Raw genomic sequence first — 57,671 nt, forward strand, 5'->3', positions numbered from 1 at the left:
CAATATTCCCCACTGCTGCCTCCCGTAGGAGTCTGGGCCGTGTCTCAGTCCCAATGTGGCCGTTCACCCTCTCAGGCCGGCTATGGATCGTCGCCTTGGTAGGCCGTTACCCCACCAACCAGCTAATCCAACGCGGGTCCATCTTATACCACCGGAGTTTTTCACACTGGACCATGCGGTCCTGTGCGCTTATGCGGTATTAGCAGTCATTTCTGACTGTTATCCCCCTGTACAAGGCAGGTTACCCACGCGTTACTCACCCGTCCGCCACTAGAAACCAGCTAAATCTGCCGAAGCTTCTTTAAAAGGTTTCCCGTTCGACTTGCATGTGTTAAGCACGCCGCCAGCGTTCATCCTGAGCCAGGATCAAACTCTCTGATAAAATGTGTTAGCAATTCAGCGATGCTCGCATCAACTTAATTGCGACTCACACTGATTAAGCCAAAGGCTTAAGAAGTGTTTGATTCATTTACTCAAGACAACCGTTTGGCTATCTCTCGTTTTTACTGCTTTTGGTTTGTTAAAACCGTTCTTTAAAATGTAAAGAAATTTTCGAGAATCGTATGTGTTTCACTGTTTAGTTATCAAGGTTTGTTTTGTTCTTTCGAACAGCTTGTTTATTTTATCTCATTCAAAACCGTTTGTCAAGAACTTTTTTAATTTTTTTCGAAGTTTTTAACTTCTCAAAAAATCAAAGCGGAGAAGGAGGGATTTGAACCCTCGCGCCGCGTTAACGACCTACTCCCTTTCCAGGGGAGCCCCTTCGGCCAGCTTGGGTACTTCTCCAAATTGCCCTACTTACTAAGTAGTTCTGATATTTATCTCTATCGCTCTCAGCGACAGGTGATATTATATCTCGTATCTTTTATGTTGTCAAGTACTTTTTTCAACTTTTTTCAAAAGTTTTTATTCTGTATTTGACTAGCGGAGAGAGTGGGATTCGAACCCACGCGCCCTTGCGGACAAACGGTTTTCAAGACCGCCTCGTTATGACCACTTCGATATCTCTCCATATGTTGTTTTTCAACATTTTTTGTGCTGTTTTGTCAGCGCATGTTGTATTCTATCATCAAATATCTTACCTGTCAATAACAAATTTGATATTTTTTTCAAAAAATTGGACATATAGCTTCAATTTCCGCTATATGCCCATATTTACAGGGATTTTTCCTCTGTTCTATTCTCTGTTTTCTCTCAAAAATGCCTCTGCAATGACAAGATCTTCCGGTGTTGTGATCTTGATATTACGATAGGAACCTTCCGAAAAGCGGATTTTCACCCCGGTCTCATGTTCTGCTACCATGGCATCATCTGTAATCCCGGTCATTTCTTTCTTAAGGATGCTGGTATATGCGTCGTAGATCAGCGGATACCGAAAGATCTGTGGAGTCTGAACGATCCATACACTGCTGCGATCCGGAGTTTCACTGACATTTCCCTCCACATCTGCAATCTTAACCGTGTCTTTGGAGGGCATACCTACAACACTGGCACCTGTCTGTGCTGCTGCCATAAGTCCTCTTTCAATGATCTCATGATCAATAAACGGTCTGGCACCATCATGGATCAGTACGTATTCCGTGTCTTTGCACGCACGAAGTCCTTCATAAACGGAATCGTACCGCTCTTTTCCGCCGGATACTACGGCAGAAACTTTTGTAAAACCGTATTTTTCCACGATTTCTTCTTTGCACCAGGAAACATACTCCTCCCCTGTCACCAGAATGATATTCCGGATCAGCGGACTTTCCTGAAAACATTGCAGAGAATAACAGAGCACCGGCATTCCATTAAGCTCCATAAACTGCTTCTGTATTTTGCTGTGCATACGCTTTCCCTGACCTGCTGCCAGGACAATGGCTGTATTTCTGCACTCTTCCATAATCAATTACCCCGGATTCTTTTATCTTTCGCCAAGTTTCAGGTTCGGAACTGCATTCAGGTCCCAGCTATGGCGTGTTCCCTTGATATATTCATAATAGGCAGCCACTCCGATCATTGCCGCATTATCCGTACAGAAAATCGGTGACGGACGGTAAAATTTGTATCCACGGTCTGTGCATGCCTTTTCCATGGCAGTGCGGAGCGCTCCATTGGAGGCAACACCTCCTGCAATAGCAATTTTTTTCATGCCAAAATCAGCTGCTGCCTGCATGGTATGTTCTACCAGCACATCAACAACCGCTTTCTGGAAGGATGCCGCGATATCCGCACGGTTTACTTCCTCGCCTTTCATTTTTGCACCGTTTAAGTAATTGAGAACTGCGGACTTCACGCCACTGAAGCTGAAATCATACGGATTTTCACCAATTTTTGCACGTGGAAACTCAATAGCATCCGGATTTCCTTCTTTTGCAAGCTTGTCGATCTTTGGGCCTCCCGGATATCCAAGACCGATGGCACGGGCAACTTTGTCAAAAGCTTCCCCTGCTGCATCATCTCTGGTACGTCCCAGGATCTCAAACTGGCCATAGTCTTTCACAATGACAAGATGGGTGTGTCCACCGGATACAATGGCACAGAGAAATGGCGGTTCCAGATCCGGATGCTCAATATAATTGGCGGAAACATGTCCTTCTATATGATGCACGCCTACCAGGGGCAGATTTCTTGCATAGGCAATGGCCTTGGCTTCTGCCACGCCTACAAGAAGCGCACCCACAAGCCCTGGTCCGTAAGTTACACCGATAGCATCAATATCATCCAGGGTAACATTTGCCTCGTCCAGCGCTTCCTGGATGACCTGGTTGATTCTTTCTATATGATTTCTGGAGGCGATTTCCGGTACAACACCTCCATACAGTTTATGGATCTCGATCTGTGAGGAAATCACGTTTGATAAGACAGTCCTTCCGTTTTTTACAACGGAGGCTGCTGTTTCATCACAGGAGCTCTCAATACCAAGAATTAATGTATCTTTCATTTTTTTCAGTCCTCTTCAAAATTCAGTTCCACACTTTTACCGTCTTTTCCCGGCCATGCCTTCGGAAAGATCTCACGGACTGTATCCATGTAATCATCCGGGCGTACCAGAGACGGGCTGTAATGGGTCAGCCACATTTCCCCTACTCCCGCATCCCGGGCAAGGGTAGCCGCTTCACGAAACGTCATGTGTTTGTAGCCTTTTGCCTTTTCGATCTTGTCATCTTCGCCGTACATTCCCTCGCAGATAAAAAGATCGGAGTCTTTTGCATTGCGTAAAATGGACTCAGTTGGTCTGGTATCTGTGGTGTAGGTAAGCTTGATCCCTTTTCTCGGCGGGCCAAGTACCATATCCGGTGTGTAGACCCTTCCTTCATTCTCCACGGTCTGGCCCTTCTGCAGCGGATTCCAGAATTTCAGTGGAATCTCATGCTCTCTGGCGCTGTCCGGAGAAAATTTCCCCTGGCGAAGGATCTCAAGGGTATACCCGTAGCATGTAACATTATGGTTTACCCGGAATGCGGTGATCCGGTAACCATTCAGTTCCAGAACCTCCTCCGGTTTCATGATCTCGATAAATTTAATTTCAAAAGGCAGTTCCGGTGCGATCACACGCAGTGCATTTACCACACGTTCCAGTCCTCTTGGGCCCACCAGTGTCAGCGGTTCCGTACGATCCGCATTTCCCATGGTCAGAAGAAGTCCCGGAAGTCCGCTGATATGATCCCCGTGATAATGGGTAAAGCAGATCACATCAATGGGCTTGAAACTCCAGCCTTTTTCTTTAATGGCCACCTGGGTACCTTCCCCGCAGTCGATCATCAGGCTGCTGCCGTTGTAGCGGGTCATCAGCGCGGTAAGCCATCTGCGTGGCAGCGGCATCATTCCTCCGCAGCCAAGTAAACAAACATCTAACATATTTTTCCTCCTGTGCGTGTCATAAGAACAGCATCCTCTGTGGGATCTGTATAATACGCCTTACGCAGTCCGTCTCTCACAAACCCCTGCCGCTCATAAAGCCGGATCGCCGTCTCATTTCCCGCACGGACTTCCAGATGGATCATGGTGATCCCCCGTTCTTCGGCCAGACGGATCATGCTCTCCATAAGGAAATTTCCGATTCCCTCTCTCTGGCGGTCCCTGCGGACGGCAACATTGGTCACATCCCCCTCGTCCAGTACAGTAAGAAGACCGCAATACCCCAGAATCCGGCCTTTTTCTTCCACAACAAGAAACATTGCATTCTCTTTCATAAGAAATGTCAGAAATCCCTCTTTTGTCCATGGGACAGAAAAAAGTTCCTCTTCGATCTCCATAACCTGATCCAGGTCATCCACCAGCATTTCTCTTAAGATCATGCGTTTTCCCCTTCTGATTCTTTTTTCAGTTTTTGGACACGTTCCCGCTCTGCCTGTGATACACGAAGATAGTCCGGTTTGTGCTCAGCTGCTGTCTCTGTTCTGCCTTCTTTATAATAAAGGACACCAAGTGCGCCTACCGCTCCGGCTCTCTGTCTGGAAAGATGGGCCGGTGCAAAAGAAAACGGTACCTCAAGCTTATCTGCAACGATATCTTTAAATACCGGAACACCGTCTCCCAGAAATGTTACGGATTCTCCCATTTCATTGAGCATGGAAAGAAGCTCCTCGATTCCCACTGCCATCTGATCTTTTACAGTCACAAGTCTGTGGTCTTCATAACGGTAGATTCCTGTATAAACCTGTTTTCTTCTGGCGTCCATGATGGGGCAGATCAGCCCATTTACATCATAGAGATTGTATGCCAGTGCTTCCACAGTGGGAATCCCAACCAGTGGTTTGTCAAGGGCAAGTCCCAGTCCCTTGGCTGTGGCAGAGCCGATGCGGAGTCCGGTAAAAGATCCCGGTCCTTTGGCTACCGCAATGGCGTCAATGGTCTTAAGATCCAGTTCTGTCATCTTCACGATCTCATCCAACATGGGAAGAAGGGTCTGTGAATGTGTTTTTTTATAATTAACCGTATATTCCGCTACCAGTGTATCATCCTCCACAACAGCTACAGATGCCACGATCCCGGAACTGTCCAGTGCCAAAACTCTCATTCTACCTCTTCCCCTCTCTCCTCAATGGTGATCTTTCTGTACTCAAAGCCTTTCTCAAGGTCTTTCTCAATGGTAACTTCGATTCTTTTTTCCGGGAGGATCTCCTCAATGAGTTCTGCCCATTCGATGAGGCAGATTCCCTGTCCGAAAAAATAATCATCGTATCCGATCTCTTCCATTTCTTCCAGATCCCCGATACGATATACATCAAAATGATAAAACGGCAGACGCCCGTCTTCATATTCCTGGATAATGGTAAACGTAGGGCTGTTTACAGGTTCTGTAATCCCAAGGCCTGCTGCCACGCCCTGTGTAAACACGGTTTTTCCAACTCCCAGGTCGCCTGTCAGTGTGTAGATCTGTCCCGGTTTCGCATTCATTCCGATCTTTCTTCCGACCTCGAATGTCTCCTCCGGATCATGCGTTTCTATGATCATATTTTCCACCTTTTTCTTGCACAATTATTCTTTGCATATTATAATAGAGCGAACAGCGAAATACAATACTTTTTGAAAAGGAGTGCGAAAACTATGGCAAATCCTATCGTTACCATCACAATGGATAATGGCGATGTAATGAAAGCGGAATTATATCCGGAAGTTGCCCCGAACACAGTAAATAACTTCATCAGCCTTGTAAAAAAAGGCTTTTATGACGGCCTGATCTTCCACCGTGTTATCAACGGTTTCATGATTCAGGGCGGATGCCCTGATGGAACCGGTATGGGCGGCCCAGGATACAGCATCAAGGGCGAGTTCTCCCAGAACCGTTTCAAAAATGACCTGAAACATACACCAGGTGTTCTCTCCATGGCAAGAGCCATGCATCCGAACTCTGCCGGAAGCCAGTTCTTCATCATGCATAAAGCTGCTCCGCATCTTGACGGAAGCTACGCTGCATTCGGCCAGATCATTGAGGGCATGGATGTTGTAAATGCTATCGCAGAGACAGACACAGACTACAGTGACCGTCCTCTTGACGAGCAGAAGATCAAATCCATGACTGTTGAAACCTTTGGTGTGGATTATCCGGAACCGGAGAAATGCTGATAGGCAGAATTTTCTGAAATAGAGAAATTATTTAAAAAGACATGAAAATGCCCCGTGAAAGGCAGACTGTAAATCAGTTATCTGCCGTTTCCGGGGTGTTTTTTGTTCTATTTCTCGAAGGTTTTCACCTCTCCGTTTACTTTTGCAAAATACAGCTCTGCATCTTTCTCAAGTCCGGCTCTTCCGTTGGTTCCCTCTGTGATGGCTTTTTTGACCTCTTCGATCTGGTCATCCGGCACAAGAAGCTTCAGAACAACCTTGTCGGTATACTCGGAATCCAGGATTGGCAGGCTTCTTTCTCCCGCGATATACTGGATCTTACCGATCCCTGTATAATCCGTTGTCACCTGAAGAGAAATCCCGTGATGTTTCTCAATTACAGTGCTGGCCGCAAGTCCGGCCTGGACTGCCCCTGAATATGCCCGCACAAGTCCGCCGGTTCCAAGAAGGACGCCGCCGAAATATCTGGTCACCACGATGGCCGCATTATAGATCCCGGCTCCCAGAAGCACATCCAGCATGGGCCTTCCTGCAGTTCCGGATGGTTCTCCGTCATCACTGCAGCGGGTGGCTTCCCGATTCATTCCTACCGAATATACATAGCAGTTATGACGGGCATCCCAGTATTTCTTTTTCATTTCTTCGATAAAGGCAAGGGCCTCTTCTTCGGTTTCCACAGGACGGACCGTTGCGATAAAACGGGATTTTTTTTCCACAAGTTCGCCCTCGCCGCCTTCGTATATGGTTTTATAATGTTCCAGCATGGTTTACGCCTCCGTTATCTATAACTGAAATCTGCCACCGGCAGAGTTTTCTTTATTGTATAATAATTATCTGCTTTGCACAATGTATAAGATATCACGAATTGTGAAATTTTTTTTAAGGGTTTATTTGGCATTCTATATTTGATATAATAGAACGGATTATAAAGGAGGAATATTATGAACTACGGAAAAAGATCCACTTCCAAGAAGCGGAATGCTCTGATCTCCCGTACTTCCATGCTGGAAAAAAGAGCACATGTTTCGTTTATCCGGGTTTTATTTACAGCTCTGATCGCAGTCTGCGTCATGGTTGTCTGCCTTGGTATCGGCTCCTTCCGGGGCGTGATCGCCGGAGCACCTGATGTCAACAATGTGGATATTTCACCTCTCGGATATGCAACCTTCCTGTATGATGACCAGGGAACACAGATCCGACAGCTTTCAGCCCCTACATCCAACCGTCTTCCGGTCTCCCTGGACCAGATCCCGGTCAGTCTGCAGCATGCAGTGGTAGCCATTGAGGATGAACGTTTTTATGAACATAACGGTATTGATGTCCGCGGTATTGCGCGTGCCGGAATGAAGGCAATTACCACCGGTAATTTTTCCGAGGGTGCCAGTACCATCACACAGCAGCTTCTGAAGAACAACGTTTTCACAGACTGGACCAATGAGTCCACACAGCTGGAACGTTTCACCCGTAAGTTTCAGGAACAGTACCTGGCTGTACAGGTTGAAAAGAAATACGATAAATCTGTAATTCTTGAAAATTACCTGAACACCATCAACCTTGGAGCAGGTTCCTACGGCGTACAGGCAGCTTCCAAGAAATATTTCAATAAAGATGTATGGGATCTGAATCTTTCTGAATGTGCAACCCTTGCAGGTATCACTCAGAACCCAACCAAATTCAATCCGATCACCAACCCGAAAGCCAACGCCAAAAGACGGAAAGAAGTTCTGGACCACATGCTGGATCAGAATTATATTTCCCAGGACGAATATAACAATGCCCTGAATGATGATGTTTACTCCCGTATTCAGGCTGCACAGCTTGAAAACACAGAAGAAGAAAGCACCGTCTACACCTATTTTGAGGACGAGGTCACCAACCAGGTAATCAGCGACCTTATGAATATCAAAGGTTACACAAAAACACAGGCTACTAATCTTCTTTACAGTGGCGGCCTGAAAATCATGACAACACTGGATTCCAACATTCAGCAGATTCTTGATGAAGAATATGCAAATCCGGATAACTATCCGGCTGATGTACAGTATGAACTGGATTACGCACTGACCGTTCAGGATGCAGATGGAAACCAGAAAAATTACAGCAAGGAAATGCTTCAGCTTTATTTCCGTGATCAGGATCCGGAATTTGACCTTCTCTTCGATTCTCCGGAAGAGGGCCAGCAGTATGTAGACCAGTACAAAGCCAGCATTCTTTCTGACGGAAGCACCGTTATTTCCGAGCGTGTAAACTTTGCACCTCAGCCGCAGTCTTCCATGACTGTTATTGACCAGCATACCGGTTATGTAAAAGCCCTGATCGGAGGCCGTGGTGAAAAAACAGCCAGCCTGACTCTGAATCGTGCCACGGATACAACCAGACAGCCTGGTTCTACCTTTAAAATTGTATCCACTTACGCTCCGGCTCTGAATGAAAAAGGTGATACACTGGCTACTACATTTATGGATGAGCCATATGAATATCCGGACGGTTCTCCGGTTAACAACGCCACACGAAGCTACGGCGGCGAGACCACCATCCGTAAGGCAATCCAGAATTCCATCAACGTTGTGGCAGTCAAATGTCTGGAACAGGTTACCCCGGCTCTTGGTCTTAAATATCTGGATGATTTCGGATTTACTACTCTGGCCCATGGAACTGAGGCAGATAAAGATGCCAACGGAAATGTATGGAGTGACGCTAACCTGGCAACTGCCCTCGGAGGTATTACCAAGGGTGTCAAAAATGTAGAACTCTGTGCCGCATACGCAGCAATTGCAAACAACGGCAATTATATCAAACCGATTTATTATACACAGATCCTTGATCATGATGGAAATGTTCTGATCGAGAATACTTCCGTTTCCAGATCTGTAATCAAAGACAGCACTGCCTACCTGCTTACAAGCGCCATGGAAGACGTTGTCAAAAAAGGTACCGGTACTGCCTGCCAGCTTGACAATATGACTGTTGCAGGAAAAACAGGTACAACCGAGGATTACAATGACCTGTGGTTCGTAGGCTATACCCCGTATTACACCTGTGCGGTATGGTCCGGTTACGACAACAACGAAAAAATCCCGGAAGATGCACGTAACTTCCATAAAAATCTCTGGAAAAAAGTAATGACACGTATCCATGAAGGCCTGGAAGATAAAGATTTTGAAATGCCTTCCAGCGTGGAAAAAGCAAGTGTCTGCTCTGAAACCGGACTTCTTCCACGTGCAGGCTGCCCGACTATCACCGAATATTTTGATATTTCCAGTCTTCCGACTGAATACTGCGATGAGCATTTTTATGGAAGCAGCTATGATTACGACGAAGACTATTATTATGAAAATACGGATTCCGATACCGACGCAATTCCAAGCGCATCTCCGGACAGTACGGATAGCACGAACGCCGATTCCAACGGTGATAATACCGACAGTTCTGATAACACCGGCGGCGACAACGGTGACGGCGATAACACCGGCGGAGATGACACCTCCGGGGATAATTCAGGTGATAATACAGGAAATGACACCGGAGATACTTCCGGCGGAGACACTTCCGGCGGAGACGATGGCGGAGACACTTCCGGCGAAGATCCTGTAGAATATTACAATTGATGATTTCATTTTAGGAATAAAAAAAGTGGGTTCCCGAAACAGGGAATCCACTTTTTTATATCTCTTCTGAACTTAAAATCAGAGAACCATCTTGGCTGCGCCGTAAATTCCGGCATCATTGCCAAGTGTTGCAATCACAATAGGAGTATCTTTACAGGATGAAAATGTATACTCTCTGTAGTACTTCTGAATGCAGTCAATCAGCGGCTGTCCTGCCTTGGAAACGCCTCCGCCGATTACGATTGTCTCAGGATCTGTCACACATGCAAACATTGCCAGTGAGCCGCCCAGCTGCTCGCCGACTTTCTCCATGGTTGCTACAGCTACCGGGTCATTTTCTTTAAATGCGTCCAGAACTGCTTTTGCGGAAATATTCTCCATATCTCTGAGAACACTGTTCTCACTGGATGCCGCAAGCTCTTTTTTTGCCATGCGGACAATTCCGGTTGCGGAAGCAAACTGCTCCAGGCATCCTTTGTTTCCACAGTTGCAGGACTCTGTCTCGTGATGATCCACATTGGCATGTCCGATTTCTCCACCTGCACCATGATGTCCGGTTACGATCTTGCCATCAACAATAATTCCACCGCCGACACCAGTTCCAAGTGTCACCATAATCACATCGGAGGAACCTGCTGCCGCGCCTTTCCATGCCTCACCAAGTGCTGCTACATTGGCATCGTTTCCGGCTTTTGCACGAAGGCCTGTCAGCTCTTCCATCTCACCTACAACGTTCTTATATCCCCAGTAAAGGTTTACTGCACGCGGCACTTCACCTTTTGAGTTTACCGGTCCCGGAACACCGATTCCAACGCCTTCTACATCATCTTTGGAAATGCCTTTTTCTTCGATCTTTGCTTTTACGGCTGCTGCCACATCCGGAAGGATCTGATCTCCGTTATTCTCCTTGCGGGTCGGAATCTCCCATTTCTCAACAAGAGTGCCATCTGTGCGGAAAAGTCCGCATTTTACAGTAGTTCCACCTACATCAATTCCAAAACAATATGTTCCCATTTCTTATCCTCCCTTACTCTTCGTCGTCTGAATTCTCTCTCTTCTTGGCAAGGTTCGCCTGAACACGTTTGTACAGTGCCTCTGCCGCATTGTATCCCATCTTCTTCTGTCTGTGGTTGACAGCTGCTGCCTCAACGATAATCGCCAGGTTACGTCCCGGACGGATCGGAAGGGAATGGCATACAACCTTGTTTCCAAGATACTCTGTATACTCTTCATGAAGTCCCAGACGGTCATATTCCTTATCTCTGTCCCACTCCTCAAGCTTGATAACAAGGTCGATCGACTGGGTATCCTTAACACTCTCTACACCGAACAGTGTTTTTACATCGATGATACCGATACCACGAAGCTCAATAAAATGACGTGTGATATCCGGCGCAGATCCTACCAGCGTTACATCGCTGACCTTACGGATCTCAACAACATCATCACTGACAAGACGGTGGCCACGTTTAATCAGCTCCAGAGCAGCCTCGCTCTTACCGATTCCACTCTCACCAGTGATCAGAATTCCCTCGCCGTAAACATCCACCAGTACACCATGAATAGAAATGCACGGTGCAAGCTGTACACCCAGCCAGCGTATGATCTCAGCCATAAAGCTGGAAGTTGTTCTTTCTGTCACGAATGTCGGAACATTATATTTAACAGCCAGATCAATCATGTCCTGAGACGGACGGGTCATGGTACTGAAAATAACACAGGGAATCTTACTGGAGATAAAACGCTCATATTTAAAACGTCTCTCTTCCTCATTGAGCTGCATCAGATACGTATACTCTACATATCCGATAATCTGTACCCGCTCATTTGCAAAATGCTCCAGATATCCGGTAAGCTGAAGCGCAGGTCTGTTGATCTCCGCAGTCTTGATCACGATGCCTGACAGGTCGATTTCCGGAGTCAGATTGTTAAGCTCCAGTTCCTGTACCATCTTTGTCAACTGTACACCCTTCATACTTTTGTCTCCTTTTCGCTGAAAGTTTGCATTCTCACTGCCGTTTTGCCGTGGCGTGAGACACCTTATCTTTAATTATACACAATCACAGTTGAAACTGCAATGCAGCATCAGGATTTATGGAAAAATTCATAAACCTGGCGGGCACTTCCCGCATTCATGCTCTCTGTCTGTGCCAGTTCTTCTTCTGAAGCGTCACGGATGTTTTCCACAGATTTGAATTTCCTGAGAAGCGCTTTCCTCCTGGTATCTCCGATTCCGGGGATATCATCCAGAATGGAATGTACCTGTTCCTTGCTTCTTAAAGAACGGTGGTACTCAATGGCAAAACGGTGCGCTTCATCCTGAATTCTGGTAATGAGCCGGAATCCCTCACTGGAAGTATCAATGGGAATTTCCACATTGTCAAAATACAGGCCTCTGGTTCTGTGGTGATCATCTTTCACCATACCACAGACCGGAATACTTATCCCCAGATTATTCAGCACTTTCAGTGCAATATTCACCTGGCCTCTTCCTCCATCCATCAGGATCAGATCCGGCAGCCTTGCAAAACTGTCAAATTCGCCGTTGCTTTCATGGGTAAATCTTCGGGTGAGCACTTCTTCCATGCTGGCATAATCATTTGGCCCCTGCACCCATTTGATCTTGAATTTACGATAATCACTGCGCTTTGGACGGCCTTTTTCATAAACTACCATAGAACCTACGGATTCAAAACCACTGATGTTGGAAATATCGTATGCCTCCATACGTACCACATTTTCAAGTCCCAGCCAGTCTTCCACCTCATGAACTGCACCGATGGTACGGCCTTCTTCTCTTTTAATCCGTTCTCTGTCCTTGGAGAGAACCATACGGGCATTTTCAAGGGCAAGTTCTACCAGTTTTTCCTTGGTTCCTTTTTTGGGAACACGGATATGCACTTTCTGCTTCCGCCTTGTTGTCAGCCACTCTTCGATAATATCCGCATCCTCGATTTCGCTCTGAAGCATAATCTCAGAGGGAATAAACGGAGTACCTGCATAAAACTGTTTCAGGAAACTGGAAAGAACCTGGGCCTTTGTATCGCCTTTTGCCACCCGGAGATAAAAATGATCTCTGCCAATCAGCTTGCCATCCCGGATAAAAAATACCTGCACAACAGCATCCTGATCACGGAGGTCTTCACTCTCATCCATGGCTACCGCAATGATATCCCTGTCTTCCTGTCCGTAGCCTGTGATCTTCTGGCGTTCCCCGATCTTCTCAATACTATGGATCAGATCCCGGTATTCCATGGCATCCTCATAGCGCATTTCCTCCGAAGCTTTCTGCATTTTGACCATCAGCTCATCAATAGTATCCTGAAAATCTCCATTCAGAAATTTGATCACTTTATTGATGTTTTTCCTGTATTCTTCCTGACTGATATATCCCTGGCAGGGTGCTTTGCACTGCTTCATATGATAATACAGACAGGGCCGGTCCTTCCCTGTATCTCTCGGAAGACTGCGATTACAGGAACGTACCTGATACAGTTTCCGCACCAGTTCAATCACGTCTTTCACTGCCCCGCCACTTGTATAAGGTCCGAAATATCTGGCCTTATCTTTTTTCATTCTTCTGGCAAAAAGTACTCTTGGATATGGTTCGTTGACAGTCACCTTGATAAACGGATAACTTTTGTCATCCTTGAGCATGGTGTTATATTTAGGACGGTGTTCCTTGATCAGATTGCACTCCAGAACAAGTGCCTCCAGTTCAGAGTCCGTAATAATGTACTCAAATCTGGTAATGTGTGTAACCATCCGCTCAATTTTGGCTCCTTTATTACGGCTGCTCTGAAAATACTGGCGCACACGGTTCTTCAGGCTGATGGCTTTTCCTACATAGATGATCTCATCTTTCTCGCCATGCATGATATAAACTCCCGGTTTTGCCGGAAGTTTCTTTAATTCTTCCTCAATTATGAACATACTTTATTCTCCTGTTTTACCATCACGGTAATAAGAAAACCGGGATTTCTCCCGGTTTTCCGATGATCTGTTTTATGCCTGTGATCCCGGCTTTTCTTCTGTTTCTGTATGAGTGGCATCTGCTGTCTGAACAGATTCTTCTGTTTCCACAAAGGTGGCCTCTTCCGGGCTATTTGTGATGTCCTGTTTATTGGACACTTCTTTTTCATCCTCAGAAAGTACCAGGTCATCCAGATTCTCCGGAATATCCAGTCCCTGCTGCACTGCACGGAGAATCTTCATAAATTCCTTACCGGTGATGGTTTCCTTACGAATAAGATATTCCGCAATTTTATCCATCTCCGCTCTGTGGCTTCCAAGAATCCTCTTAGCTTCCTCGTAGGAATGATGAAGCAGTTTCATAACCTCATGGTCAATCTCTGTTGCGGTATCATCGCCACAGTTTAAAACTGCTCTTCCGCTTAAGTACTGATTTTCCTGCGTTGCCAGTCCCATCAGTCCGAATTTCTCAGACATACCATACTGTGTGATCATGGCTCTGGCAACCTTGGTCGCCTGCTCAATATCATTGGCAGCGCCTGTGGTCACTGTATCAAATACAATTTCCTCTGCGGCACGTCCGCCAAGATAACCTACCAGCATCGCTTCCAGTTCTTTCTTGGTGTTGAGATATTTTTCTTCCTCAGGTACCTGCATAACGTAACCAAGTGCTCCCATGGTACGTGGTACGATGGTAATCTTCTGTACAGGTTCCGCATCTTTCTGAAGAGCATTTACCAGCGCATGGCCTACCTCATGGTAAGACACAATCCGGCGCTCCTGTTTGCTTAAAATGCGGTCTTTCTTTTCTTTACCAACAAGAACTACCTCAACGGACTCTTCCAGGTCTTTCTGGCATACGGCCTTACGGCCTTTCTTGACTGCAAGAATTGCTGCTTCATTGATCATATTGGCAAGATCCGATCCTACTGCACCGGAAGTCGCAAGGGCAATTGCCTCAAAATCAACCGTATCATCCAGAAGTACATTCTTGGCATGTACCTTCAGAATATCCACCCTTCCTTTAAGATCCGGACGGTCAACAATCACACGTCTGTCAAAACGTCCCGGACGGAGAAGGGCCGGATCAAGAACTTCCGGTCTGTTAGTTGCCGCAAGAATCAGAAGTCCTTTGGAAGTATCAAAACCATCCATCTCCGCAAGCAGCTGGTTCAGTGTCTGCTCACGTTCGTCATTTCCGCCGCCATAGCGGGAATCACGGCTTTTACCGATGGCATCGATCTCATCAATAAATACGATGCACGGTGCATTCTTCTTGGCTTCCTCAAAAAGATCGCGGACACGGGATGCTCCCACACCCACAAACATCTCCACAAACTCCGATCCGGAAAGGGAGAAGAACGGTACCTGAGCCTCACCGGCAACCGCCTTGGCAAGCAGTGTCTTACCGGTTCCTGGAGGTCCTACAAGAAGTGCGCCTTTTGGAAGTTTGGCTCCGATGGCTGTATATTTCTCAGGATTATGAAGAAAATCCACAACCTCCTGCAGTGATTCCTTGGCCTCATCCTGGCCTGCCACGTCTTTAAAAGTAACTCCTGTTTCTTTCTGAACATAGGCCTTGGCCTTGCTCTTGCCTACACCCATGCCCATGATTCCGCCGCCTTTGTTCATACGGCGCATGGAGAACATCAGAAGGCCAAACAGCAGCAGGGTTGGAAGAACCACGCTTAAGATCATGGCAACAAACTCGCCAAACACATCGGGCGGATCGGTCTCAAACTTGATTCCCTTACCTTCCAGTCTTTTGGTCAGTGCTGTGCTGTCCTCGGTCTTCGTAGTATAATAGCTTTCATCCTCGTACTTGGAGTTCTGCTTCTTAGGTACGATCGTCAGTGTGCTGGACTGGATCGTTACTTCCTTAACCTGGTCCTTATCCACCATATCGATAAATTTATCATAGGAGATCTCACTGCTGTTATCTTTCAGCATGTTGGTAAACAATGCAAAACACACCAGTGTGACCAGGAGGCATATCAGAAAAGCCAGAATCGACTGATGATTTTTACCTGAACCCTGTTTGGGATCTTTGTTATCAGGTTGCTTTCCGTCCTGATCATTTTTCAGTTGATTATTCATTTTTTTCCTCCTCTTGTCATTTCTTTATTATAAAGAGAAAAACCGTATAAATCAACCGTGAGATTGTAAAAATACCTGTGAAAAAACACCTCATAGGATATTGCCAGTGAACATTAAATTGTAGTATACTGTTCCCAGTAATTTGGAAAATTAAAGAGGAGAGGAAATCAGACAAATGAAAATAGGTTTTGATAATGAAAAATATCTGAAAATGCAGTCAGAACATATCCGTGAAAGAATCGGTCAGTTCGGCAACAAACTTTATCTTGAATTCGGCGGCAAACTGTTTGACGACTACCATGCATCCCGTGTTCTTCCGGGTTTTGAACCGGACAGCAAGCTCCGCATGCTGATGCAGCTTTCTGATCAGGCAGAGATCGTTATTGTTATCAGTGCCAATGACATTGACAAGAATAAAGTACGCGGCGACCTTGGCATTACCTATGACGAAGACGTGCTCCGTCTTATGGATGAGTTTACAAGCCGTGGCCTGTATGTAGGAAGCGTATGCATCACACAGTACTCCGGCCAGGAAAGCGCCGATCTCTTCAAGAAACGTCTGGAGAAACTGGGTATCCGTGTTTACAAGCTTTACCTGATCCCCGGATATCCAAGCAACACCTCTCTGATCGTAAGTGATGAGGGCTATGGAAAGAATGACTATATTGAAACCACAAGACCTCTGGTTGTGATCACAGCCCCGGGACCTGGAAGCGGAAAGATGGCAACCTGCCTTTCCCAGCTCTATCACGAATACAAACGTGGCGTAAAAGCCGGATATGCGAAATTCGAGACTTTCCCGATCTGGAATCTTCCTCTGAAACATCCGGTAAACCTTGCCTATGAAGCTGCCACTGCAGATCTGAATGACGTCAACATGATCGACCCGTTCCATCTGGAAGCTTACGGCAAAACTACCGTCAACTACAACCGTGACGTAGAAGTTTTCCCTGTTGTACAGGCTATGTTCGAGAAGATCATGGGCAGCTGCCCTTACAAATCTCCGACAGATATGGGCGTTAATATGGCCGGTAACTGCATCGTTGACGATGAAGTATGCCAGGAAGCTTCCCGCCAGGAGATCATTCGCCGTTATTACAAGAGCATGGACGCCTTGGTTTCCGGATCCGGCACAGAGAATGAAGTACGTAAAATCGAGCTTCTCCTCCAGCAGGCTCACGCAGAGATCACTGACCGAAAAGTTGTACCTGCTGCCCTTGAAAAAGAGAAAGCAACCAACGGCCCTGCTGCAGCTATGGAACTTCCGGATGGCAGAATCGTATGCGGAAAAACTTCCGATCTTCTCGGCGCATCCGCAGCGCTCCTTCTGAACGCACTGAAAGAGCTGGCAGGAGTTGACCATGAGCAGCATGTGATCTCTCCGGATGCCATCCATCCGATTCAGCAGCTGAAAACCAAATATCTTGGAAGCAAGAACCCACGTCTTCACATTGACGAGATCCTGATTGCCCTGTCCATGAGTGCCGCAACCAGCGACGCCGCACGCCTTGCCCTGGAGCAGATCCCAAATCTCCGTGGCTGCCAGGCCCATACTTCCGTAATGCTTTCCGATGTGGATGTGATCAGCTTCCGTAAGCTTGGTGTTGAGCTTACCTGCGAAGCCAAGAAGGAACAGAAGAAAAACTATCAGAAAGACTGATTCTCTGATAACAAAATAACATAAGAAAAATCCCTCTTAACGTTTCCGCATTCTGGATTCGTCGAGAGGGATTTTTTAAGGGAAAATATAAACAGACATCTGTTACTGTTTTCTTAATTCATTCTTTTTCTGTCATAAACTATGCCACCGATTTCAAATTCCACACTGCTTCCATCTCCGGCCATATGATAATAAGGTTCTCCGGTCAGCTCTCCAGAAAGTATTTTTCTGATTCCATTACAATATATATTTATAATTTTCTGAGAAAACGCATACTTTTCATAGCAGTCTTCTTCTGTTTCACATACATGTGCTGGAAAAACATGTGTTACTTTTTTTCCGAGTTTTTTTAATTTCAGAAGACTTTCGTAATATACACGTAAAGATGCAGAAGGCGCCAGGGAGTCTCCTGCACTTAACTGTCCCCATACGCCCCATTTAAGCATGGTATCACCGGTAAACAGCCAGCCTTTCTGTTCCTCAAACAGTGTGCAATCGAGCCCAGTGTATGACTTGGAATTTCCACGACGCTGAGCTTTTTATCCCCAAGGTCAAATATATCCTCTTCCCTGACTGTACAGATTTTTTCCGCCGGCCCGGGCTTCCATTTTTCAAACAAAAAACCTTCTTTTTCCGGAATTTCAAAAAACATGATTTCCGACATTTTCCGAAGTTTTTCATCTACCTCCTGATGGGAAAAAGGTTCATCGTACCGTCCCACATATACTTCTTCAAACTGATTATTTCCTGAATTATGATCTACATGGGCATGGGTATTTACAACAATCAACGGTTTGTGGCCACACAGCTGGCTGATAGTATCTTTTAAACTAGTAAGACCGAACCCTGTATCAAGAAGCAGCACTTTCTCCGTTCCATTTATCACATACATCACAGTCTTATCAATCTCATTGATTGCCCATAAATCCTTTTCTAAAGGAATGATTCTTGACAACTGCATTCTTTTTTCTCCTTATTTTACTGCACCCATAGTCAGGCCGCTAGTGATATATTTCTGTGCACAGATATAAAGCACAATCGTCGGAATGATACATAGAGTAAGTCCCGCAATAAAAAGATTCCACTGTGTGCTGGTTGCACTTCTGAACATAAACAGGTTTACCGTTAACGGTCTCAGTTCACTGTCTCCGATTAGAATGCTCGGAAGAAGGAAATCATTCCAGGACCACATAAAAAACAACACCCCTATAGTCACTGTCGCAGGTTTTACTAGAGGAAATACAATCTGCGTCATAATTCTGAACACTCCGCAGCCATCAATAGCTGCTGCCTCCTCCAGTTCCCGAGGTACATTCTTCAAAAATCCGGTAAAAGTCAAAATACCAAATGCACAGAAATTGGAATCATAACTGCATGAAATGGAACGATCTGTCCAAATACAAAATACAGATATAAATTCTGAGAGATTCTTCCTCTGAGATGTGAAATTCCAAATGCTCCCGCAAAAGAAATAAACACTCCACCTAACATAGCTCCCAGTGTAATCACTGCGGAATTTTTTAACGCAGTCAGGAAATTCATATCTTCTTTCGGAGAAGAGGTGGCCATGCTTCGTCTGAATCATATAAAAAGCTATTATCTTCTGTACTGTAAATGTATTACAGATGAAGGAAAAAGTCTGGAAAAAGAATATTATTTCACTCATATAGCGGAACATTACCTTCAGGAACATATTCCGGATGCGCTTATTTTTTCCTATGGTAATGCCCTGTATTCTCTTTGTCCGAATATCGATGAAATCCAGCTTACAAAGATCATAAGCTTTATACACAGTGAACTGAAAAAGAATGGAGTTCTCATGTCGGCAGCTGTAAGCAACTGTTCCGAAACCCTGTCGGACATTCCACTACTTCGAAGCCAGACTGTGGAAATTTTTAATACGCTAAAAAATTCTGAACATTTTGTAATGCTTTACCGTGATCTGGAATCCAGCCCTGTTATGGGAATGTATGAAAAATCCAACTATTTTCAGGTATTTTTAAATGCCTTATCTGCTGGTGACAATTCTGCGCTTCAGAAGCGTTTTTCAGAGATTACCACGCTTTTTTCTGGTGAATCCACGGATGAATTTGACAGTTTCATGTACAGCTTTATGACTCTTTTTCTTTCCTTCTTCCAGTCATCTTCTCAGGAACTGTCCGATTCTGTATGTTCTGCCACTCGGACACAAAAAGATCTGTTTGCCTCTGCTGCTTCCTCCGAAAAAAAAGCAGAAATTTTTCAAAACTGGTTACAGCAGATCTCCGGTTTTCTGAATGCGGATAAAATCACCAAAAACAATTATCTTACCAGCCAGCTGATCGAATATATCCGCGCAAACTATGAAAAACCATTAAGCCTGTACAGCATTGCAGATGAGTTTAACCGTAGTACTCCATATATCAGTCGTCTGATCAAACAGACAACTGGGAAAAATTTTACAGACCTGCTCACAGATCTTCGGATACAGAAAGCCAAAGAACTGTTAAAAACTTCTTCCTATCACGTAAATGAGATATCCCACATGGTAGGATATCCCAATTTTCGCTACTTCAGCCGTATTTTCAAACAGCAGACCGGTATGACTCCTAATGATTACCGAAAAATCTCCTGTCGTTTTCATTGAATTTTTATACTGCTTCCCACACCTTCTCCGCCACATTGCTTGGTAACGATGATCTTATTGTCAATTCGTTCCTTCAGCTCGGAAACATGGGAAATAATCCCTACCAGGCGTCTGCCATCTGCAAGGCTGTTCAGCGCTTTTAATGCCTGCTCCAGAGACTCCTCATCCAGAGAACCGAATCCTTCATCCACAAACATGGAATCCAGCCGGATTCCCCCGGCTGAGGCCTGGATCTCATCGGAAAGTCCCAGCGCTAGGGATAACGATGCCTGGAAGGATTCCCCACCGGACAATGTCTTTACGCTTCGTTCCGTTCCGTTATAGTGATCAATGACATTCAGATCAAGACCTGCTTTTTCTTTCTGATTTTTGCTTTGTTCCTGGCGTTTCAGTTCGTACTGGCCGCTGCTCATGGTCATAAGACGGAGATTGGCTCTTCGCAGGATCCGGTCAAAATATGCCATCTGGATATAGGTTTCCAGCTCGATCTTTGCCTTTCCGTTCAGTTTTCCATTGGCTGTATCCGAAAGATTCCTGATCCATGCATATTCTTTTTCCGCTATTGTCATTTCCTCCCGGCCCTTTTGCACTTTCTGAAAAATATCCTGGTTTCCACTCTGAACGGAAAAAAGCTCTTTTCTTTTTTCTGTGAGATCTGCTTTCCTCGCAGTAGTCTGTGCATGCTGTTCTCTGATCTCCTCTTCCGGAATCTCTCCGATCTCTTTTTTCTGCGCTTCAAAAGTCTCTATAGAGGAAGCTATCCTTTCTTTTTCTGACTGAAATCTCTGCAGCGTTTCTTTCACTTTTTTGCTGTTTTCCTTCAGTTCCCCGTATTCCTGCTGCTTTTCCCCGATTTCTTTTTCCAGATCTTCTTTTCCTGCTTTCAAGGCTTCCGATTTCGTACTGTCCGCTTTACAGGACTTATCTTTTTCCGTTTCCAGACGGATCTGTCGGATCTCCTCTGCCGCATTTTGCTGCTGTTTCTGATTCTCGGATGCTTTCATACTCAGGCCGGCCTGCTCTCTGTCAAAGAAATTCTTTTTTTCCTGCAGCTCCTCTTTTTCTTTTTCAAGACGCTCCATGGCATTTTCCACTGTTTTCTTTCTTTTTGTATTTTCCTGGGCTTTCCTGATCTCTTTCTCACTTTCCGCCAGAAGATCCTCACACTGTTCCTGCGCTCTGTTTACCATGGAAGTCAGCTGTTTCCACACAGTCAGAAAATCCTCTGCCTGTCCGTTCCCGTTTTTATTTTTCTTATGGAATTCTTGAAACTCTTCCAGAAGTTTTTCTGCACTGGCTACAATCTGCCTCCAGGATGCATTGCTCTGTTCCTTTAAGCTTCCGGCTTTCAGGCTTTGATCTACAGAATCCTTCTCCATTTTATCCAGCCTGCTTTTCTCGTTATCCAGTGTTTTCTGGTCAACTGTCTGTTCTTCTGAAAGCATTCTGGGATGTGGATGGCTCAGGGAACCGCACACAGGGCAGGGCATTTCATCCTTAAGCTCCCGGGCCAGAAGACCTGCCTGTGCATCCAGAAAAATGTGGAATATCTGCTGATAATATTCCCTCTGCTGCTGTGCATCTCTGTAGGCAGACTGATATTTTTTCTGCTGCTCTTTGGTTTCATCATAAAGGCCTCTGAATCTCCGGATCTCAGCAATAAGTCCATTCAGTTCTCTCTTTCTCCGCGTCTGTTTTTCTTTCTCTGTGAGCGCTTTCTGCAGGTCAAGCTCAGAATTTCCCAGCTGCTCCCGTTCCGTTTTCAGCTGCTCCATTTCTTTCTGCTGCTGTTCTTCCTGCCGGATGATCTTTTCCTTTTGCGTCTGACAATTTCCCAGCTGTCTTTCAATTTCTCTTCGTTCTTCTTGCAGTTGCTCCAGATCCTGATATTTCTTCAGCTTTTCCTGTTTTTCCCGGATCAGAAGGCCAAGTTCCTCACATCTCTTATCTGCATCTTTATATTTTTCTGCCTCTTCTGACGCCTTCGCAAGTTCCGAAAGAATCTTTTCAAGCTGCTCCAGAGCAAGCGCTCGTTTCTCTTCCAGGCTTCGTTTCTGTGCAGAAAAATTCAGCATGGTTTCCATTGTCCGGAGTTTCTCTTCCAATTCCTTTTCCTGTTTCTGAAGTTCCTTTTCCCGGAGTTCTCCTCTGTCAATAAACAGTTTCAGAAGCTCAAGACTCCGTTCCAGCTTTCCTTCGAATTTCGCTTTTTTAAGCCTTGAAAATTCCTCTTCTTCCATCCCTGCATCCGGCTGGAACTTCACACCATCCAGATACTGGGCGATACTCCGGCGCATCTCATCATATTCTTTATATCTAGAAATAGCCGCATCCCGGAGCTTTATCTGGAGCTGCTGGTAAAGGCCCGTATGAAAAATCTGCCGGAATATCTCCCCTCGCTGCAGAGTTCCTGCCAGCAGCAGCTTCTGAAAATCCCCCTGGGCGATCATTGCGATCTGTGTGAACTGATCGTAACTCAGTCCCAGAAGCTGTTCCACTGCCACAGTAACATCTTTTGCCTTTGTCACCGGCTGCCGGTCATCCGGATAGATCAGCTGTGCCTCAGCTTTCCTAAGAGTCTGTCCGGTGCCTCTTTTTTTCGGAGCCATATATTCCGGACTCCGGCGCACGTGATAGGTTTTCCCCTGATAGGAAAAAACAAGCTCCACAAAAGTCTCCGTGGAATCTTTTGCATACTTACTCCGGAACATGGCGGATTCCCTTACCTCTCCACTGGCTCTTCCATATAACGCAAAGGTGATCGCATCAAAGATCGTAGTTTTTCCCGCTCCGGTGTCACCGGTGATCAGGTAGAGACCGCCCTCTCCAAGCTTTGAAAAATCAATCTCTGTTTTGTCTGCATAGGGCCCAAAGGCACTGATGGTCAGTTTTTCCGGTCTCATTGTTTCACCTCCTGGATCTTACGGATCAGATCTTCGGAATATTTCCGCTGTTCTTCATTCATGGGCTGGTTATTCTGCAGTTCAAAAAATTCCTCAAAATATTCCAGCTCGGATTTCCTTTTCACCGTTTCTGCACCTGCGATCTCCTGGTTTTCTCTTGTGCGTCGGTTATCATATTCCAGCCTCATCAGATTCGGATAAACAGTACGGAGCTTCTGCATTCCATCTACGATATCTTCTTCATCTGTCAGCGTGATTTGCACATAATCCTCTGTGTTTGTGTCCTGATAACTGGACAGTGATGTGATCTCCATGTATGTGCCTTTCAGTTTTCGCATATCCCGAAGAGGCTTCAGCGGAATCGCCCTGATCCTGAGATTTCCTTTTTCCAGAAGCTCCACAACTGTCACGGATTTCTGCTGTCCTGCCTCGGAAAAAGAATATTTCAAAGGAGTTCCGCAGTAGCGGATGTGCTCGCTTCCCACATTCTGAGGACTGTGGATATGTCCAAGTGCCACATAGTCAAAATCCCGGAACACATCTGCCTCCACCTGGTCGATACCTCCAACGGAGATCTCTTCAGAATCACAGCGCATGGCACCGACCACAAACTGATGGGCGATCAATACATTGCGATAACGTTTATCAATCTCCATATGTGCAACTGCCGCCTGCACTGCCTCCTGGTAGGTACGGATCTCATCCACCTCTTCTTCTCCTTCCAGTCCGTGCCTCACAGTTGCCGGACGCACAAATGGAAGCAGATGGATCCAAACTTCTCCATAGCTGTCCGTTAAACAGTACTTTTCTGTTTTTCCATCGTATACCGGGGACATACAGATCCCGCTGCTGCTCATGATCTGTGAACCGAAAGCGATCCTTTCCGCACTGTCATGATTTCCGCTGATGGCATACACCGGGAGCTTCCGCTTTGCAAGCCTGGTAAGAAACCGGTCAAAAAGCTGCACTGCCTCCGCCGAAGGAACCGATCTGTCATAAAGATCACCGGCGAGAAGGATTCCATCCGGTGCTTCTTCATCAATGATCCTCAGGATTTCGTCCAGAATATATTTCTGATCTTCAATCATGGAAAATTCATTAACTCTTTTTCCAAGGTGAAGATCGGATAAATGAATCAGTTTCATCGATCACCTCCTGCGCTTACCCAGCCTCCGAAACGTTCCGGCGCAAGATCAATTTCACAGGCATCAATTGCATCTTTTAACTGTGTAAGATTGCTGACACCGGTTACCGGCACCGTCTGGAAAGGCTGATGGAAAAAGTACGCCAGAGATAAGGCCTGCAGGCTGTGTCCGGTTTCTTTCTGCAATTTTAACAGCTTCTGATAGGTGCGAAGGTTTGTCTCGTTCCAGTAGGATCTTTTCATACTTTCTGAAAGACCTGTGATCTGTGTTTCCTTCTCCCGCATCCAGGATGCATCCACCTCTGCATCTGTACAGGAAAGCCCCATTTTCTGAAGTTTTGAAAAAAATCCCATTGCAGTGGAAGAAAACGGAACGGCAGCAGCGCCTGTCTCACAGTGCCACTGATATTCTTCTCTGGAAAACTCCACAAGTGTAGGATCCGGATTTGTATTTCCTCCGGGATTGATTCCTGCAAGACTCCACTGATTGGATACTGCTGTGATCCCTGAAAGATTTCGTTCTCTCAGACACTGAGCAATTTCTTTCAGCCTCTCTGTGCGGTAATTGGAAAATCCATAATAACGGATCCTGCCTTCTTTTTTCAATTCTTCCAGAATATCCACGATTTCCTCCGCCGGTTTCTTCGGATCATCTCTGTGAAGCCAGTAAAAATCCATCTCATCTTTTCCCAGTGTGCGGCAGCTCTCATCCAGGTCCATGCGGATATCTTCTTTGTTCACTCTGCTGCGACCCGGATCCTCAAAGGAATAGTGCGCGCCCTTCGTTGCCACGATAACTTTTCCCTGCATGCCACTCTCTTTCAGCCATTTTCCTATGATCTGCTCACTGCAGTTTCCATGTCCTTTTAGCCATTTGCAATAGACATTTGCCGTATCAATAAAATTTCCGCCTGCCCATACAAAGGCATTCAGAATCTCAAAGCTTTTTTCCAGGTCTGATTTATCTCCAAATCCTGCTGTTCCGAGGCAGATAGGACTGATGTTCAGATCTGTATTGTTCAGCTGTATATATTTCATCTACGTAACCTCCCGTATTCATATATATCTTTTTCTATTATAACTTTTTTCCGTAGATCCGAACAGTATATTTCCCAACTATCCATATACTATGGCACAAAAAAATCCTCCGGCACATGCATGCCGGAGGATTTGATATTCCGTTATCTTAACAATATGATTTATTTGTAGAGTGGTCCGTAGTTCTTGCAAGCGCGGAAGTCTGCACCCTCTTTTTCCATACCGAATGCGTTCCAAGCTGCCGGACGATAGATATCCTTCTCAGGAACGTTGTGCATGGATACCGGAATTCTCAGCATAGAGCACATTGTGATAAGGTCTGCACCGATGTGTCCGTAGGAGATCGCACCGTGGTTAGCACCCCAGTTGTTCATTACATCGTAAGCTGTCTTGAACGGTCCCTCTTTGCCATCGCATCTTGGAGCGAACCATGTACATGGCCATGTGTAGTCTGTACGTTTCCAGAGCTTGTCAGATACTTCTTCCGGAAGGGCTACTGTCCATCCCTCTGCGATCTGAAGAACCGGTCCAAGTCCTTTTACAAGGTTCAGACGGATCATAGTTGCAGGCATCTGAGCACGTGTTTCATAACGGCTGGAGTATCCGCCTCCACGGAAGTATCCGTTGTCGGCCATACACCACTCTGTATTGTCCATGATCGCTTTCTGGTCTGCCTCTGTAACATCCCACCACTGTTTCATAACTGGTGTTCCGTCAGCCTCTTTAGCCTGTCCGTTAGCATCCAGGCAAGCAGCACCGGAGTTGATCAGATGAAGGAATCCACCAGCTTCTTTGGCAACACCCTCAAGGTCATATCCTGTAGCTTTCTTAACTGCCTCCGGGCTCCAGTATGTACGAACATCAGCGAAGATCTGAGCACGTCCTGTAAGAAGTTTCATGAACAGCATTCCAAGTCCGTTGAGAACATCGTTCTCTGTAGCAAGGATGTACGGCTCACGAGCGCCATTCCAGTCGAAGGATGTGTTCAGCATAGCCTCTGCGAAGTCACCGTTCGGATAGAAGTCTGTCCACTGTCTCTGGCCCTGGAATCCAGCTGCAAGAGCATTGTGTCCGATTGCTTCCTCGGAGAATTCCGGAGCAAGATTATCACAGCCGTTCATCAGCTCTTTGATGATAACTGCCATCTTAACAACAAACTCGAACTGCTCCTCTTTCTTCTCTGGTGAGAACTGAAGCTCTTCCGGGTTCTTGTCCCAGCCGATCTTGCAGGTCTCTTTTGCCCATTTGAGAGCTTTCTCAAACTCTTCGTGATCGTAGATACCCTCGGTCATACGACGGATGATCTCTACCTCATCAACAGACTCAACTCTCATTCCGAGATAGGACTCGATGAAATCAGAATCGATGATAGATCCGCCGATACCCATTGTTACAGAACCGATCTGCAGGTAGGATTTACCTCTCATGGATGCAGCTGCAACTGCTGCACGGCCGAATCTTAACAGTTTCTCTTTAACGTCTTCCGGAATGGATGTGTCGTCAGCTTCCTGAACGTCATGTCCGTAGATACCGAATGCCGGAAGGCCCTTCTGTGCATGTGTAGCAAGAACGGATGCCAGATATACAGCACCAGGTCTCTCTGTTCCGTTGAATCCCCATACAGCCTTGATTGTCTGTGGATCCATATCCATTGTCTCAGCTCCGTAGCACCAGCATGGTGTAACAGTAAGAGTGATATCTACACCCTCTTTACGGAATTTATCAGCACATGCAGCGCTCTCACCAACACGTCCGATGGTTGTATCAGCGATAACAACTTTTACAGGCTCACCGTTTGAATATTTCAGGTTCTCCTCGAAAAGTTTTGCTGCGGATTTCGCCATGTTCATGGTCTGGTCTTCCAGAGATCCTCTTACATCGAGAGCTCCTCTACGTCCATCGATGGTTGGTCTGATACCGATAACTGGATAGCTGCCTACTAATCTGCTCTTTGCCATAGTAACAATTACCTCCTACATGTATATATTCGTTATTTAATAAACTTGTTTCTTTCCACAAAGCATCTCTTCCTGCCCTGCGGCTGTGGGTTGTGTTCAGACAATATATATCTGATCGATGATTTTATTATACGATTGCATCTTGTAAATTACTTGTGTTATAATAGCAAAAAGCAGTACAATATTCACTTTTTTATTCCAGTTCCTAAAAAATCTATAAAATTTATGAAAGAAGGGTTTTATTTTGCACGATCTTGGAAGAAACGAAGACCGGCTTCGTGGTACCTATGAATTTCCTTTTGAGTTTCATCATATTGACAGTACGCATCCCCGTTATGTCATGTCCTACCACTGGCATGTGGAGTGTGAAATCATGCGGGTACTTCAGGGCACTCTCACCGTCACTTTAGACGAAAAAAGTTTCACAGCAAAAGCCGGAGATGTAATTTTTGTCAACAGCGGCGTGCTGCATTCCGGAATTCCTCAGGATTGTATCTATCAGTGCATTGTTTTTGACATGAACATGTTTTTGAAATTCAATTCTGTCTGCACGGAATATATGCAGAAAATCAGCCATCAGGAACTTCTGATCTATCATCATTTTACCGAAAAACAGCCGGATATCCAACGCGCCGTAAACTCTCTTTTTGATTCTTTCTGGCAGAAGAAACCTGGATACGAACTGGTTGTGTTTGGACAATTTTACCACTTTTTCGGATTGGTTTTTGGTAATCATTACTACCTGGAAAGTCTGAGGAAAACACGCCGGGATTACAAACGGATTGTACAGCTGAAACAGGTGGTGGAATTTATTGAAAAAAACTACACCAATCCTATTACTTTGCAGGAACTTTCCGCTTCAGTTTCCATGTCCCCGAAATATTTCTGCCGGTTCTTTTCCGAGATGACTCATCAGACTCCCATGGATTACCTGAACCGCCAGCGGATTGAACAGGCCTGCTGCCAGCTGGCAACCACGGACGATTCCATCACGGAAATCGCCTACCGAAACGGTTTCAATGACCTGAGCTATTTTATCCGCACCTTCAAAAAATATAAAGGAGTTACTCCTGGAAAATATAAGCGCCGTTAACTCCACCCACGACAAAAAGCAGGATTTCGCATATTTACGAATACCCTGCTTTTTTATTAAGAACCAACTATGTACAAACAGCGGACCGGCTGCTTCGAACTGCTTCCCGACTGTCCTTCGGGCTATGTCCATGTGATAAGAATACATGCTTCTCTTCTGTATGGGAAAAAAGCCGGCAGGAGCAGGTTTTCTGCATGAAAAAGCCGACGCAGATTGTGTGAAATTCTGTCTTAATCAATTCTCGTCAAGTGGATATTCGCAATCCGCACTTGCTACTTGCTCAAATATTGAAGGGATTCCACGGTGCATAGAACTCTGCTTGCGAAATGCCTGTACGCTGCATCTGGAACATGCAGCAGAATGATCATACATGATAAAACAATCCGGCCGCTTCCTGGCTGCCGGATGTTTCCTGCTTGTTTTATTCTAACAAATGCCTCTTTGAAATGCAAGAAATTTCAGAACATTTCGCTCTGCATTTTCCGACGGCAAAATCCTCTTTCTTACAGATTCTGCACCGCATCAATAAACCTTTTTCCGTATTTTTCGAACTTATGCCTGCCGACTCCTGTCACATCTAACATTTCCGCCTCATTTTCCGGTTTCAGAATACACATATGGATAAGAGTTTTGTCGGAAAAGACCATGTACGGAGGGATTTTTTCTTCTCTGGCAATCTCCGTCCGAAGCGCACGCAGTTTCTGAAACAGCGGCTCGTCCTGCTCCTTAAGCTCACCAGCTGTACTGGATTTCCGTCGTCTGACTTTCTTTTCCTTCTTCTGCAGCTCCTGCGCCTTAGGCATCTTCATAGTTAACATGCTTCCCTTTTCCAGAAGATCCCGGGATGTGGAAGTCAGTTTTACAATCGTATATCCGTCGTCTGTCAGAGAAAGATATTCTTCCAGCACCAGATAATTAAAAATCTGCCGCAGCCTGTACACCGGCGTTTTTGCACAGACACTATAAAAAGAATTTTCCTCCATGTGATACTGCCGGATCTTGGCTGTGGATGCTCCCCGCAGCGTATCCAGAATCACATTGACTCCATACCTCTGTCCGCTTTCTTTCACGCATTGTATCATAGCCTGTGCTTCCTCTGTCACATCCTGTTCTTCGAATTCTGTCTGGCAGTTCAGACAGTTTCCACAGTAACTTTTTCCATATTCGCCAAAATATTTCAGGATATATTCCCGCAGACAGTCATGGGTAAAACAGTAAAACGTCATCTGCTTCAGCCGTTCCTGATCCCGATCCCGGACAAGGCGCCAGGTTTCCATATCCATCTCCTGATTATCCTGACCACGCTCGATCAGGTACTGGTTGGTCACAACATCCTTTCCACTGTAGAGCAGGATACACTCCGCCGGATCTCCGTCACGGCCCGCGCGTCCTGCCTCCTGATAATAGCCCTCCATGTTCTTTGGCATATTATAATGAATGACATATCGCACATCCGATTTGTCAATTCCCATACCAAAAGCATTCGTCGCTACCATCACATGGCAGCGGTCATAGATAAAATCATCCTGGTTGTTCCGTCGCTCCTCATCGGAGAGCCCGGCATGATATCTGGTGGCAGTGATTCCGTCCTGAATCAGTTTTCCGCAGACTTCTTCCACCAGTTTTCTGGTAAGACAGTAGATAATTCCACTGTCATCGGGATGTTCCAGTATGTAGTCGTGTACTTCCTTGTATTTATCTTTCGGGGTTTTTACCGCAAAATACAGATTTTCCCTGTCGAATCCTGTCGTGGTGCAAAAAGGGTCACGTAGGTTCAGAAGTCTCGCAATGTCTTCTCTTACTTCTTTCGTCGCCGTAGCTGTAAACGCGCCGATCACCGGACGCTTTGGTAGCTGCGCCACAAACTCCGCAATTTTCAGATAGCTGGGGCGGAAATCCTGTCCCCACTGAGATACACAGTGTGCCTCATCCACCGCAATCATGAATATATCCGCACTCAGCGCAAAATCCAGAAACGCCTCTGTGGTAAGCCGTTCCGGTGCCACATAGATAATTGGGTAACGTCCTGCTTTTGCATAGCGCAAAGCGGTAAAATACTGTCCCTGTGTCAGGGAACTGTTGAGATAAGCCGCTGAGATTCCCGCCTGGTTCAGACTCCGCACCTGATCTTTCATAAGCGAAATCAGAGGCGAAATTACCAGTGTAATCCCTTTCATCATCAGTGCCGGTACCTGATAGCAGATGGATTTTCCCGCTCCTGTAGGCATCACGGCCAAGACATCTTTTCCTGCAAGAAGCGCATCGATCACTGCTTCCTGCCCTTCTCTGAAAGTATCATACCCGAAGTGGGTCTTTAAAAGTTCCTGTTTCGTCATAAATCGACATGATCCTTTCTTTAATCACGCGGACAAATCATCCGCATTCGCTGCTTGTATATAGCCAAATTGCTGCTGTTTTCCGAATATTTAATTTTAACATATTTTCCGGGTAATTGCCAATTGATCGTAAAAAATCACAAAGTAACCTCTGTGTATTTACCTGTTATAATGATATAAATGAAAAAGTCTGTTTATACTGTCCCATTACATTGAACCATGAATTCATATAGTATCCGGTTCTTCTGATCAGTGACAGCCGGAATGCTCAAAAAAGGAGGAGTTATTATGTGTAAAAGAAAAATAAAAACCATCGAGGCAATTTTTTTCCTGCTTCTTTTTTCAGTTATCCTGCTCCTGCTTCCACAGGATGCCCACGCCAAAGTCCGTGTAGTGACCAAAGGAACCACTTCCACGATCCGTGATACCGATGGTGTGATCGAAGATGAGTTTTCAGACATTAATTTCCCGATCAACATCAAAAATGCAAACTGCCAAAAACGGATCTATGCCGTGACAGTCCGTATAAGCTTTTATTCTCCCAAAGGAGTCATACCCAAAAGCACCACATTTTCTATTGATGGGATCAATGTAGTTAAGCTGAACACTTCAAATTATACACCACTGGCATACAAAGAGACTTTTTTCACCTACGATGACAACCTGGAGGATGGCTACCTGGAATTCGATTTCGGCAATAAAGAATGTCCGGTGCCTGTAGACTGCGACTATGAAGTTACCATCAAACAGGCAGTACCGGAAATTTTTATCACCAACAACAATTATCTGACCCAGAGTATCCGAACCGGAAAAACTACTTCAATCGGAATTGAGATTTCTGATCCTTACGTAAAAACCATCAGCAAATCAAAATTCAAGGTTACTTCTTCCAACAGCTCTGTTCTCAAGGTGCAGAGCATCACTCAGGATTCAAAAAAACGCAGCCGTTTCACAGTTACCCTGAAGGGCATGAAAGCCGGATCCGCAAAGATCACTTTATCCTATCCAAAGGCCGCAGCCTGTAAGCTGACCGGAAAAGTAACCTCTCCTTCAAAAACCGTAGCAACCTTCCGCGCTTCCAAGACTACACTCAAGGTTGGCACCAAGGTCAGCATGCGTTCCCTCATCAACCTGAAGGGCGGTACCAATCTGACCATCAAAAATGCAAAATCCAGCAAGCCTTCTGTGCTTGCCATTTCCGGAAACTATCTTGTCCCAAAGAAAAAAGGGACAGCCACAGTTACCGCAAAATTAAATGGTGTTAATCGCAAGATCACCATTACCGTATCCGCGCCGGGTGCCAAACCTACCGCCAAAAATCTGAAGATCAGTGTTGCCGGCATCAAGTACGGCCCTAATGACATGAAGACTTATTATACCTTAAAATTCACCAATACTTCTGCAAAAACCATCACAAAAGCAAAAATACAGATCACCACAGGTTCCGGTATCTATGACCAGATGTACTGGACAAAAACTCTGACACTGAACCTGAAGCCCGGAAAAACTATGACAAAGACCTATTTTATCCAGAACATGGTCCAGGCACCGGAAAAAAGTGATATTTCCATCAAATGCCTGAAGCTTAACTGGAAGTAAGCTATCCTTCTGTAAAACGTTCAAAAAGGGACGTGCTGCAGTATTGATTTAAAAATCATCACTGCAGCACGTCCCTTTTATTTATGCTCTTTGAGCTGTCTGTACATTTTATTTTTATCCTGTATCCTACAGTACCTCATTCAGCACCTGCAATCCATACTCAGCAAGGCTGTTATCCTCTTCGCCGGTACCACCACTGATGCCAAGGCCGCCGATAATGGTATCACCGACTTTCAGCGGTACACCACCTCCGAATATTACGATATTGTCGCTCATCTTGCCAAGGCCATAGAAAGTCTGGCCCGGCTGTGTCAGTCTGGAAAGCTCCATGGTTGACATCTTTACTGCAACGGATGTATAGGCCTTTTTTACAGCCATATCAAAACTTACAAGAAAAGAGCCGTCCATCACATGAACCGCAACCGGATTTCCGTCCGGGCTGCATACTGCAATTACAGAAGGCTTGTTTCTTCTCAGGGCTTCCTGCTCAATCTTCTCGATCAGACGCTTGGCAGAATCCAGTGTGATACGCCCCTGGATCCCCATACGCTTCAGCACTTCCTGGATCATCGCTGTGTTTGCTGCCATACTGTCATTCTGTGCCATCGCTGTATTTCCTCCTGCTGTTGTCACCGCAGACACATTTTCCTGTGTATTCTGAGCCTGCATCAATGTATTCTGCTGTATCTGCTCTGTCTGTGGTTCTGCTGTACCTGCTGCAACATTCGCATTATTTTCAACAGTTCCTGCAGCTTCTTTCTTCTCTCCGATCTTCGCTACATCCACATACCTTGCCAGCACATAAAAATAATCTGACAGCCGGTTCATATATTTCTTGGCTCCGGTATCTGATCCGAACTTCACGCTGACCAGGGCAAGCTCTCTCTCAGCCCTCCTGGCCACAGCTCTTGTCACATCAATCTCAGCCGCAACTCTGGAATCACCCGGCAAAATCGGAAGTCTTTCTCCTGAAAAGATCTTCCTCATCCGGCCAATCTCTTCCTCCAGAAGCTCCGTCCGGTCTTCACTGACCTTGAACTCTCTGTTATAAGGATCAGAAACCCCATCTGTAATTTTCTTCAAAGTCTCCGAAATCTTCTCCAGCATCCGGACAACATCTCCGTCACCAATCAGAGCCCTGACAAGCCCAATATGACTCACCAGCTCCTCAATAGACCCCATCAGACAGATACGGTCATCCGACTTGGAAACATTCTTCGTATGGGAAAGATCCGTCATTCCCTTATCACCATACCCGGTATAAACCTCCATCACAGCTCAACCTCCCAGTAACACCTGATAAATAATTCCATCCATATCAGACCAATTTTACAATCCTCGACCTTCTACGCATTCCACACCACGATCATCCCGGCAACCCAGGCGCGGCGTTCACAAACGCGCCAGCCCCCGCCAACAACGTCACACATCCAAGGCGCCCACGGCGCCCCATCGGCACAACGTTCAACCCGGAACAACCGCAGCATACAGGCATAAGTCAATAACCTTCCGCCCGCCACAGTCAAGCACTCTAAAAAAAGCCCGAAGGGTGTGCAGAGGGTCCGGGGCTTCGGACCCTTTGCTATCTATTTCTGTCTTTTTTAAAAAGACCACAATTTCGTGTAGATTTTTACAATATCCTCTTTCTTCGGTACACGCGGATTCGCTGCCGTGCAGGCATCCGCAAGTGCCATATCCGCCATCTTATCAACCGCCGCAAAATAAGCATCCGGTGTGATCGTCTTCATCTCTTCGATGGTAAGTGGGATATTCATCTCTTTCTGCATAAACTGGATCCAGTTTACAAGAGATCTGACACTCATAACTTCGTTATAATTGCTCAGTCCAAGAAGATGTGCAATGTTGGAATATCTCTTTACTGCCGGAAGATATTCTTTCTGGCTTCTGCTGCGTTTGTTAATATTTGCATTATATTCAACAATATGCGGCAGTAACATCGCATTAGCTCTTCCGTGAGGAATATGGAAAATAGCACCCAGCTGATGAGCCATACTGTGTGTGATACCAAGTCCCGCGGCATTAAAGGAAAGTCCTGCCAGACAGGATGCTACATGCATTTTCTGTCTTGCATGCATATCATTACCATCAACATATGCACGATAAAGATATACACCACAGATCTCAATGGATTTCTCTGCCAGTGCAGAAGTAAACTCATTGTGATTGATGCTGACATAAGACTCAATGGCATGAGTCAGAACATCCATACCTGTATCTGCTGTGATCGCAGGTGGAACACTGCGTACAAGTTCAGCATCCAGGATCGCCTCATCAGCTGTCAGGCTGTCTGAGATCAGCGGATATTTCACATGTGCCTCTGTATCATTTACAACTGCAAAAGAAGTAACCTCGGAACCTGTACCACTTGTTGTAGGAATGGCAACCAGTCCAACCTTTCCGTAATTGTTGATCTTCAGGGCAAACTCACGGATTGCCTTGGAGGAGTCGATGGCAGAGCCACCGCCTACTGCAACGATCGCTTCCGGCTGATACTGAAGGAATTTTTTGACTCCTTCGGCAATTTTTCCAACCGGAGCATCCGGAACAACATCACAGAAAATATCAAATTCTTTTCCACCTGCCTGAAGCGGTTTTGTGATCATATCGATCATTCCGCTTTTTACAACAAACGGATCTGTGACAACAAGGACTCTTTTGTATGGAATTTCTTTCAGTCTTCCCAGGGCATCAGCTCCAAAGTGGATGGCTGTTTTCATTTCAAATGTATTCATAGAAACTGCTCCCTCTCGTCATACCGGAACACAGGTCTCTTTTGTCTGCCTGTGGCCGGATAAAGTAAAGCGGATCTCCGCATTCCGCATACACTGCATGCTCATGAACACAATCGTTTCCGATATATGTTCAGCTTACTCCGGGTAGATGCATTTGATCTTGTGCTCGCTGAAATGATTCAGCCACTTTTCAGACGGTTTTTTGTCTGTGATCACCGTCTCGATATCCCGCAGCTGTCCTGCCACGGAAAAAGCAGTCTGATCAAATTTCGTGCTGTCTACCACCAGAATACGCATTTTTCCGGAGTTGATCATGGCTTTTTTTGTTGTTCCAAAGGCTTCTTTGGATTCCATGATTCCCAGATCCTCATTTAATGCCTTACAGGAAAAAATAACCTTGTCCACATAATAAGAGCGGATCACTTCCTCGGTTCTGGCACCCAGGAATGCAAGATATCCCTCCTTCATCACTCCGCCGGTGGAAATGATATTCCAGCCGGATACATCGGAGAGTTCCAGGAGGATTTCCATGGAATTGGTAACAACGGTAAGACGCTCTTTTTCTTTCAGTGCCTTGGCCACAAAAACTGCAGTTGTACTGGCATCCAAAAAAATATGGTCTCCGTCATTCACCATGGAAGCAGCGATCTCCGCCATCTTCTGCTTTCCCTGTACATTCTGGTTTTTACGAATGTTAAATGGTAAATCGATACCGACATCTTCATTGATCACCGCACCGCCATAACTCTTTGTGGCAAGTCCTTCTTTTTCCAGCTTGTCCAGATCGCGGCGGATGGTTTCTTCTGAGACACTGTAAAGCTGGCTTAGTTCACTTACAACAACCCTTTTCTCTGCCTGTAATTTTTCGAGAATCAGATTTCTTCTTTCCAACGCTAGCATAAAATGCCTCCTTTTCGGATGTCATTCGGGATATCCTTCAAAAAGGATATCCCGTTATCATAGACAATATTAAAGGATCGTATCGATCATTCTCTTGTCCGGATGAGCGATTACTGAGGAATCCATGTACATTCCTTTTTCAGCTACCAGCTCTTTTGCTCTCTCAATGGAAGCCTCTACTGCAGAAACCTCGCCTGTAAGAAGCATGTAAGATTTACCGCACATACCTTTTGCGATACGAAGCTCGATCAGATCAACGATTGCTGTCTTTGCAGCCTGATCTGCTGCCTCGATGATAGATGCTGCATCGTAGGTCTCCAGGATTCCCAGGGCACTGATCTCCTCAACCTGTGTGGTTCCGTAGATTGCCGGGAAAATGGACTCATGCGGATTACCCAGTACAAAACTGTCAATGCATTTGTCCTCGTATGTTGTTACAGCTGTGTCTACAGCAGCTTTGACCGCGCTTAAGTCTCCGGTGATAATTGCAATATATTTTCCCGGACATACTGTCTGCGCCTCCACGATCTCTACTTCAGATGTCTTAACCATGGCATCTGCTGCAGTGATACCAGCTGGTGTGGTTTTAAACTCAATCATTCCGATTGCTCTACTCATTTTGTGCACGTCCTTTCTAATTTCTTGCAATTACAACATGGCGGTCTGTCACTTCTGTAACTTTTCCGCTGATGGTTGCATGGATTCCGACACTTAATCCCTGTGCAGGCTGTGCGATCATCTGACCTTCTGTTACCATATCGCCTACATTTACGATTGCCTGTGCCGGTGCACCAATATGCTGGCTTAAGAGAACTTTTACCTTGGATACATTTACAAGCTCTTCCTGAAGTGGTGCATCCTTGTCATATCTGGTAAGTCCCAGACGCGCCATCAGGCGTTCCTCAGGAACCTTGCGGTATTCTCTTGACTCCTGTACCGGTTTCGGCTGAACACCCTGAGGTGGTCTGATTCCGGCCTTACGAAGTCCGCCCTTCATATCTGCAAGCAGTGTTCTCGGAGCCAGGCTCTGCGGACACGCATACATCTCGCAGACACCACAGGAGCTGCAGAATGCAGAATTGATATAAGGATTCACATTTCTGAAATCCTGATTGGATGCTGCCATCATGAACATTGCCGGATCGATCGGGTGTCCCAGATTGTGTCTCGGGCAAAGATCTGTACATGTATGGCAGTGACAGCAGATGGATGCTGCTCTCTTCAGATCTATAGAAGAAGTCCGCTGCTTCTTCATGACAATAACATGGTCCTTTGGAAGAACCAGGATTGCGTTCGTTGTTTTTGTAACCGGATCAGAACCGTTTCCGATACGTCCCATCATCGGGCCGCCTACGAAATATACAGGATCTTTCACAGTTGTTCCGCCTGCCTGGGCAACAACCTCTTCCAGTGTGCATCCCAGTGGAACTTTCACTGTAACAGGATTCTCAACTTCTGCAACAACGGAAACATATTTGCTTGTAACCGGTTTGTGTTCTTCTACCGCGCGGTATACATTGTAGAGTGTCTCTACATTGAATACGGCTACTCCCTGCTCGATTGGCAGTCCTCCTGGCCGTACCACACGTCCGGTTGCCTCATAAATAAGAACAACCTCATCACCCATCGGATAAACCTCATCCAGAAGATGGATCTTAACCCTCGGGAATTCTTCAATATGCTGATTTAAAGCATTAATCGTCTGTACATAAGACTTTTTGATTCCGATAATGGCCTGTGAAGCTCCTACCGTCTCCGCAACCATATCGAATGTTTTCATGATCTCGTATGCGTGCTTCTCCAACAACTGTCTGTGAAGTTTCAGTAATGGTTCGCACTCTGCACAGTTCATAAGAATGGTATCCGCTTTGTCTGTCAGTTTCATGTATGTAGGGAAACCTGCTCCACCTGCTCCGACAACACCATTCTCCTGCATAATTTTCTGTAATTCTTTGATATCCATGGCGTTACTCCAATCCTGCACCGTCGTCTACGATACCGACGATGGCGGCATCTACCGGTGCTGTTTCTACGCCGCAGCCAATTCTTGCTGCGCTTCCTTGTGCCACCAATACATATTCGCCGATTCCCGCACCGATGATATCAATAGCGACAATCTGGCTGTGCTCGGCTTTCATATGATGCACCGGCTCCACGATCATGAATTTATTTCCTATGAGTTTTTCACTTTTTCGTGTGGAAACAATACTTCCAACTACTTTGCCTACGATCATATGAGCCTCCGTTTTCTCTATATCCTCCTTTTGGGATGCCTGAAAACGGCATCCCAAAAGGAGGAATATTATTTGATTATGGTAACTGTATTGCCTGTGGCAATTCTTGCTGCATTTGCTTCATCTGTATCAATATGCATTTCCAATGTAAAGCTGTCATCTACACGGATCTTAACCTGATTAAAGATCGTTCCGCGCTCATTGTCAGCTTTTACGGAAACAATATCGCCATCATGTACACCCGCAGCCTGGGCATCTTTCGGAGCCATGTGAATGTGACGCATAGCCACAATACATCCCTCTTTCAGATAAATGGCACCTTTTGGTCCAACGATCGCGATCGGTGCACTTCCTGCAAGATCACCGGACATACGTACCGGAACCTTCATTCCCAGCTTGATCGCATCTGTTGCTGAGACCTCAACCTGTGATTTACTGCGGACAGGTCCGAGGATTCTTACATTCTCGATCGCACGGAGCTTCAGTCCTACGATGGTAACTGTTTCATTGGATGCAAACTGTCCGCCCATCAGATCTTTTTTCTTGGTAAGCTGATAGCCTTCTCCGAACAGTGCCTCCACATGCTCCTGTGTCAGGTGAATATGTCTTGCAGAAACTCCGATAGGTACAACAAAACCATTGCCCTTGTCTTCGTTTTTGTTGATCGCATCGATCACCATTTTTGTGATCATTTCAATATTATTCGTTTCCAAGAGTACACCTGCTTTCTTTCGGTTTCATAACTGAAATTAACTCAAAACGCACCGGCCCGAACCCTTAATGGCCCTTGGGCCGGTGCATCTTGGAACTAATCAGTTGGATTATTTAAGAACCGGAAGGATTTTCTCAACGTCTGTATGAGGTCTCGGAATTACGTGTGTAGCTACAAGCTCTCCAAGTCTGGATGCTGCTGCGCTTCCGCTCTCTACTGCAGATTTAACTGCTCCTACGTCTCCACGAACCATAACAGTTACAAGACCGGAACCGATCTTCTCTGTTCCTACAAGTGCAACGTTAGCTGCCTTGCACATCTGGTCAGCTGCCTCGATAGCTGCTGTAAGTCCTCTTGTCTCAACCATTCCTAATGCTTCCTGTGTCATGATTATATCCTCCTTATGGATTGTTGCTTCATTGTGTTTTTCTGTTTACTTCTGACTTTTTTGGTGCAGCAGCTTTATTTTTTGCTGCTGTTTTTGCTTGCCAGTGCTTCTTCCGGATTTTCCTGCTGTTTCTTTTTCCACCGGCTTGCACTCAGCTCAACCAGTTTGACGATTTCCTCGTGAGGATTGGCAATTACCGCATAGCTGGCAGGTTTTTTAATTGCCTGCTCCACTGCTGCATTGACAGCTGCTGTAACTGCTGATACATCGCCTTGTACGATCAGGGTCACCAGTCGTCCGCCCAGCTTACGCTCCCATGACGCCAGCTCAACGTCTGCCGTTTTGCACATGATGTCCAGGGCATTGATCGCCGCTACAACACCAGTGATTTCTATAAATCCATATGATTTTCCCATGAGCGAACTCCTTAATTAATTTCTGTTCCTCTCAAAGCCTGAAATCAGAGCTTCGGAAGAATTTTCTCTACGTCTGTATGAGGTCTCGGGATTACGTGTGTAGCTACGAGCTCTCCAAGTCTGGATGCTGCTGCGCTTCCGCTCTCTACTGCTGCTTTTACAGCGCCTACGTCTCCACGAACCATAACAGTTACAAGACCGGAACCGATCTTCTCTGTTCCTACAAGTGCAACCTCTGCTGCTTTTGTCATTGCATCTGCTGCCTCGATTGCAGCTGTGAGGCCTCTTGTCTCAACCATTCCTAATGCTTCCTGTGCCATGATTCTATCCTCCTGAATCTTATCTTCGTTACATTTTATCATATATGATTCCGCCACTTTTGTAAAGTGAACTTCGGAATCCTCTTAATCTTTATCCAGGGCGCTGATTTTCAGCATTTTCTGTGTACCTGGTTCCGGGTTGGGGATTATGTAATGCTGTACCACGCCTGTCATGCTCTCTGCGACTTTCATGCCGGCTTCTACCGCTGCCGTGACATCTGACACGCTTCCGCGGTACTTGATGCAGACAAGAAGCGGTACTGGCAGGCTGTCCGCATTCGCCGGTTTATTCTTATCGAATACCTCCAGGTGGACATTTGCAGCCTTGCACCCGGCGTCAGCTGCCACAAAGGCTGTTGCAAGTCCGAAGACCTCAAGAATTCCTACAGCTTCTGCCATGTTGCTTCTCCTTTCCCGTTAAGGTTATTTATTAACAATCGCGATCTTAAGACCTGTCATTGCCAGGTTTGTCTCAAGTGCCTCGTTGATCTCCTCAAGCGGGAACTTGTGTGTGATCAGCTCAGACATTGGAAGTCCGATTGCTTTTGCTCTCTTAAGGAAATCAAATGTTGTTGCATAGTCTCTGAGGTTGTATACCCAGGAACCAACAAGGTTGATCTCTTTGGAGCAGAGGTCGAAGTGCGGGTTGATGGTAGCGTCTCCACCGTTGATGAAGAAACCAAGCTCGCAAAGACCGCCGCCGTTGCGGATAAATTTGTAGATGTTGGAGTGTGCATGAGGATTTCCAGTACACTGGAAAGCGAAATCTGCAAGATGTCCGCCCTGAGCCTCTTTAACAGCCTCAGTAAGTGCCTCAATGCCCTTGAAGTTCATGAAGTTAACGGTTGTGTTTGCTCCCATTCTCTTGGCAAACTCAAGACGTTTCTCATTTCCGTCTACTGCACAGATATTATGAACGCCCATTGTATGGAGAACAGCGATGCAGATAAGACCGATCGGTCCGCAACCCTGAACAACAACTCTGCTGTTGAATTTCAGGATTCCTGTTGTTTTTGCTCTCTCTACAGCATGTACAAGTACTGCACATGGCTCGATGAGGATACGGGAATCAAGATCCAGGTCACTTACATTAAAGAATGTGGAACCGAATTTTCCGCCTCTGATGAAGATGTAATCAGCGAACCAGCCGTTGAATTTAACGTCGTCATCCGGAAGAAGTCCGTATACGTCAGCGCCGCCTACGTTCTTCTTGTTAAGGTCGAACATTGTGATTTCCGGATCATCTTTGAAGATCATACAGGTAACGATCTTGTCGCCGACTTTAACCGGTTTACCAGCTGTATCAACTTTAACGTTTTTACCCATTTTTACGATCTCACCGGTTCCCTCATGTCCGAGAACTACTGGGATAAGACCAAACGGGTCATTTTTGTACTCATGAGCATCTGTTCCGCAGACGCCGCAGCCCTCAACTTTAACGAGGATGTCGTCGTCACCAACTTCCGGAAGATCATACTCCTGAAGCTCAAAATGTTTCTTCTCTGTCATCATTGCTACTCTTGCTTTTTTCGGAATTGTGTTTCCTGCCGGAGCAGCCGGAGCGCTTGTTGCAGCAGCTGCTGCAGGAGCGTTTCCTGTCATGCCGGAGAGAACCTGTTTAACGATTTCTTCGATATTTACATTGTTCATATCCATTGTTTCTGTTCCTCCTGATTAACGAATGCAAAGGCTGTCTGTCATTACGCAGCGTCTTCTCTTTGTGAATGTGCTTGCGCTTGTAAGTCCCTCACCGGTACGGCTTGCAATTGTGAATGTACAGAAACCTTCTCCGCCAAATCCAAGTGCGGAATAGGACGGGCCGTTCTTTACAAGGATTGCGGTATCAATTGCTTTCGCATATTTTGTAATGTTATCAATATTCTTGGAATGAATATGTGCGGAATGACGGTTGCCATGCTCAAGCCATACAGCCTGCTCTACAGCATCGTCAAAATCCTTAGCTCTTACGATTCCGAGGATTGGCATCATAAGCTCTGTTGTGATGAGCGGATGCTCCTTCGGTCCCTCGAAGATAATGCAGCGGGTATTTGCCGGTGCCTGAACTCCGATCATGGAAAGAAGTGTCTTCGCATCACGTCCTACACATTTACGGTTCAGCTTGCCGCCTGCAAGTACAGTCTCAACAAGCTTATCCTGCTCTTCCTTGGATGCAAGGTAGCAGTCATTTTCTGTAAGCATGTAGTGCATTAACTCATCAACTACGGAAGATACTGCAACAACTTCCTTCTCTGCGATACATGGAAGGTTGTTATCGAATGTACATCCGTTTACGATATCCTGAGCTGCCTTACGGATATCAGCAGTATCATCAACCAGTGCCGGCGGGTTTCCTGCTCCTGCACCGATTCCTCTCTTACCGGAGGAAAGAACTGCTGTTACAACACCAGGACCTCCTGTTGCTGCGATCAGATGGATATCTTTATGTTTCATCATAATATTGCTTGTCTCAAGAGTTGGTTTCGCAACTGTGACAGCGATATTATCCGGGCCGCCTGATTCCAGGGAAGCCTCATTTAAAAGATTGATTGCGTAAATAGAAGTTTTTACAGCTGCCGGATGCGGGTTGAATACAACTGTATTTCCGCCTGCCAGCATACCCATTGTGTTACAGAGAACTGTTTCACTTGGGTTTGTACATGGTGTGATCGCACCGATTACACCAAATGGTCCCATCTCGATCAGAGTCAGTCCTCTGTCTCCGGACCATGCAGTTGTTGTAATGTCTTCGGTACCAGGTGTCTTGTCTGCTACCAGGTGATGTTTGAGGATCTTGTCTCCTACATTACCCATACCAGTTTCCTCAACACCCATACGAGCCAGTACTTCCGCATTTTCTTTGATCTTTTTACGGATGCAGGTGATGATTTTTTCTCTCTGGTCCATAGACATTGTCTTAACTACCTGCTGCGCCTTTTTCGCTGCTTCGATAGCATCATTCATATCCTTGAAAACGCCATGTTTTCCGGCCGGAGCATCTGCAATCTGCATTTTTGCCATAACTTCCTGTACAATTTCCTGTACCATATTCTCACTTATTGGCATGAGATGTCCTCCTTAATATTCCGTCAAAAAATTATTTCAGGCCAAGCTGAGCCATAACCTGTTTTGTGATCTGAGCTACAAGCTCTGCATCTGCGTTTGCTGTTGCGTCTGCTGCAGGAGCTGCATCTTTGTCACAGTCTTTTCCAACAAAATCATACTGATATCCTGGGAACTGTTTGTAGTCCTCACTGTGGCATGCGCCGCCGCAGTTGTGGCAGTTCTTTCCATCTTTGTTCAGGCAGAGGTTTGCCGGATGTTTTCCAGGCATACCGAATTTACGACGGATTGCATAGAGTTTCTCGATGTTCTCTTTGTCGAATTCCTTCGGGCCGCCAAGAAGTTTGCTCTGATACAGAAGCTGTGCGTAGAACTCCACAGACTCCATCTTCATGTATGCAGCGTTAAGGTCTGTGCTCCATGTAAGTGCTCCGTGGTTCTCAAGAAGTACTGCATCGAAATATGGAAGGTATTTCTCAAGGTTATCCGGAATCTCCATTGTGGAAGGTGTACCGTACTCAGCGATCGGAACGCATCCAAGAGCGATAACTGCCTCTGGCATAATCGGCTGTGTAAGCGGGATACCTGCGATTGCGAAAGATGTAGCGTAGATCGGATGAGCATGTACAACAGATCCTACGTCCGGTCTCTTCTCATATACTCTCATATGCATCTTGATCTCAGATGATGGTTTGAATCCCGGGTTAGCCTGGATTACATTACCCTTGCCATCTACTTTACAGATGAACTCTGGTGTCATGAAACCTTTGGATACACCTGTTGGTGTGCAAAGATATTCATTCTCTGCCACTTTAACGGAGAAGTTTCCGTCGTTAGCTGCAACCATGTTACGGTTGTAGATTCTTTTACCGATGTCGCAAAGCTGTTTTTTGATTTCAAACTCGTTTACCATGCTTAATTTCCTCCTTGAGCATTGGATTGCACTATTTTGTTTCTGAAAATATTTTACTCCATACCACAAAATAAGTCAAGGGCAATCCGTTGTTTTGTGTTGGTTTCTTGTCGCTTTTTATGTTGTTTTTATTGTTTTTTATGTTGTCTGTTTGCAGAGGATCTTTTCTCTGTAATTCTTTTATTTCTCAGCCACCGATCTGGCAGTCCAGGTTGCATACCGCGTGTACCGCATTCTTTAACATCTGCATATGTTCTGCTGTCGGTGGAAGAATTCCTTCCATTAAATAGGGGCGTCCAAGGCCATCATATTTATCCTGTCCCAATCTGTGGTACGGAAGAAGATGGATCTTGTTTACGCCTGGAAGGGATGCCGCAAATCTGGCGATTGCCTGGATCTCTTCCACAGAATCGTTGAATGTTGGAATCACCGGAACGCGGATCACCAGTCTGGTTTTGCCATAGAGTGCAACCTTTCTTGCATTCTCCAGCATCAGTCCGTTGGCCCGTCCTGTGAATTCCTTATGTTTTTCCTGATTCATATGCTTGATATCCATCAGATACACATCCAGATAGGGAAGAACCTGTTCGATCTTTTCCCAGGGAGCACAGGCCATACTCTCCACAGCTGTGTTGATGCCGCGCTCTTTTGCCGCGCGGAGAAGATCTCTGGAAAAATCTGCCTGGCACATGCATTCTCCGCCGGAGAGGGTAATTCCCCCTCCGGAGCGGTAATAATATGCACGGTCCTTCTCAACTTCTTCAATCATCTCACGGACAGTTACATCCCGGCCGATCACCTTGTCCTCGCCCAGAACTTTCATGTTCTGGATCCGGTACTCCTGTGATTCCGGGTTGCAGCACCAGCGGCAGCGGAGAACGCAGCCTTTCAGGAACACGATGGTACGGATGCCCGGACCATCATGTACTGAATATTTCTGAATATCAAAGATCCTGCCCTTTGTATCCAAATAGTCCATAAGTTACTCCTTTAGAAGCCCTGTTCTGTACGACGGATAATATCATCCTGCAGAGATCTGGAAAGCGTTGTGAACAGTGCACTATATCCGGCAACACGTACAACCAGGTGTTTGTACTTCTCCGGATGTTTCTGAGCGTCCAGAAGTGTCTCTCTGTCGACAACGTTGAACTGCATATGCATGCCCTTCTGATCAAAGTATCCACGAATCAGTGCCACAAACTTCTCCAGTCCTTCTCTTCCTGCAAGTGCAGACGGATGGAATTTCTGGTTAAACAGTGTTCCGTTGGATACAATGAAGTGATCCAGACGGGATACGGAAGTTGCTGCTGCTGTCGGGCCTTTCACATCCTTGCCTGCTGACGGAGAAACGCCATCTGCAACTGGTGTATGTGCATAACGGCCATCCGGTGTAGCACCAGTCTGTCCGCCAAGAGGAACGTTTGCAGATACCGGATAAAGTCCTGCCTGATAATGTCCGCCTCTCGGGTTCATATATTTCTGAAGTGGTCTGGTATAAGTATAAGCCACATCTCTTGCAAAGTAATCCACATCCGGGATGTCATTTCCGAACTTCGGAACTTCCTCGATCATCTTGTGGATTTCTTCGAATCTTGCTTTTTTCTCCGGGGATGGCTCTGTGCCAAGAGCGGCTGTCATAACAGCGGTAGCTGTCTGCTCATTTACGCTGATGCCATTCTCCTGAAGTTTCTGCATAACAATGGTAGTGATATCTGCCGCAGACTGTGCATCAATACCTTTGCCATAGTTCCATGCCAGAGCTTCTTTCATCTCTTCCATGGTAACTTTCTTTTCTTCATATACAAGCTTGCGGATTGCATACAGGGAATCTGCCATGTTGGCAATACCAAATCCCTGAGGACCTGTAAAGTTATAAACAGCTCCGCCTTCCTGAACGGATTTACCTCGTTTCAGGCAGTCATCCACCATACAGGAAAGGAATGGAAGCGGACATCTCTCAGCATGTGCAACATCAATGGCATTATCTGCATTTACAAGCAGGGAGATGAAATATTCCATCTGTTTCTTGTATGCGTCATAGAACTCGTCAAAGCTCTTCATCTCTGTGACATCGCCAGTCTGAACACCAACCTGCACACCTTTATCCATACCATTAGAGAAAACCATCTCCAGCGGACGGCACATGTTAAAGAATGCGGCATCATGCCAACCTTCTGTCTTACCTGCTTTCTGCGGTTCTACACAGCCGATGATGTTATACTCTCTGGCATCTGCAAGGGAAAGTCCCCGGTTCTGCAGTGCAGGGATGATAACTTCATCATTATAATAAGCCGGAAGTCCGATTCCTGTTCTTGTAAGCTCTGCAGCCTTGATCAGGAATTCATGGGGAGATCCGTTCCATACTCTTACAGAAAGAGACGGTGCCGGAAGATGTACATGCATGGACGCCTGGATACACATAAAGGAGAGATCATTGGTCACATCCTCGCCGTCTTTGTTCTGGCCACCTGCGATCAGGTTCTGGAAAAGGCTGTAGCCTGCAAAACCTTCTGCAGATGCGGCATCACGGCATTTATTCAGGTCGTTTAATTTTACCCAGATGCAGTCCATCAGTTCCTGAGCGAACTCTCTGGTCAGATTGCCTGCCTCCATATCACTCTTATAATATGGATACATATACTGGTCAAAACGTCCCGGTGAAATGGAATGTCCGCTGCTCTCCATCTGGATCAGCTGCTGTACGAACCAGAAGGACTGGCAGGCTTCATAGAAGTTACGGGCGCCTTTAGCCGGTACACGGCTGCAGTTGGATGCAATCTGAAGAAGTTCCTGCTTTCTGGTCGGGTCCTGACACTGATATGCCATCTGCTCAGCAAGCTCGGCATAGCGGTGTGCATAGTCGATAACAGCCTGACAGCTTAAGATCACGGCTTCCAGGAAACGGGATTTCTTTGCGTAATCGCCATCTCCCACATTGCATTCCTCAAGCTCTTTCTGTGCTTTGGCAATGATTCCTTCATAACCGATTGCCAGGACTTCTTCATATTTAACGGTTACATGTCCTACACCATTGTAAAAATAATTTCCCGGGGTAAAAATGTTGTGATCAATGGCAAGAATTGCTTCCGGTGCCATGTAGGAAGTTGCAAGTTCACTGGTTGTCTTGCCTTTCCAGTATTTATGTACCTCACGGAGTTCCGCCTTTGTTTCCTCCGCAATATAAAATGGATCGGCTGTTCTGGTAGCCACTGTATCCAGCTCATCCTCCAGCCACTGGAAAGAATACTCCGGGAATGTCTGACATCCTCTCGGAGCCAGGGTGCTGCTTCCGACGATCAGCTCCTCATCACGGATAATGATGGGAATATTACGCAGGATGTGGGCAAATGCCTTGGCTCTGCGGGTGATGATCGGCTCGTCTTCGGTCTGCTTATAGGACTCTGTGACCAGCTTGGCTCTGGCAGATTCGATCACCGGCATCTTTGCATAAAGATTATCCACAAGATGTGTGATCCTGTCTGTTTTCGGGATATCTGCTATATGAAATTTCTCCATGATTCTCCTTTCTCATAACCGGTTGTTTCTGGTGATCTGTCCGCCTTCCCGCTTCCAGAACCGCTTCTTTCCGGCTATGTGCTCATGTAATTTTATTATACCTTACCCCCTCTTTGATGTCAACGAAATCCAACATGTGTTTCTTGCTGTTTTTGTGGTTTTTATAGGGCAAGCCCCGTTGGTTTTATTTGTTTTTCGTGTTTTTATGTTTTTCTCTATTGACTTTGTTTTTCTGCTCTGTCATACTTGAATTTATATGGGAATTCCTTTATTTTTCACAAAAAATATGTACAGCGGACATTTGTATTCCGCTCCGTCACATGTTCCCAAACAGCAAAAGAGGTGTATTTTTATGTATCTTTCTGATATGCATACCCATTCCATCGCCAGCGGTCACGGCACGGAATGTACCATCACCAACATGGCACGTGCAGCCGCAGAAAAAGGCCTCCGTCTTCTCGGAATCACCGATCACGGTCCCGGAACTCTGGCAGCCGGAACTTCCTCCTACTTCCGAAGTCTTACCTATTCTCCGAAAAAACATTTCGGCGTAGACCTGCTCTATGGGATTGAACTGAATATTCTGGATCGGAACGGAAGTGTAGATCTGGATCAGGAATTATTATGTAAACTTGATTACGCCATTGCCAGCATGCATTCCTGGAACTACCACCCCGGCACCAGGGACGAAAACACCGAAGCCTTTATCAATGTTATGAAAAATCCTTGTGTCAAAATTCTCGGACACAGTGACAACACACACTATCCGGTGAATTATGAAGTTCTTGCCCGAACCGCCAAAGAAACCGGAACGATCTTTGAGATCAACGAAGCTTCTCTTGCGCCTTATGGCTATCGTGGTGACACAAGAGAAAACTGTTTCGAAATCCTTCGCTGCTGCCGAAAATACGATCTGCCACTGCTTCTCTCCAGCGACAGCCACGGCCCGGAACACATCGGCGATTTTACCTATGCCGCTGAGTTTGTTCATCAGGCCATGTTCCCGGAACAGCTGATCCTGAACAACCAGCTTCCAAGGTTGAAAGTATTCCTGCAGACCAGATGACCCGATAAAGTAAAAAGCCAGCTCTCACATGTCACCATGTGTCAGAGCTGGCTTATTATTTCGGGTTATATTCTATTCTCTATTATCACTTCTCATCTGTCTGAGAATTTTCTCTCTGTTTTCTTATCATATCCGCAAGTTCCTGGTACTTCCCTGTGATATATCCATAATTTTCTCTTCTGTGAGGAAGTTTACACGCCGTACAGTCCTTGATCCCACTTTCTGTGAAGTGAAAATTACCGCCGCATTTATCTCCCAGTGCATACAACGGACAATAACAGAACAGGCAGTTAAAATTCTCCGGATCTGCTCCTTTATGGCATGGAAAATACTCGCATTTTTTGTGACTGAAATAGGAATACTCTTTTCCTTCCCAATATGGTTTCTCCATGATTCTTATCTCCTCCCGGATCATATATCCTCTTAATTTTCCCATAAAAAAAGAGGTAGCGATGCCACCCCGGGGTAGAAATATAATCCGTTCATGAGTGCGCGGAGGGAACGAATGTATCCGGAGTAGTATCGCCTGCCATTTAATCATGTATAATTCATATGAACAGGCGCATTCCATAAAAAAATGCCTACTCTCGTAAAAAAGTAGACAACGTCCCAGGGGTGCGGAGTCCCTGAAATGGTTGTTACACTTTACACGGAAGTTTAACCTCGCCATAACAAGCAGGTTTCCTGGCTCCGGGATCATGGCTTGTCTCTCCTTCTCATACCTAAGTACAATGGACTGTGAGATTCGCTCCTCCGTTACAGTGACCGGATCGCTCAGGTTTCACACCTGATTCCCTTTTCTGCTGGCTTCTGATAATCAACGACTGTCAGATGCCCTCAGCACTTGCTATGTTCAATATGGAATTATACTGGCATTATAATAACACCCTGTTAATTATATGTCAATACCATTTCAGATTTTTCTGATATAAATACACTGTTTCCTTATAAGAAACAGCCTGACGGAATATACCGCCAGGCTGTTCAATATCTTCATCTTAATGAATTTTATATGGTTCGTGATTATACAAGACGTCTTACAGAAACAATCGTTCTGTATGTCGCATCGTTACTGATCTTAATACCATCCTGGGAATTGGATGCATGTACAATCTGTCCATTGCCCATATAAATAGCCACATGTCCACCGTAACAGATCAGATCTCCTGGCTGAGCATCTGCATAAGATACCTCAGTACCTGCGTTCTGCTGCTCATAGGAAGTTCTCGGAAGGCTTACACCAAAGTTAGCATATACACTCTGTACAAAACCGGAGCAGTCTGCACCGTTGGTAAGGCTTGTTCCGCCCCATACATACGGATTTCCAACAAACTGTGTGGCATAATCTACAACAGAAGAACCGGAACCACTGTAGGAAGAAGAACTTCCGCTGTCAGAAGAGGTATCCTCAGAAGCATCGCTGCTGTCATCATAGTTTGCGTCTGTATTATCTTCTGTAGTGTCTGTATATCCGGACTGGTCATCGGAAATTACATTTCCGTCCTCATCATACTGAACGTCACCATTCTCATCATATGTATCATCTACATACTCTGTATCGTCCTCTGCAGTATCTTCGTCCGTATTCTCGATTACGTCACCGTCCTCGTCATACTGAACGTCTTCACTCTCATCTGCTTCATCCTGCTGCGCTGCTTCCGCTTCTGCCTGGCGTCTTGCTTCCTCTTCTGCTTCTGCCTGTGCTCTTGCTGCTGCCTCAGCCTCCGCCTGACGTCTTGCTTCCTCTTCTGCGGCGATACGCTCAGCCTCTAATCTCTGAAGCTCTGCAGTCTGCTCTGCAAGAAGGTTCGCATAGTCTGTAGCCTGCTGCTGTGCATAAGCAATTTCATTGTCATAATCTGCGGATGTTGCACGCTTCTCATCCAGCTGTGCCTGAAGGTTCTGGGATTCTGCCTCATATTCCTGCTTCATTCCCTCAAGTTCCGCTTTCTCCTGTGTATACTGTGCTTCCAAGTTAGCTACCTGCTGGATGGTGTTGGAATATTTCTCAAGGCTCTTTCTGTCCTGCTCATATGTCTTCTGTGTATACTCAGCCTTTGTAAGAAGATCAGACAGGTTCTCTGCATTCAGCATCATCTGGAACCATGCGTCGTCTCCACCTTTCTCATAAAGATACTGAATACGTTTCTTCATTGCTTCGTACTGTTTGGTCTTGGCATTCTTGGCTTTCTCAAGGTTGGACTGTGTAGATGCAATGTCGGCTTCTTTATTGGAGATATCTCCCTCCAGTGTCTGGATCGAAACCATCACGTTTACAAGATTGGCATCAAGAGTGGAGATCTCGCCTTCGATCTGTGACTTCTGTGCGGAAAGCTCATCCAATCTGGAATAAGTTGCATTCAGCTGTTCATTGGTTGCATCCATTTCCTGCTGAAGTGCTGCCTCATCTTCTCTTGTTGCACTTACGCTGACTACCTGTGCTCCACTGATGAGGAGCGCCAGTGTCAGACATAATATTCTTTTCTTCATGACTGTTCACCCTCGCAATCTGATTTTGAATTCTGATTATTCGGCAGATCAAACATCTTCTGCCTTCGTTTACTCATTTCTGCTGTTCTTTCATTTTTAGCAGATTAATGTAATATTTTTGCAATATCTTGTTTCAATCTTTTTATATATTAACACAGTGTTCTCTGGTTTGCAAGGATTTTCTATTATTTAGTTTAGAATTCTGTAACATTTATTAATGAATTTGACATTAAAGAAGGAGAACTCTGCATTTTACAGGTTCTCCTTCTCTTAATCTTATTTAATTATTACATAGAAATTTCTTCGGGTACTTCTCTTCCTGCCTAATCAGAACAGGTCTGCAAGAATCTGATTTGCAGTCTTGTGCAGGTATCCATCCGGATCGGAAAGTGTACTTCTGTTCCATCTGAAGTAAGCACCATTACGGATATAGTTACCACTTGATTCGTGATAATCATATTTGCTGACTCCCGGATATTTAGCCATGTAAAGCTCTGCAAGCTTGATTGCCTGGCTTCCATATGTTCCATCCGGTGTCGGTGTTCCGGAAATCTGAACACCTGCATTCGGTGTACAGTGCAGAATCACAACACTCTTATCTGCACACTGTCCAAGAACCATCCATGTATGTCCGTCATTGTATCCGATGTCTCCCGGATACAGTTTCCAACCGGAACTTGAAAGCTGTGACTGAGAAATTGTAGTTCCCATTCCTCTGCTGGTATATAAGGAACCGATATCTCCGGAAACTGTTGTGTAGTTCACTCCGCCGGATTTACTCTGCATAATCTGATATACAGACCATCCTACATATCCGGAGCAGTCAAGACCTTTCTGTTCTGTAGTTTCTGTAAGATCCATATAGTTCTTATAGTTATAAGAACTGGAATTGCTGTTATACCACTCTTTCCATCTGGAACTTACACCCTTTCTGGTGGCATCCGAAGTATTGTGGCCTCCACCCCATACATAAAGGGTCTGTCCAACCGGTTTCAGTGCATTTGCAAGGAAATTCTTAATTGTACGCGAGCTGGTCGGTGTCGTTGTATTCGGATTGTTGTTAACCTGAAGGACTCCGCTGCTGCTGAATGTGTACTCTTTTCCGTCGATTGTCTTGGTACCGGTAGCCATTACACCTGTGGATGGGTCAAAATAATATTTATAACCCTTGGATGTATTCTCCACCCAGCCGGTAGCCATAATTCCACTTGAGCTGTAGAAATAATAGGTATTTCTGCCGATTTTCTTGAAGCCTTTATACATGGCTCCTGTGGTCGGATCAAAGTAACGTTTCTGTTTTTTGGTATTGGTTGCCCAGCCTGTTGCCATGTAGCATTTACTTGTAAAATACCTGGTCACATTCTTGGAATCTGTAAGGAATTTACTCTTGGCTGCAACTCCGTTATTGCTGTAGAAATAATATTTCTTCTTGCTGATGGTTGCCCATTTGGTTGTCATATAACCGGTGCTGGTATTAAAATACCGGGTATTCTTCTTGCTGTCTGTAAGCCAGCCTGTTGCCATATAGCCTTTTACACCGTTGGCATTGTAGAAATAACGTTTGCCTTTGCTGTCTTTTGCCCAGCCTTTTACCTGAACACCTGTGGAGGCATTGAAATAATACTTCTTTCCATTGAGGGTAAGCCAGCCTTTTACTTTCTTACCATTCTTGTAATAATAGGACTTTCCATTTTCTGTTTTAAAGCCGTTTTTGGTTGCGGCCTGTACATCTGTTGCAGTTGTATGTACAGTCGCTCCAGCTGCAAAAAACATCAAGATCAAAAAAAGTCCCCACAATTTCCATTTTTTGCTTAATTTTCGCATACATACCTTCCTTTGATAGATAATTGATATTTACTATTTCTGAAGTCCGGCTGATTGTTGTCTTCACTGCCCATCCTGTGAACCGTGTGTAAAGCATTCAATTCTTTACAATTCTGTTACAAATTTACGTCCATATTATATACCATTCTTTACCTGTCGTCAACTCTTTCCGGCTTTTTCCCTGTCATGCACCCTTTTATCCACGCAAAGATCCCCGGAATATCAGAAATACCTTCTGAATATTCCGGGGATCTGAGTATTTATAAAAATATTGCTTTCTGTAACAACTCTGTTACAGTCTGTTTTTTACAGGAATTTTTTGCGAAGCTCTGCTCCGTCAAGTGCACTTAAATATGCAGGTGCAACATCAAATACTGTCTTGCAGCCTTTCTGTCCTTCCTGATTCATGCGGTATGCAGCTCTTGCATAGGCAACAATAACAGAAGAGGTGAACTCCGGATTAGAATCCAGTTTCAGGCTGTACTCGATTACATGGCTGTTCTCATCATTCCAGCCAGTTTTTCCACTGCGGATTACAAAACCACCATGCGGAATTCCGCTGTGATCGCGATCCAGCTCCTCCTGGGAAATAAAGTGTACCGTTGTGTCATACTCATCAAAGTAGTTCGGCATAGTCTTGATCTCTTCCTCGATGCGTGCAAGATCAGCACCTTCCTCTGCAACTACGAAGCACTCTCTTGTATGTTTCTGACGTGTGGTAAGCTCAGGATTTTCTCCGTTTCTTACAGCTTCCAGTGCAGCTTCTACAGGAATTGTGTACTGTTTTGCATCTTTTACGCCTTTAATACGGCGGACTGCATCGGAATGTCCCTGGCTGACACCTTTGCCCCAGAATGTGTAGTCGTTTCCGTTTGTAAGGATTGCGTTTGCATACATACGGTTCAGTGAGAACATTCCCGGATCCCAGCCTACAGAGATAATTCCTACATGACCGTTCTCTGTTGCTGCTTTGTCAACGTTTGCAAAATGCTCCGGAATTCTCTTATGTGTATCAAAGCTGTCCACAACGTTGAAATATTTTACATATTCCGGTGTCTGAACAGGAAGATCGGTAGCACTTCCTCCGCAGATAATCAGAACATCAATCTCATCTTTCATTTTCTCTGCATCTTTTACAGAATAAACCTTAGCAGTCTCTGTAAGAATCTTCACTGTTTCCGGATCACGTCTGGTGAATACTGCAACCAGCTCTGTATCCGGATTGTGTTTGATCGCGCACTCCACGCCGCGTCCAAGGTTTCCATAGCCTAAAATACCAATTCTTATGCTCATAACGATTTCCTCCTCTTTTTCTCTGCAGGAAAACCTGCACTCTATATCGCAAAGCAGATCTGCAGGATCCACCTCACAAACAATTTAATGCTCTCTGCTGTTGTCAATCCCCGGACAAAACCGGCAAATTTTATCAGCAGCAGAAAATTCCGCCCGGCCAGCACATGGCACAGGCCATAGTTCTGCAGCAGGCATCACACATATCTCCCCCTGCTGTGGGCATTCCTCCAAATGGATCCTGTTGCTGCTGGTACCAGCCTCCGCCGCCTTCCATTCTCTGAAGAAGCATGCGGTACTGCATATTATTTGGTTCCTGACGGACCGCCTCGCGGATCTGATCCAGAGCCGTCACATTATTCCCAAGCCCCATATTCGCCATGGCAGCCAGATAATACCATTCGCCGTTTTTCTGTCCAAGAGAATTCAGCACATTCATAGCTTCCTGATAATGGCCACTCTGTACATAATTGGCAGCCGCACGTCTCCGCATGCTCTCCTCATCCTGGTAAGTACTTGATCCTGCACTGCCATAGCCGCCAAAACCGCCATAACTTCCGTAGCCGCCATATCCATTTCCGGAAGCACTGCCGCCGTACTCACGTTCTTTCATAATCTGCTCGTAAGCCTGCTGCACTTCCTTGAATTTCTCCTCAGCCTGATCCTTATTCGGATTGTTAATATTGGCATCCGGATGGTACTTTCGGCTGAGTTTCCGGTATGCCTTTTTTATTTCATCATCAGATGCGTTTCTGGGAACTCCCAGCACACTGTATGGATCTAACATTTTTTCTCTTTCTCCCGTTCTTCCCTGCGTTTCTGCCCGATGGCCGCAAAACGGCACCAGACGCCGGAATATAAAATATTTCGAAGGATATCTCCATATCGGATCACCGGCATTTTTTCAAATTCTCTGCAAGCTTCTGAAAGCATCATCATAAGCATCCGGCGTATCTCTTCCTCGAACCCTTCCATCTTATATTTCTCAAGAAATGGATTGTAATTTCCGTTTTCCGCGTCTTTTTCCACGTCGTCATAGGCATCCAGGATATAAATGAACTTCCCGAGATAAAATCCCATCCGCCGCAGCGAAGCTTCCCACACATCCTTACGGAATGCAAAAACCTCTTCCATAATCCGCCCGGAACATCCTGCCACCCGGTCCACATCTGTCTCGCCCTGTTTTTCGAGACTGGAAAGCTTAAGAAGGGCATCCTGAATTTTCCGGATTTTTTCCGGATAACCGGCCATGTGTTTCTTTCCGCCTGCATTCAGAAGTCTGGCATAGGCATAACGCAGAGGTTTCCTCTCATCCTGCCAGTCATCCATGCATTTATAATATGAAAGAATCACATTCATATCTGCACAGTATGTGGTTATCTCATTGCGGCGTACCGGCTGAGGTTTCAGCGGATGAACCGCACACCGGGAAGTTCCTTTCTGCGTAGGCGGCTCGTACAGCCCGCTGAGCAGAAGCACAACAAATGTCATATCGTACGTCAGCGAAATCTGCCCCGGTATTCCATACCTCTCACGGAGTTCTCTGCAAAGCCCGCAGTAAAAAGAACGGTACATATCAAAATCTTTGAATTTAATTTCCGGTTTGTTAACTGTCACATATCCGAACATGTCAGCTCCTCTTTACAAATTTGGTGTGGCACTTCGGACATTCAATCTCAATCTTTCCTTTTCCCCTGGGGATACGAATCTTCTGTCCACAGCCCGGACAGCTGTAGATATGGTGAGTTTTTCTCTGTTTCATCAGATTTTTTTCTTTATTGAAACGAAGGCGGAACTTCGATGTCATCTGAAGATATTTCTGATTTTCTGCATAACGCTGCTGAATATTTCTGGAAAAAATACGGAAATACGCATATACAATCGCCGCAATTCCAAGGAAGTCCAGAATACTGCCGACATTTCTGTTAAACATGGTGACAACCATGGTCAGTATAATCAGAGTCAGCGCAACTCCCATAATAAATCTGGAAAAATCATCCACTCCGTAGCGTCCCTGCATAAATTTATTGAATTTGTCTCTCATAAAATCTGCTTCTCCTTTTCACTGCCGCCGTAACTGTCCAGGCTCTCCAAAGAGATTCACGGACATTTCCTAACGGTCATTACATACCTGGAAAATGTAGAATTTCAGATAATAGGACTCATCTGCTGACCAGAGAATCGGATGATCCGGAGCCTGTGTGCGGTATTCCACCTGACGCAGTCTCTTGTGAACATTCTTCGCAGCCTGACCGATTGTCTGTGTAAACAATTCGTAGGTCATGAAATGAGAACAGGAACAGGTTGCAAGAAAACCTCCGTCTTTTACAAGGCGCATAGCCCGGAGATTGATTTCACGGTATCCTTTTATGGCATTTTTAACAGAACTTCTGGACTTGGTAAATGCCGGCGGATCAAGGATTACCACATCAAATTTCTCACCTTTTTCCTCAAGTTCCGGAAGAAGTTCAAACACATCCTCGCAGAGGAATTTCACTTTTCCTTCCAGCCCGTTAAGTTCTGCATTTCTTCTTGCCTGATTTACGGCAGTCTCAGATGCATCCACACCAAGAACACTTGCTGCCCCTGCAATTCCCGCATTCAGGGCAAAAGAGCCGGTATGTGTGAAGCAGTCCAGAACCTTTGCATCTTTACAGAGTCTCTGAATTGCCAGACGGTTGTATTTCTGATCCAGGAAAAATCCTGTTTTTTGTCCGTCTTTGATGTCTACTTCGTATTTTACGCCATTTTCTTCAATCTGGACAAGGGTAGGAAACTCTTCTCCGATAAATCCCTTGGTAAGTTCCATTCCTTCCTGGCGGCGGACTTTGGCATCGCTTCGCTCATAGACACCACGAATCTGAATTCCATCTTCTGCAAGAATCTCCTTCAGTGCATTAATGATGGTTCCCTTAAGGCGGTCAATTCCAAGTGCCAGAGACTGTACTACCAGCACATCGGAAAACTTGTCTACAACAAGTCCCGGAAGAAAATCTGCTTCTCCGAAAATCACACGGCAGCTTCCTGTATCCACAATCTTCTTGCGGTACTCCCATGCATCACGGACACGCTGTCTCAAAAACTCTTCGTTGATCTCCTTATGTTCATCTCTGGTAAGCATACGTACCGCAATCTTGGAATTGGTGTTGATAAATCCTCTTCCCATCGGATAACCGTCAAAATCATGAACCAGAACGATATCTCCGTTTACAAAACTTCCCATAATGGTTGCGATTTCATTATCATATACCCAGAGGCCTCCTGATTTCAGGAATCTGCCTTCGCCTTTTTTTAATGTTACTACTGCCAGGCTCATAAATTCTACCTTTTCCCTTTCTCATTTCCCTGTGACGGTTTACAGTGTATGAATTCCATAAAACCGATTTATGGTCAATTCTATCACAGAAAAAATCATTTTTCCAGTGCTTACCCGAATCCTTAAGATAAATCACAGAATTTTCATGATCTCTGTCTTTCCTGTTCACACAAAAAAGCCACCAGAGAAACCGGAGCTCTGTCATTTTCCGGTTTCTCTGATGGCAATGATATATTTTTATTCTGCTGCTGACTCCTCTGTGGCGTCTGTATTTTCTCCATAGAGACCTGCAAGGAATTTCATGGTATCCTTATACAGTGTCTGCTTGTCTTCTTCCGGTACATCCGCAAGAAGAACTGTAGTTTCGTCGGTAACGTCTGTGTTTTCT

The 57,671-nt window shown here is 45.6% G+C and carries 51 protein-coding genes, 2 tRNA genes, 1 rRNA gene and 1 riboswitch (1 of these 55 running past the window's edge); of the genes, 7 read left to right on the forward strand and 47 right to left on the reverse strand.

The genetic code is table 11. The features are described 5' to 3' along the window. The 9 genes from KQI39_RS04315 to tsaE all read right to left on the reverse strand — a co-directional run. Positions 1 to 382: ribosomal RNA gene (locus KQI39_RS04315) — 16S ribosomal RNA — on the reverse strand; the annotation flags it as partial. Between the two features lie 315 nt (positions 383 to 697). Continuing rightward, positions 698 to 786: transfer RNA gene (locus KQI39_RS04320), tRNA-Ser, on the reverse strand. A gap of 139 nt (positions 787 to 925) precedes the next feature. Then, positions 926 to 1,011, reverse strand: a tRNA-Ser gene (locus KQI39_RS04325). A 166-nt stretch (positions 1,012 to 1,177) separates the two neighbouring features. Continuing rightward, the gene (gene ispD / locus KQI39_RS04330; protein ID WP_118062666.1) at positions 1,178 to 1,882 is read right to left on the reverse strand and encodes a 2-C-methyl-D-erythritol 4-phosphate cytidylyltransferase; all 705 of its coding nucleotides are present in this window, start codon (positions 1,880 to 1,882) and stop codon (positions 1,178 to 1,180) included. 21 nt (positions 1,883 to 1,903) lie between these two features. After that, positions 1,904 to 2,923 carry a tRNA (adenosine(37)-N6)-threonylcarbamoyltransferase complex transferase subunit TsaD gene (gene tsaD / locus KQI39_RS04335; RefSeq protein WP_118062667.1) on the reverse strand — a complete coding sequence of 340 codons (1,020 nt, stop codon included), beginning with the start codon at positions 2,921 to 2,923 and terminating at the stop codon, positions 1,904 to 1,906. Positions 2,924 to 2,928: 5 nt separating this feature from the next. After that, positions 2,929 to 3,840 carry a ribonuclease Z gene (locus KQI39_RS04340; RefSeq protein WP_148448369.1) on the reverse strand — a complete coding sequence of 304 codons (912 nt, stop codon included), beginning with the start codon at positions 3,838 to 3,840 and terminating at the stop codon, positions 2,929 to 2,931. Next, the gene (gene rimI / locus KQI39_RS04345; RefSeq protein WP_118062669.1) at positions 3,834 to 4,280 is read right to left on the reverse strand and encodes a ribosomal protein S18-alanine N-acetyltransferase; all 447 of its coding nucleotides are present in this window, start codon (positions 4,278 to 4,280) and stop codon (positions 3,834 to 3,836) included. Before rimI ends, KQI39_RS04340 begins: the two co-directional genes overlap by 7 nt. After that, positions 4,277 to 5,002 carry a tRNA (adenosine(37)-N6)-threonylcarbamoyltransferase complex dimerization subunit type 1 TsaB gene (gene tsaB, locus KQI39_RS04350; RefSeq protein WP_216416850.1) on the reverse strand — a complete coding sequence of 242 codons (726 nt, stop codon included), beginning with the start codon at positions 5,000 to 5,002 and terminating at the stop codon, positions 4,277 to 4,279. Before tsaB ends, rimI begins: the two co-directional genes overlap by 4 nt. Then, the gene (tsaE, locus tag KQI39_RS04355; protein ID WP_173772429.1) at positions 4,999 to 5,439 is read right to left on the reverse strand and encodes a tRNA (adenosine(37)-N6)-threonylcarbamoyltransferase complex ATPase subunit type 1 TsaE; all 441 of its coding nucleotides are present in this window, start codon (positions 5,437 to 5,439) and stop codon (positions 4,999 to 5,001) included. The genes tsaB and tsaE overlap by 4 nt, the downstream gene beginning before the upstream one ends. Before the next feature lie 93 nt (positions 5,440 to 5,532). Here tsaE and KQI39_RS04360 point away from each other — a divergent pair, with 93 nt between their 5' ends. Next, positions 5,533 to 6,051: a peptidylprolyl isomerase gene (locus KQI39_RS04360; protein WP_148448377.1), complete on the forward strand. Its 519-nt coding sequence runs from the start codon at positions 5,533 to 5,535 to the stop codon at positions 6,049 to 6,051. A 107-nt stretch (positions 6,052 to 6,158) separates the two neighbouring features. Here the strand turns inward: KQI39_RS04360 and KQI39_RS04365 are convergent, their stop codons facing one another. Further along, positions 6,159 to 6,815 carry a YigZ family protein gene (locus tag KQI39_RS04365; protein ID WP_148448379.1) on the reverse strand — a complete coding sequence of 219 codons (657 nt, stop codon included), beginning with the start codon at positions 6,813 to 6,815 and terminating at the stop codon, positions 6,159 to 6,161. A 177-nt stretch (positions 6,816 to 6,992) separates the two neighbouring features. Here KQI39_RS04365 and KQI39_RS04370 point away from each other — a divergent pair, with 177 nt between their 5' ends. Continuing rightward, positions 6,993 to 9,659, forward strand: a complete 2,667-nt coding sequence (locus KQI39_RS04370) for a transglycosylase domain-containing protein (RefSeq protein WP_216416851.1) — start codon at positions 6,993 to 6,995, stop codon at positions 9,657 to 9,659. 78 nt (positions 9,660 to 9,737) lie between these two features. On the opposite strand, the gene KQI39_RS04375 is transcribed toward KQI39_RS04370, so the two are convergent. The 4 genes from KQI39_RS04375 to ftsH form a co-directional block, all read right to left on the reverse strand. After that, positions 9,738 to 10,673 carry an ROK family glucokinase gene (locus KQI39_RS04375; RefSeq protein ID WP_148448383.1) on the reverse strand — a complete coding sequence of 312 codons (936 nt, stop codon included), beginning with the start codon at positions 10,671 to 10,673 and terminating at the stop codon, positions 9,738 to 9,740. Positions 10,674 to 10,686: 13 nt separating this feature from the next. Next, positions 10,687 to 11,634 (reverse strand): HPr(Ser) kinase/phosphatase, encoded by a 948-nt coding sequence (hprK, locus tag KQI39_RS04380; protein WP_148448385.1) that lies wholly within the window; start codon positions 11,632 to 11,634, stop codon positions 10,687 to 10,689. Between the two features lie 110 nt (positions 11,635 to 11,744). After that, positions 11,745 to 13,592 carry an excinuclease ABC subunit UvrC gene (gene uvrC, locus KQI39_RS04385; RefSeq protein ID WP_173763109.1) on the reverse strand — a complete coding sequence of 616 codons (1,848 nt, stop codon included), beginning with the start codon at positions 13,590 to 13,592 and terminating at the stop codon, positions 11,745 to 11,747. Positions 13,593 to 13,664: 72 nt separating this feature from the next. After that, positions 13,665 to 15,728 carry an ATP-dependent zinc metalloprotease FtsH gene (ftsH, locus tag KQI39_RS04390; protein WP_173763110.1) on the reverse strand — a complete coding sequence of 688 codons (2,064 nt, stop codon included), beginning with the start codon at positions 15,726 to 15,728 and terminating at the stop codon, positions 13,665 to 13,667. 175 nt (positions 15,729 to 15,903) lie between these two features. Between ftsH and KQI39_RS04395 the strand changes: the two genes are divergently transcribed. Then, the gene (locus KQI39_RS04395; RefSeq protein WP_216416854.1) at positions 15,904 to 17,388 is read left to right on the forward strand and encodes a DUF1846 domain-containing protein; all 1,485 of its coding nucleotides are present in this window, start codon (positions 15,904 to 15,906) and stop codon (positions 17,386 to 17,388) included. Between the two features lie 113 nt (positions 17,389 to 17,501). Here KQI39_RS04395 and KQI39_RS04400 read toward each other — a convergent pair whose 3' ends face one another. The 3 genes from KQI39_RS04400 to KQI39_RS04410 are packed head-to-tail and all read right to left on the reverse strand — an operon-like array spanning position 17,502 to position 19,066. Next, positions 17,502 to 17,834, reverse strand: coding sequence for a hypothetical protein (locus KQI39_RS04400; RefSeq protein WP_216416856.1), 333 nt, complete (start codon positions 17,832 to 17,834; stop codon positions 17,502 to 17,504). After that, positions 17,804 to 18,349 (reverse strand): MBL fold metallo-hydrolase, encoded by a 546-nt coding sequence (locus tag KQI39_RS04405; RefSeq protein WP_216416858.1) that lies wholly within the window; start codon positions 18,347 to 18,349, stop codon positions 17,804 to 17,806. The genes KQI39_RS04400 and KQI39_RS04405 overlap by 31 nt, the downstream gene beginning before the upstream one ends. A gap of 12 nt (positions 18,350 to 18,361) precedes the next feature. Then, entirely contained in the window at positions 18,362 to 19,066 is a 705-nt protein-coding gene (locus tag KQI39_RS04410) for a carbohydrate ABC transporter permease (protein WP_330653944.1), read from the reverse strand. On the opposite strand from KQI39_RS04410, the gene KQI39_RS04415 reads away from it, so the two are divergent. After that, positions 18,956 to 20,014, forward strand: a complete 1,059-nt coding sequence (locus KQI39_RS04415; RefSeq protein ID WP_216416860.1) for a helix-turn-helix domain-containing protein — start codon at positions 18,956 to 18,958, stop codon at positions 20,012 to 20,014. The two genes, KQI39_RS04410 and KQI39_RS04415, sit on opposite strands and share 111 nt — an antisense overlap. Here KQI39_RS04415 and KQI39_RS04420 read toward each other — a convergent pair. The 4 genes from KQI39_RS04420 to KQI39_RS04435 all read right to left on the reverse strand — a co-directional run bounded on the left by KQI39_RS04420 (position 20,008) and on the right by KQI39_RS04435 (position 27,057). Beyond that, positions 20,008 to 22,917: an AAA family ATPase gene (locus KQI39_RS04420; RefSeq protein WP_216416862.1), complete on the reverse strand. Its 2,910-nt coding sequence runs from the start codon at positions 22,915 to 22,917 to the stop codon at positions 20,008 to 20,010. The two genes, KQI39_RS04415 and KQI39_RS04420, sit on opposite strands and share 7 nt — an antisense overlap. Then, positions 22,914 to 24,062, reverse strand: coding sequence for an exonuclease SbcCD subunit D (locus KQI39_RS04425; RefSeq protein ID WP_216416865.1), 1,149 nt, complete (start codon positions 24,060 to 24,062; stop codon positions 22,914 to 22,916). The genes KQI39_RS04420 and KQI39_RS04425 overlap by 4 nt, the downstream gene beginning before the upstream one ends. Then, complete coding sequence (locus tag KQI39_RS04430; protein ID WP_216416867.1) at positions 24,059 to 25,099, reverse strand: aldo/keto reductase; 1,041 nt, start codon at positions 25,097 to 25,099, stop codon at positions 24,059 to 24,061. The genes KQI39_RS04425 and KQI39_RS04430 overlap by 4 nt, the downstream gene beginning before the upstream one ends. A gap of 161 nt (positions 25,100 to 25,260) precedes the next feature. Next, the gene (locus tag KQI39_RS04435) at positions 25,261 to 27,057 is read right to left on the reverse strand and encodes an L-fucose isomerase (RefSeq protein WP_015525941.1); all 1,797 of its coding nucleotides are present in this window, start codon (positions 27,055 to 27,057) and stop codon (positions 25,261 to 25,263) included. Positions 27,058 to 27,301: 244 nt separating this feature from the next. On the opposite strand from KQI39_RS04435, the gene KQI39_RS04440 reads away from it, so the two are divergent. After that, positions 27,302 to 28,150: an AraC family transcriptional regulator gene (locus KQI39_RS04440; protein ID WP_148448398.1), complete on the forward strand. Its 849-nt coding sequence runs from the start codon at positions 27,302 to 27,304 to the stop codon at positions 28,148 to 28,150. A 503-nt stretch (positions 28,151 to 28,653) separates the two neighbouring features. On the opposite strand, the gene recQ is transcribed toward KQI39_RS04440, so the two are convergent. Continuing rightward, positions 28,654 to 30,486, reverse strand: coding sequence for a DNA helicase RecQ (gene recQ, locus KQI39_RS04445; RefSeq protein ID WP_148448400.1), 1,833 nt, complete (start codon positions 30,484 to 30,486; stop codon positions 28,654 to 28,656). A 288-nt stretch (positions 30,487 to 30,774) separates the two neighbouring features. Between recQ and KQI39_RS04450 the strand changes: the two genes are divergently transcribed. Next, positions 30,775 to 32,085 carry a hypothetical protein gene (locus tag KQI39_RS04450; protein WP_216416869.1) on the forward strand — a complete coding sequence of 437 codons (1,311 nt, stop codon included), beginning with the start codon at positions 30,775 to 30,777 and terminating at the stop codon, positions 32,083 to 32,085. 126 nt (positions 32,086 to 32,211) lie between these two features. Here KQI39_RS04450 and KQI39_RS04455 read toward each other — a convergent pair whose 3' ends face one another. From KQI39_RS04455 to KQI39_RS04530, 16 genes are all read right to left on the reverse strand, one after another. Beyond that, positions 32,212 to 33,357 (reverse strand): cob(I)yrinic acid a,c-diamide adenosyltransferase, encoded by a 1,146-nt coding sequence (locus KQI39_RS04455; RefSeq protein WP_216417033.1) that lies wholly within the window; start codon positions 33,355 to 33,357, stop codon positions 32,212 to 32,214. A gap of 329 nt (positions 33,358 to 33,686) precedes the next feature. Then, entirely contained in the window at positions 33,687 to 34,838 is a 1,152-nt protein-coding gene (locus tag KQI39_RS04460) for a 1-propanol dehydrogenase PduQ (protein WP_216416871.1), read from the reverse strand. Between the two features lie 135 nt (positions 34,839 to 34,973). Beyond that, positions 34,974 to 35,738 (reverse strand): DeoR/GlpR family DNA-binding transcription regulator, encoded by a 765-nt coding sequence (locus KQI39_RS04465; protein WP_216416874.1) that lies wholly within the window; start codon positions 35,736 to 35,738, stop codon positions 34,974 to 34,976. A gap of 69 nt (positions 35,739 to 35,807) precedes the next feature. Continuing rightward, positions 35,808 to 36,356 (reverse strand): BMC domain-containing protein, encoded by a 549-nt coding sequence (locus tag KQI39_RS04470; protein WP_015525948.1) that lies wholly within the window; start codon positions 36,354 to 36,356, stop codon positions 35,808 to 35,810. A 16-nt stretch (positions 36,357 to 36,372) separates the two neighbouring features. Beyond that, positions 36,373 to 37,701: a 4Fe-4S dicluster domain-containing protein gene (locus KQI39_RS04475; protein WP_021977480.1), complete on the reverse strand. Its 1,329-nt coding sequence runs from the start codon at positions 37,699 to 37,701 to the stop codon at positions 36,373 to 36,375. Positions 37,702 to 37,705: 4 nt separating this feature from the next. Next, complete coding sequence (locus KQI39_RS04480; protein ID WP_015525950.1) at positions 37,706 to 37,972, reverse strand: EutN/CcmL family microcompartment protein; 267 nt, start codon at positions 37,970 to 37,972, stop codon at positions 37,706 to 37,708. A 68-nt stretch (positions 37,973 to 38,040) separates the two neighbouring features. Then, positions 38,041 to 38,652, reverse strand: a complete 612-nt coding sequence (locus tag KQI39_RS04485) for a phosphate propanoyltransferase (RefSeq protein ID WP_370816971.1) — start codon at positions 38,650 to 38,652, stop codon at positions 38,041 to 38,043. A gap of 141 nt (positions 38,653 to 38,793) precedes the next feature. Next, complete coding sequence (locus KQI39_RS04490) at positions 38,794 to 39,072, reverse strand: BMC domain-containing protein (RefSeq protein ID WP_005427721.1); 279 nt, start codon at positions 39,070 to 39,072, stop codon at positions 38,794 to 38,796. Positions 39,073 to 39,146: 74 nt separating this feature from the next. After that, entirely contained in the window at positions 39,147 to 39,488 is a 342-nt protein-coding gene (locus tag KQI39_RS04495) for a BMC domain-containing protein (protein ID WP_114002790.1), read from the reverse strand. A 44-nt stretch (positions 39,489 to 39,532) separates the two neighbouring features. Then, positions 39,533 to 39,808, reverse strand: coding sequence for a propanediol utilization microcompartment protein PduA (pduA, locus tag KQI39_RS04500; protein WP_015525952.1), 276 nt, complete (start codon positions 39,806 to 39,808; stop codon positions 39,533 to 39,535). An 84-nt stretch (positions 39,809 to 39,892) separates the two neighbouring features. Then, on the reverse strand, positions 39,893 to 40,207 hold the full coding sequence (locus KQI39_RS04505) for a BMC domain-containing protein (RefSeq protein ID WP_015525953.1): 315 nt from the start codon (positions 40,205 to 40,207) through the stop codon (positions 39,893 to 39,895). A gap of 24 nt (positions 40,208 to 40,231) precedes the next feature. After that, positions 40,232 to 41,464, reverse strand: a complete 1,233-nt coding sequence (locus KQI39_RS04510) for a zinc-binding dehydrogenase (RefSeq protein WP_015525954.1) — start codon at positions 41,462 to 41,464, stop codon at positions 40,232 to 40,234. Positions 41,465 to 41,482: 18 nt separating this feature from the next. Beyond that, entirely contained in the window at positions 41,483 to 42,871 is a 1,389-nt protein-coding gene (locus tag KQI39_RS04515) for an aldehyde dehydrogenase family protein (RefSeq protein WP_216416876.1), read from the reverse strand. Between the two features lie 31 nt (positions 42,872 to 42,902). After that, positions 42,903 to 43,781 (reverse strand): class II aldolase/adducin family protein, encoded by an 879-nt coding sequence (locus tag KQI39_RS04520; protein WP_148448413.1) that lies wholly within the window; start codon positions 43,779 to 43,781, stop codon positions 42,903 to 42,905. A 187-nt stretch (positions 43,782 to 43,968) separates the two neighbouring features. Continuing rightward, positions 43,969 to 44,760 (reverse strand): glycyl-radical enzyme activating protein, encoded by a 792-nt coding sequence (locus KQI39_RS04525; protein WP_216416878.1) that lies wholly within the window; start codon positions 44,758 to 44,760, stop codon positions 43,969 to 43,971. An 11-nt stretch (positions 44,761 to 44,771) separates the two neighbouring features. Continuing rightward, entirely contained in the window at positions 44,772 to 47,297 is a 2,526-nt protein-coding gene (locus tag KQI39_RS04530) for a glycyl radical protein (RefSeq protein ID WP_173772690.1), read from the reverse strand. 352 nt (positions 47,298 to 47,649) lie between these two features. Between KQI39_RS04530 and KQI39_RS04535 the strand changes: the two genes are divergently transcribed. Next, positions 47,650 to 48,363, forward strand: a complete 714-nt coding sequence (locus KQI39_RS04535) for a phosphatase (RefSeq protein ID WP_216416880.1) — start codon at positions 47,650 to 47,652, stop codon at positions 48,361 to 48,363. A gap of 85 nt (positions 48,364 to 48,448) precedes the next feature. Here KQI39_RS04535 and KQI39_RS04540 read toward each other — a convergent pair whose 3' ends face one another. From KQI39_RS04540 to KQI39_RS04580, 9 genes are all read right to left on the reverse strand, one after another. Then, positions 48,449 to 48,754, reverse strand: a complete 306-nt coding sequence (locus tag KQI39_RS04540; RefSeq protein WP_216416882.1) for a cysteine-rich small domain-containing protein — start codon at positions 48,752 to 48,754, stop codon at positions 48,449 to 48,451. Positions 48,755 to 49,020: 266 nt separating this feature from the next. Next, positions 49,021 to 49,221, reverse strand: a riboswitch (cobalamin riboswitch). Between the two features lie 165 nt (positions 49,222 to 49,386). After that, the gene (locus KQI39_RS04545) at positions 49,387 to 50,853 is read right to left on the reverse strand and encodes a C40 family peptidase (RefSeq protein ID WP_216416884.1); all 1,467 of its coding nucleotides are present in this window, start codon (positions 50,851 to 50,853) and stop codon (positions 49,387 to 49,389) included. A 327-nt stretch (positions 50,854 to 51,180) separates the two neighbouring features. Continuing rightward, positions 51,181 to 52,677 carry an N-acetylmuramoyl-L-alanine amidase family protein gene (locus KQI39_RS04550; RefSeq protein ID WP_216416886.1) on the reverse strand — a complete coding sequence of 499 codons (1,497 nt, stop codon included), beginning with the start codon at positions 52,675 to 52,677 and terminating at the stop codon, positions 51,181 to 51,183. 306 nt (positions 52,678 to 52,983) lie between these two features. Further along, positions 52,984 to 53,970 (reverse strand): diaminopimelate dehydrogenase, encoded by a 987-nt coding sequence (locus KQI39_RS04555; protein ID WP_148448425.1) that lies wholly within the window; start codon positions 53,968 to 53,970, stop codon positions 52,984 to 52,986. Positions 53,971 to 54,103: 133 nt separating this feature from the next. Next, complete coding sequence (locus KQI39_RS04560; RefSeq protein ID WP_216416888.1) at positions 54,104 to 54,754, reverse strand: J domain-containing protein; 651 nt, start codon at positions 54,752 to 54,754, stop codon at positions 54,104 to 54,106. Further along, positions 54,748 to 55,596, reverse strand: a complete 849-nt coding sequence (locus KQI39_RS04565) for a DUF5685 family protein (RefSeq protein ID WP_216416890.1) — start codon at positions 55,594 to 55,596, stop codon at positions 54,748 to 54,750. Before KQI39_RS04565 ends, KQI39_RS04560 begins: the two co-directional genes overlap by 7 nt. A gap of 1 nt (position 55,597) precedes the next feature. Then, a complete protein-coding gene (locus KQI39_RS04570) occupies positions 55,598 to 56,011 on the reverse strand; it encodes a hypothetical protein (RefSeq protein WP_148448431.1) in 414 nt (137 codons plus the stop codon). A 69-nt stretch (positions 56,012 to 56,080) separates the two neighbouring features. Next, complete coding sequence (locus KQI39_RS04575; RefSeq protein WP_216416893.1) at positions 56,081 to 57,283, reverse strand: class I SAM-dependent rRNA methyltransferase; 1,203 nt, start codon at positions 57,281 to 57,283, stop codon at positions 56,081 to 56,083. A gap of 237 nt (positions 57,284 to 57,520) precedes the next feature. Then, a protein-coding gene (locus KQI39_RS04580) for a DUF1002 domain-containing protein (protein ID WP_216416896.1) crosses the window boundary here: on the reverse strand, positions 57,521 to 57,671 show its final stretch. It continues 1,523 nt past the right edge of the window; only the last 151 of its 1,674 coding nucleotides appear in the window; its start codon lies beyond the right edge, outside the window — the gene reads right to left on this strand; the stop codon is at positions 57,521 to 57,523.

Origin of the sequence: Blautia sp. MSJ-36 (assembly GCF_018917985.1) — a bacterium.
Classification (GTDB): domain Bacteria; phylum Bacillota; class Clostridia; order Lachnospirales; family Lachnospiraceae; genus Blautia_A.

Bases quoted from the DNA above. Each gene is read 5' to 3' on its own strand.
- ispD (WP_118062666.1), bottom strand. From the start codon at position 1,882: ATGGAAGAGTGCAGAAATACAGCCATTGTCCTGGCAGCAGGTCAGGGA.
- tsaD (WP_118062667.1), bottom strand. From the start codon at position 2,923: ATGAAAGATACATTAATTCTTGGTATTGAGAGCTCCTGTGATGAAACA.
- KQI39_RS04340 (WP_148448369.1), bottom strand. From the start codon at position 3,840: ATGTTAGATGTTTGTTTACTTGGCTGCGGAGGAATGATGCCGCTGCCA.
- rimI (WP_118062669.1), bottom strand. From the start codon at position 4,280: ATGATCTTAAGAGAAATGCTGGTGGATGACCTGGATCAGGTTATGGAG.
- tsaB (WP_216416850.1), bottom strand. From the start codon at position 5,002: ATGAGAGTTTTGGCACTGGACAGTTCCGGGATCGTGGCATCTGTAGCT.
- tsaE (WP_173772429.1), bottom strand. From the start codon at position 5,439: ATGATCATAGAAACGCATGATCCGGAGGAGACATTCGAGGTCGGAAGA.
- KQI39_RS04360 (WP_148448377.1), top strand. From the start codon at position 5,533: ATGGCAAATCCTATCGTTACCATCACAATGGATAATGGCGATGTAATG.
- KQI39_RS04365 (WP_148448379.1), bottom strand. From the start codon at position 6,815: ATGCTGGAACATTATAAAACCATATACGAAGGCGGCGAGGGCGAACTT.
- KQI39_RS04370 (WP_216416851.1), top strand. From the start codon at position 6,993: ATGAACTACGGAAAAAGATCCACTTCCAAGAAGCGGAATGCTCTGATC.
- KQI39_RS04375 (WP_148448383.1), bottom strand. From the start codon at position 10,673: ATGGGAACATATTGTTTTGGAATTGATGTAGGTGGAACTACTGTAAAA.
- hprK (WP_148448385.1), bottom strand. From the start codon at position 11,634: ATGAAGGGTGTACAGTTGACAAAGATGGTACAGGAACTGGAGCTTAAC.
- uvrC (WP_173763109.1), bottom strand. From the start codon at position 13,592: ATGTTCATAATTGAGGAAGAATTAAAGAAACTTCCGGCAAAACCGGGA.
- ftsH (WP_173763110.1), bottom strand. From the start codon at position 15,728: ATGAATAATCAACTGAAAAATGATCAGGACGGAAAGCAACCTGATAAC.
- KQI39_RS04395 (WP_216416854.1), top strand. From the start codon at position 15,904: ATGAAAATAGGTTTTGATAATGAAAAATATCTGAAAATGCAGTCAGAA.
- KQI39_RS04400 (WP_216416856.1), bottom strand. From the start codon at position 17,834: ATGCTTAAATGGGGCGTATGGGGACAGTTAAGTGCAGGAGACTCCCTG.
- KQI39_RS04405 (WP_216416858.1), bottom strand. From the start codon at position 18,349: ATGCAGTTGTCAAGAATCATTCCTTTAGAAAAGGATTTATGGGCAATC.
- KQI39_RS04415 (WP_216416860.1), top strand. From the start codon at position 18,956: ATGCTTCGTCTGAATCATATAAAAAGCTATTATCTTCTGTACTGTAAA.
- KQI39_RS04410 (WP_330653944.1), bottom strand. From the start codon at position 19,066: ATGTTCCGCTATATGAGTGAAATAATATTCTTTTTCCAGACTTTTTCC.
- KQI39_RS04420 (WP_216416862.1), bottom strand. From the start codon at position 22,917: ATGAGACCGGAAAAACTGACCATCAGTGCCTTTGGGCCCTATGCAGAC.
- KQI39_RS04425 (WP_216416865.1), bottom strand. From the start codon at position 24,062: ATGAAACTGATTCATTTATCCGATCTTCACCTTGGAAAAAGAGTTAAT.
- KQI39_RS04430 (WP_216416867.1), bottom strand. From the start codon at position 25,099: ATGAAATATATACAGCTGAACAATACAGATCTGAACATCAGTCCTATC.
- KQI39_RS04435 (WP_015525941.1), bottom strand. From the start codon at position 27,057: ATGGCAAAGAGCAGATTAGTAGGCAGCTATCCAGTTATCGGTATCAGA.
- recQ (WP_148448400.1), bottom strand. From the start codon at position 30,486: ATGACGAAACAGGAACTTTTAAAGACCCACTTCGGGTATGATACTTTC.
- KQI39_RS04450 (WP_216416869.1), top strand. From the start codon at position 30,775: ATGTGTAAAAGAAAAATAAAAACCATCGAGGCAATTTTTTTCCTGCTT.
- KQI39_RS04455 (WP_216417033.1), bottom strand. From the start codon at position 33,357: ATGGAGGTTTATACCGGGTATGGTGATAAGGGAATGACGGATCTTTCC.
- KQI39_RS04460 (WP_216416871.1), bottom strand. From the start codon at position 34,838: ATGAATACATTTGAAATGAAAACAGCCATCCACTTTGGAGCTGATGCC.
- KQI39_RS04465 (WP_216416874.1), bottom strand. From the start codon at position 35,738: ATGCTAGCGTTGGAAAGAAGAAATCTGATTCTCGAAAAATTACAGGCA.
- KQI39_RS04470 (WP_015525948.1), bottom strand. From the start codon at position 36,356: ATGAGTAGAGCAATCGGAATGATTGAGTTTAAAACCACACCAGCTGGT.
- KQI39_RS04475 (WP_021977480.1), bottom strand. From the start codon at position 37,701: ATGGATATCAAAGAATTACAGAAAATTATGCAGGAGAATGGTGTTGTC.
- KQI39_RS04480 (WP_015525950.1), bottom strand. From the start codon at position 37,972: ATGATCGTAGGCAAAGTAGTTGGAAGTATTGTTTCCACACGAAAAAGT.
- KQI39_RS04485 (WP_370816971.1), bottom strand. From the start codon at position 38,652: ATGGTGATCGATGCGATCAACAAAAACGAAGACAAGGGCAATGGTTTT.
- KQI39_RS04490 (WP_005427721.1), bottom strand. From the start codon at position 39,072: ATGACACAGGAAGCATTAGGAATGGTTGAGACAAGAGGACTTACAGCA.
- KQI39_RS04495 (WP_114002790.1), bottom strand. From the start codon at position 39,488: ATGGGAAAATCATATGGATTTATAGAAATCACTGGTGTTGTAGCGGCG.
- pduA (WP_015525952.1), bottom strand. From the start codon at position 39,808: ATGGCACAGGAAGCATTAGGAATGGTTGAGACAAGAGGCCTCACAGCT.
- KQI39_RS04505 (WP_015525953.1), bottom strand. From the start codon at position 40,207: ATGGCAGAAGCTGTAGGAATTCTTGAGGTCTTCGGACTTGCAACAGCC.
- KQI39_RS04510 (WP_015525954.1), bottom strand. From the start codon at position 41,464: ATGGATATGAACAATGTAAATATCGAAGAAATCGTTAAACAGGTTCTC.
- KQI39_RS04515 (WP_216416876.1), bottom strand. From the start codon at position 42,871: ATGCCAATAAGTGAGAATATGGTACAGGAAATTGTACAGGAAGTTATG.
- KQI39_RS04520 (WP_148448413.1), bottom strand. From the start codon at position 43,781: ATGGTAAACGAGTTTGAAATCAAAAAACAGCTTTGCGACATCGGTAAA.
- KQI39_RS04525 (WP_216416878.1), bottom strand. From the start codon at position 44,760: ATGGACTATTTGGATACAAAGGGCAGGATCTTTGATATTCAGAAATAT.
- KQI39_RS04530 (WP_173772690.1), bottom strand. From the start codon at position 47,297: ATGGAGAAATTTCATATAGCAGATATCCCGAAAACAGACAGGATCACA.
- KQI39_RS04535 (WP_216416880.1), top strand. From the start codon at position 47,650: ATGTATCTTTCTGATATGCATACCCATTCCATCGCCAGCGGTCACGGC.
- KQI39_RS04540 (WP_216416882.1), bottom strand. From the start codon at position 48,754: ATGGAGAAACCATATTGGGAAGGAAAAGAGTATTCCTATTTCAGTCAC.
- KQI39_RS04545 (WP_216416884.1), bottom strand. From the start codon at position 50,853: ATGAAGAAAAGAATATTATGTCTGACACTGGCGCTCCTCATCAGTGGA.
- KQI39_RS04550 (WP_216416886.1), bottom strand. From the start codon at position 52,677: ATGCGAAAATTAAGCAAAAAATGGAAATTGTGGGGACTTTTTTTGATC.
- KQI39_RS04555 (WP_148448425.1), bottom strand. From the start codon at position 53,970: ATGAGCATAAGAATTGGTATTTTAGGCTATGGAAACCTTGGACGCGGC.
- KQI39_RS04560 (WP_216416888.1), bottom strand. From the start codon at position 54,754: ATGTTAGATCCATACAGTGTGCTGGGAGTTCCCAGAAACGCATCTGAT.
- KQI39_RS04565 (WP_216416890.1), bottom strand. From the start codon at position 55,596: ATGTTCGGATATGTGACAGTTAACAAACCGGAAATTAAATTCAAAGAT.
- KQI39_RS04570 (WP_148448431.1), bottom strand. From the start codon at position 56,011: ATGAGAGACAAATTCAATAAATTTATGCAGGGACGCTACGGAGTGGAT.
- KQI39_RS04575 (WP_216416893.1), bottom strand. From the start codon at position 57,283: ATGAGCCTGGCAGTAGTAACATTAAAAAAAGGCGAAGGCAGATTCCTG.